45 protein-coding genes, 1 pseudogene and 1 riboswitch are annotated in these 57,342 nt (G+C 29.8%); of the genes and pseudogenes, 43 read left to right on the plus strand and 3 right to left on the minus strand.

Features of this window, described 5'->3' with window-relative positions; all coding sequences use genetic code 11:
- Nucleotides 1-206: 206 nt before the first annotated feature.
- From IBJ83_RS05280 to IBJ83_RS05410, 26 genes are all read left to right on the plus strand, one after another.
- Nucleotides 207-1,385: a DUF819 family protein gene (locus tag IBJ83_RS05280; RefSeq protein WP_201275648.1), complete on the plus strand. Its 1,179-nt coding sequence runs from the start codon at nt 207-209 to the stop codon at nt 1,383-1,385.
- A 121-nt stretch (nt 1,386-1,506) separates the two neighbouring features.
- Nucleotides 1,507-2,172 (plus strand): YoaK family protein, encoded by a 666-nt coding sequence (locus tag IBJ83_RS05285; protein ID WP_201275649.1) that lies wholly within the window; start codon nt 1,507-1,509, stop codon nt 2,170-2,172.
- Nucleotides 2,173-2,178: 6 nt separating this feature from the next.
- A complete protein-coding gene (locus tag IBJ83_RS05290) occupies nt 2,179-2,676 on the plus strand; it encodes a tRNA (cytidine(34)-2'-O)-methyltransferase (protein ID WP_201275650.1) in 498 nt (165 codons plus the stop codon).
- Between the two features lie 530 nt (nt 2,677-3,206).
- Nucleotides 3,207-4,748 carry an ATP-binding cassette domain-containing protein gene (locus IBJ83_RS05295; RefSeq protein WP_201275651.1) on the plus strand — a complete coding sequence of 514 codons (1,542 nt, stop codon included), beginning with the start codon at nt 3,207-3,209 and terminating at the stop codon, nt 4,746-4,748.
- A gap of 62 nt (nt 4,749-4,810) precedes the next feature.
- Nucleotides 4,811-5,317, plus strand: a complete 507-nt coding sequence (locus IBJ83_RS05300; RefSeq protein WP_068474856.1) for an FHA domain-containing protein — start codon at nt 4,811-4,813, stop codon at nt 5,315-5,317.
- Entirely contained in the window at nt 5,310-6,578 is a 1,269-nt protein-coding gene (locus tag IBJ83_RS05305; RefSeq protein ID WP_201275652.1) for an FtsW/RodA/SpoVE family cell cycle protein, read from the plus strand. Before IBJ83_RS05300 ends, IBJ83_RS05305 begins: the two co-directional genes overlap by 8 nt.
- A gap of 1 nt (nt 6,579) precedes the next feature.
- Entirely contained in the window at nt 6,580-7,980 is a 1,401-nt protein-coding gene (locus tag IBJ83_RS05310; protein WP_201275653.1) for a peptidoglycan D,D-transpeptidase FtsI family protein, read from the plus strand.
- 8 nt (nt 7,981-7,988) lie between these two features.
- Complete coding sequence (locus IBJ83_RS05315; protein WP_201275654.1) at nt 7,989-8,312, plus strand: DsrE family protein; 324 nt, start codon at nt 7,989-7,991, stop codon at nt 8,310-8,312.
- Between the two features lie 121 nt (nt 8,313-8,433).
- Entirely contained in the window at nt 8,434-8,706 is a 273-nt protein-coding gene (locus tag IBJ83_RS05320) for a PqqD family protein (RefSeq protein ID WP_068474864.1), read from the plus strand.
- A 19-nt stretch (nt 8,707-8,725) separates the two neighbouring features.
- The gene (locus tag IBJ83_RS05325; RefSeq protein WP_201275655.1) at nt 8,726-10,414 is read left to right on the plus strand and encodes an ATP-binding cassette domain-containing protein; all 1,689 of its coding nucleotides are present in this window, start codon (nt 8,726-8,728) and stop codon (nt 10,412-10,414) included.
- Nucleotides 10,407-12,062: an ATP-binding cassette domain-containing protein gene (locus tag IBJ83_RS05330; RefSeq protein WP_201275656.1), complete on the plus strand. Its 1,656-nt coding sequence runs from the start codon at nt 10,407-10,409 to the stop codon at nt 12,060-12,062. Before IBJ83_RS05325 ends, IBJ83_RS05330 begins: the two co-directional genes overlap by 8 nt.
- Before the next feature lie 107 nt (nt 12,063-12,169).
- Complete coding sequence (gene pepF / locus IBJ83_RS05335; RefSeq protein ID WP_201275657.1) at nt 12,170-13,918, plus strand: oligoendopeptidase F; 1,749 nt, start codon at nt 12,170-12,172, stop codon at nt 13,916-13,918.
- 24 nt (nt 13,919-13,942) lie between these two features.
- A complete protein-coding gene (locus IBJ83_RS05345; protein WP_231698876.1) occupies nt 13,943-15,877 on the plus strand; it encodes a TcaA second domain-containing protein in 1,935 nt (644 codons plus the stop codon).
- Between the two features lie 265 nt (nt 15,878-16,142).
- Nucleotides 16,143-17,831, plus strand: a complete 1,689-nt coding sequence (locus tag IBJ83_RS05350) for an ABC transporter ATP-binding protein (protein WP_201275658.1) — start codon at nt 16,143-16,145, stop codon at nt 17,829-17,831.
- A 17-nt stretch (nt 17,832-17,848) separates the two neighbouring features.
- A complete protein-coding gene (locus IBJ83_RS05355) occupies nt 17,849-17,995 on the plus strand; it encodes a hypothetical protein (RefSeq protein ID WP_201275659.1) in 147 nt (48 codons plus the stop codon).
- A gap of 60 nt (nt 17,996-18,055) precedes the next feature.
- The gene (locus IBJ83_RS05360) at nt 18,056-19,408 is read left to right on the plus strand and encodes a radical SAM/SPASM domain-containing protein (RefSeq protein WP_201275660.1); all 1,353 of its coding nucleotides are present in this window, start codon (nt 18,056-18,058) and stop codon (nt 19,406-19,408) included.
- A complete protein-coding gene (locus tag IBJ83_RS05365; protein ID WP_201275661.1) occupies nt 19,371-19,847 on the plus strand; it encodes a hypothetical protein in 477 nt (158 codons plus the stop codon). The genes IBJ83_RS05360 and IBJ83_RS05365 overlap by 38 nt, the downstream gene beginning before the upstream one ends.
- Before the next feature lie 109 nt (nt 19,848-19,956).
- Nucleotides 19,957-20,625 (plus strand): MgtC/SapB family protein, encoded by a 669-nt coding sequence (locus IBJ83_RS05370; protein WP_201275662.1) that lies wholly within the window; start codon nt 19,957-19,959, stop codon nt 20,623-20,625.
- Nucleotides 20,626-20,804: 179 nt separating this feature from the next.
- Nucleotides 20,805-22,031, plus strand: coding sequence for a tyrosine--tRNA ligase (gene tyrS / locus IBJ83_RS05375; protein ID WP_201275663.1), 1,227 nt, complete (start codon nt 20,805-20,807; stop codon nt 22,029-22,031).
- A gap of 9 nt (nt 22,032-22,040) precedes the next feature.
- Nucleotides 22,041-22,676, plus strand: a complete 636-nt coding sequence (udk, locus tag IBJ83_RS05380; RefSeq protein WP_201275664.1) for a uridine kinase — start codon at nt 22,041-22,043, stop codon at nt 22,674-22,676.
- Nucleotides 22,663-23,124, plus strand: coding sequence for a YbaK/EbsC family protein (locus IBJ83_RS05385; protein WP_231698877.1), 462 nt, complete (start codon nt 22,663-22,665; stop codon nt 23,122-23,124). The genes udk and IBJ83_RS05385 overlap by 14 nt, the downstream gene beginning before the upstream one ends.
- Nucleotides 23,124-23,720, plus strand: coding sequence for a molybdenum cofactor guanylyltransferase (locus IBJ83_RS05390; protein ID WP_201275665.1), 597 nt, complete (start codon nt 23,124-23,126; stop codon nt 23,718-23,720). Before IBJ83_RS05385 ends, IBJ83_RS05390 begins: the two co-directional genes overlap by 1 nt.
- 205 nt (nt 23,721-23,925) lie before the next feature.
- Nucleotides 23,926-24,714: an MBL fold metallo-hydrolase gene (locus IBJ83_RS05395; protein ID WP_201275666.1), complete on the plus strand. Its 789-nt coding sequence runs from the start codon at nt 23,926-23,928 to the stop codon at nt 24,712-24,714.
- Between the two features lies 1 nt (nt 24,715).
- Nucleotides 24,716-25,198 (plus strand): 23S rRNA (pseudouridine(1915)-N(3))-methyltransferase RlmH, encoded by a 483-nt coding sequence (rlmH, locus tag IBJ83_RS05400; protein WP_201275667.1) that lies wholly within the window; start codon nt 24,716-24,718, stop codon nt 25,196-25,198.
- A gap of 7 nt (nt 25,199-25,205) precedes the next feature.
- Nucleotides 25,206-26,123 (plus strand): tRNA 2-thiocytidine biosynthesis TtcA family protein, encoded by a 918-nt coding sequence (locus IBJ83_RS05405; protein WP_201275668.1) that lies wholly within the window; start codon nt 25,206-25,208, stop codon nt 26,121-26,123.
- 16 nt (nt 26,124-26,139) lie between these two features.
- A complete protein-coding gene (locus tag IBJ83_RS05410) occupies nt 26,140-26,751 on the plus strand; it encodes a class I SAM-dependent methyltransferase (RefSeq protein ID WP_201275669.1) in 612 nt (203 codons plus the stop codon).
- Nucleotides 26,752-26,846: 95 nt separating this feature from the next.
- Here the strand turns inward: IBJ83_RS05410 and thiT are convergent, their stop codons facing one another.
- A complete protein-coding gene (gene thiT / locus IBJ83_RS05415) occupies nt 26,847-27,494 on the minus strand; it encodes an energy-coupled thiamine transporter ThiT (protein ID WP_201275670.1) in 648 nt (215 codons plus the stop codon).
- A gap of 38 nt (nt 27,495-27,532) precedes the next feature.
- Nucleotides 27,533-27,621: riboswitch (TPP riboswitch) on the minus strand.
- Nucleotides 27,622-27,781: 160 nt separating this feature from the next.
- Between thiT and IBJ83_RS05420 the strand changes: the two genes are divergently transcribed.
- The 8 genes from IBJ83_RS05420 (at nt 27,782) to IBJ83_RS05455 (ending at nt 39,523) form a co-directional block, all read left to right on the plus strand.
- Nucleotides 27,782-28,525, plus strand: coding sequence for a glycerophosphodiester phosphodiesterase (locus IBJ83_RS05420; RefSeq protein WP_201275671.1), 744 nt, complete (start codon nt 27,782-27,784; stop codon nt 28,523-28,525).
- A 212-nt stretch (nt 28,526-28,737) separates the two neighbouring features.
- Nucleotides 28,738-29,172, plus strand: coding sequence for a 50S ribosomal protein L13 (rplM, locus tag IBJ83_RS05425; protein ID WP_068474896.1), 435 nt, complete (start codon nt 28,738-28,740; stop codon nt 29,170-29,172).
- 22 nt (nt 29,173-29,194) lie between these two features.
- A complete protein-coding gene (gene rpsI / locus IBJ83_RS05430; RefSeq protein WP_068474899.1) occupies nt 29,195-29,584 on the plus strand; it encodes a 30S ribosomal protein S9 in 390 nt (129 codons plus the stop codon).
- A 304-nt stretch (nt 29,585-29,888) separates the two neighbouring features.
- A complete protein-coding gene (locus IBJ83_RS05435) occupies nt 29,889-31,385 on the plus strand; it encodes a S1C family serine protease (protein WP_231698878.1) in 1,497 nt (498 codons plus the stop codon).
- 395 nt (nt 31,386-31,780) lie between these two features.
- Nucleotides 31,781-32,971: an iron-containing alcohol dehydrogenase gene (locus IBJ83_RS05440; protein WP_201275672.1), complete on the plus strand. Its 1,191-nt coding sequence runs from the start codon at nt 31,781-31,783 to the stop codon at nt 32,969-32,971.
- Between the two features lie 469 nt (nt 32,972-33,440).
- Entirely contained in the window at nt 33,441-36,899 is a 3,459-nt protein-coding gene (locus IBJ83_RS05445; protein ID WP_201275673.1) for a hypothetical protein, read from the plus strand.
- A gap of 183 nt (nt 36,900-37,082) precedes the next feature.
- Nucleotides 37,083-38,819, plus strand: a complete 1,737-nt coding sequence (locus tag IBJ83_RS05450; RefSeq protein ID WP_201275674.1) for a DEAD/DEAH box helicase — start codon at nt 37,083-37,085, stop codon at nt 38,817-38,819.
- Nucleotides 38,820-38,821: 2 nt separating this feature from the next.
- The gene (locus IBJ83_RS05455) at nt 38,822-39,523 is read left to right on the plus strand and encodes a TrmH family RNA methyltransferase (protein WP_201275675.1); all 702 of its coding nucleotides are present in this window, start codon (nt 38,822-38,824) and stop codon (nt 39,521-39,523) included.
- Nucleotides 39,524-39,553: 30 nt separating this feature from the next.
- On the opposite strand, the gene IBJ83_RS05460 is transcribed toward IBJ83_RS05455, so the two are convergent.
- The gene (locus IBJ83_RS05460; RefSeq protein ID WP_201275676.1) at nt 39,554-39,925 is read right to left on the minus strand and encodes a DUF6483 family protein; all 372 of its coding nucleotides are present in this window, start codon (nt 39,923-39,925) and stop codon (nt 39,554-39,556) included.
- Nucleotides 39,926-40,235: 310 nt separating this feature from the next.
- Nucleotides 40,236-41,177, minus strand: coding sequence for a prolyl aminopeptidase (gene pip / locus IBJ83_RS05465; RefSeq protein ID WP_201275677.1), 942 nt, complete (start codon nt 41,175-41,177; stop codon nt 40,236-40,238).
- A 120-nt stretch (nt 41,178-41,297) separates the two neighbouring features.
- Between pip and IBJ83_RS05470 the strand changes: the two genes are divergently transcribed.
- From IBJ83_RS05470 to IBJ83_RS05515, 9 genes and pseudogenes are all read left to right on the plus strand, one after another.
- The gene (locus tag IBJ83_RS05470) at nt 41,298-41,537 is read left to right on the plus strand and encodes a SemiSWEET transporter (RefSeq protein ID WP_201275678.1); all 240 of its coding nucleotides are present in this window, start codon (nt 41,298-41,300) and stop codon (nt 41,535-41,537) included.
- Nucleotides 41,538-41,858: 321 nt separating this feature from the next.
- On the plus strand, nt 41,859-42,617 hold the full coding sequence (locus IBJ83_RS05475) for a hypothetical protein (protein WP_201275679.1): 759 nt from the start codon (nt 41,859-41,861) through the stop codon (nt 42,615-42,617).
- Nucleotides 42,618-42,627: 10 nt separating this feature from the next.
- On the plus strand, nt 42,628-44,382 hold the full coding sequence (locus IBJ83_RS05485; protein WP_231698879.1) for an InlB B-repeat-containing protein: 1,755 nt from the start codon (nt 42,628-42,630) through the stop codon (nt 44,380-44,382).
- Nucleotides 44,383-44,650: 268 nt separating this feature from the next.
- A complete protein-coding gene (locus tag IBJ83_RS05490) occupies nt 44,651-44,902 on the plus strand; it encodes a hypothetical protein (protein ID WP_201275680.1) in 252 nt (83 codons plus the stop codon).
- 298 nt (nt 44,903-45,200) lie between these two features.
- A pseudogene (locus IBJ83_RS05495) lies at nt 45,201-45,395 on the plus strand (IS3 family transposase); the annotation flags it as partial.
- Between the two features lie 96 nt (nt 45,396-45,491).
- A complete protein-coding gene (locus IBJ83_RS05500; protein WP_201275681.1) occupies nt 45,492-52,151 on the plus strand; it encodes a Cna B-type domain-containing protein in 6,660 nt (2,219 codons plus the stop codon).
- Nucleotides 52,152-52,589: 438 nt separating this feature from the next.
- Nucleotides 52,590-52,709 (plus strand): MarR family transcriptional regulator, encoded by a 120-nt coding sequence (locus tag IBJ83_RS08420; protein ID WP_231698880.1) that lies wholly within the window; start codon nt 52,590-52,592, stop codon nt 52,707-52,709.
- Between the two features lie 272 nt (nt 52,710-52,981).
- Nucleotides 52,982-55,831 carry a DUF1542 domain-containing protein gene (locus IBJ83_RS05510; RefSeq protein ID WP_201275682.1) on the plus strand — a complete coding sequence of 950 codons (2,850 nt, stop codon included), beginning with the start codon at nt 52,982-52,984 and terminating at the stop codon, nt 55,829-55,831.
- A 534-nt stretch (nt 55,832-56,365) separates the two neighbouring features.
- Nucleotides 56,366-57,253 carry a fructose bisphosphate aldolase gene (locus IBJ83_RS05515; RefSeq protein WP_201275683.1) on the plus strand — a complete coding sequence of 296 codons (888 nt, stop codon included), beginning with the start codon at nt 56,366-56,368 and terminating at the stop codon, nt 57,251-57,253.
- Nucleotides 57,254-57,342: the final 89 nt, after the last annotated feature.

The following is a 57,342-nucleotide window of genomic DNA, read 5'->3' on the forward strand; positions in this document are numbered from 1 at the left end:
TATCCTAAAAAAATATTCAATTACAAAACACCTAGAGAATTATTTTTATGTGGCTAATTTATTCTTGCAATTTAGGAGGCTAATCATTTTTTTATAAAGTTAGATATTTATTATCAAAAATATTGACAATAATTTAGTATGGTGCTAAAATATAATAAGTAAGAAAATGTTTTTCTTATTAAAGATTTATTTTAGGAGGTTTTTTTATGATTAAAGATGGATTTCAGTTTATAGCTTTATTGTTTTTCGTTTCAGGTATAGTGATTTACTTGGAAAAGAAATTCAAAAATGGAAAATTTTTTAAATATATTCCGGCATTAGTTATAATCTATTTCGGTTCAATGATTTTATCAACATTGGGCGTGTGGGATATGAGTGTTAAAAGCGTTTCCACAGCGAGAGGAGTTTTGAAAGATGCAATTTTGCCTTCAATGATATTTTTAATGTTATTAAGAGCAGACCTTAGAGATATTGCAAAGTTGGGTCCAAGAATGATAATTTCATTTTTCACTGCGACTATAACTATTATGATTGGTTTTGTTGTTGCATTTTTGCTTTTCAAAGGAAAATTAGCTCCTAATGCACCTTTAACTTTTGGAGCATTAGCAGGAAGTTGGGTTGGTGGAACTCAAAATATGGTTGCTGTTCAACAAGCAGTGGGTCTTGAAGGCTCCGGAATGGGTTATACTTTGTTGATTGACTCAATAGATTATTCAATTTGGATAATGTTCTTATTGTTCTTAGTACCATTTGCAAATAAATTTAATAAATGGACAAAGGCTGACACTTCAAAAATTGACAATATCAACGAACATTTAACTGCAAAATTCTCAAAAATAAGTAAAGAAATAACTTTCCAAGATATATTTTTCTTATTAAGTATTTCACTTGCTGTTACTGCAGTTACAGGAATAATCGGAAATGAAATGGTTAAAATTCCTGCACTTGCATTTATGGGAGCAACAGGTTGGACAATCATTATAACTACAATTCTTGGTGTTCTCTGTGCGATGACTCCACTTGCAAGAATACCTGGTTCACCTGAAGTTTCAAATGTTTTATTATATATGCTAATCGGTTTAATTGCATCAAATGCAAACTTCTTAGAACTTACAGAGGCTCCTTATTATATTTTAGCAGGTTTTGTAATTCTTGGAATTCATGGAATTTTAATGGCAATAATTGGAAAACTATTCAAACTTGATTTATTCACTTGTGGTATAGCATCACTTTCAAATATCGGTGGAGTTGCATCATCACCGGTACTTGCAGCTGCTTATTCACAATCATTAGTACCAATCGCTGTATTAATGGCTTTAATTGGAGTTATTACAGGAACATTCTTCGGAATCGGGGTTGCAAAATTCCTGGAAATGCTGGCTTAGATAAAATTTTTAAGAATGGTTAATTTTTTAACCATTCTTTTTTTTTATAAAAATTAAAACTTGTAAAAAATTTTTGTTTGGTATATACTATCTTATGAATGTTTTAAAAGGAGTTTTGTATATGAAAAAAGCATTACAAATGTCTGAGTCCATTGAAGTTGCAATTTTTTTAGCTTTAAGTGGTGGTCTGATGGACGCATATTCATATCTTTTAAGAGGAGAAGTTTTTGCAAATGCTCAAACTGGAAATATGTTACTCTTTGGAGTTTATGCCTCTAAAGGAAATTTAGAAATGTGTTTGAAATATGCTTTTCCAATAGCATTTTTTGCTTTTGGAATTTTTTTAGCAGATTTATTTAGAAAAAAGGATAGTTTTAAATTGCATTGGCGACAAAATGCTGTTATCTTTGAAATTATTTTGCTTTTTATAGTTGGATTTATTCCTCAAAATATGAATGCACTTGCAAATGCCTTAACGTCTTTTGCTTGTGGAATTCAAGTTCAAAGTTTTAAAAAACTTTGTGGAATAGATTTTTCAACTACAATGTGTATTGGCAATTTAAGAGGGGCAACTCATAATTTGTCGGAGTATTTTTATACAAAAAATAAAAAATTTTTAGAGCATAGTTTAATGTATTTTATTGTTATATTTTGTTTTGTTGTGGGTGCGATAATTGGTAGTAAATTTAGTGAAATCTTAGGGCTAAAGACTATTTTATTAAGTACAATTTCACTTACAATCTGCACGATTATTATGTTTATAGATAGAGAAAAAGAAAAGAGGTAGTAAATTTTGTTTAATATAGTTTTATTGGAGCCGGAAATCCCGTTTAATACCGGAGCGATTGGAAGAACTTGTGTTGCAACCGACACAAAATTGCATTTGATAAAACCGTTAGGTTTTTCGCTTGATGATAAAATGGTAAAGAGGTCAGGACTTGATTATTGGGATAAGTTAAAACTTTTTGTTTATGAAAATATTGAAGATTTTTACGAAAAAAATCCAAATGCAAATGTGTATTTTGCAACTACAAAGGCAAGGAAAACTTATGATGAAGTTAAATATTCTCCAAATGATTATATAATGTTTGGAAAAGAGAGCAAGGGAATCCCTGAAGAAATTTTGGTTAAAAATGAAGAACATTGTGTAAGAATACCGATGTGGGGAGAAATTCGTTCACTTAACCTTTCAAACTCTGCATCAATAATTTTGTACGAGGCTTTAAGACAACAAGATTTTTCAGAACTTGAAAAATTTGGAAATTTACATAGATTAAAATGGAGTGAATAATTGACAAAGAATTATATGAATTAATAAAATCTTAAGAAAAATTAAAAGCAGTAAAGCATCTTAGAACTAAATACGATATGGATTTTAAAAGAGTTTATTTTATTAGTAGTATTTTTAAGTTTATTTTTGATGTATGTTCATATTAATACTAGTAAAAATGATTTGACACTTTAATTTGTTTATGTTAAAATAAATATGAGTGTACAATTCTTGTGTAAAAGAATATTTATTTCATCATATTTACCGCTTTAAATTTATTAAAATGGAAATATGTTCAAATGTAATTGATATAGCGATATATTAAAATTAAAGAGAATTTTAGGAGGAAGGAATGATTATTAGATAACTGATTATGAAACGAAAATTTAATAGCTTTTTAAAGCTTAGTTTTTTGTTGCCATTTTTAGTTATACATTCCTTTTTGTGTGCTTATTTTTTTAGACTCCTTTTTTGAGTACATAATTTTGAATTTTAAAATGGCAATAAGTGAATTATTAGCCATTTTTTTGTGGCAAAATTTAGGAGGATATATGCTTAGTATAAAAAATTTGTCAATATATTTAATTAAGGATTTAAGAACTGTAATAGAGGATTTTAATTTTTCTTTAGAGCAAGATATGAAAGTTTGTATAATCGGCGAAGAGGGAAATGGAAAGTCCAGCATTTTAAAGGCGATAGTAGATGATGAGGGCTTAAAAGAATATGCTGAAATAAGTGGAGAGATAAATAAGAAAAATGAAGTTATAGGATATTTACCACAGATTTTAGAAGCGAAGATTTTAGATTTTTCAACAAAGGAATATCTTGAAAATAAAATTAAAGAGGATTATTTTGACTATAATTTATTTTATAAATTGTTAAAGGAGTTGAATTTTGATGAAAATTTAATAAATGAAAAGCAAAGGATAAGTGAATTATCAGGTGGAGAAAGAATTAAATTTATTTTACTTTGCGAACTTATGAAAGAGCCTACTTGTCTTTTATTGGACGAACCTAGTAACGATTTGGATATAAATTCTATTGAATGGCTTAAGAATTTCATAAAAAACATTGATATTCCAATAATTTTTATTTCTCACGATGAGGATTTAATTGAAAATTGTGCAAATACAATTATTCACATTGAACAGCTTATGAGAAAGAAAAAATCTAAAATTTCTATTGAAAGACTGGATTATGATGATTATGTTGAAAATAGAGAAAATAGGATTGAAAAACAGGAAAGAATCGCTAAAAAGCAAAGAGAAGAGTTTGACAAAAAACAAAGAAAGTATCAAAAAATTTATGAAAGAGTACAACATGAAATAAGAAATACAAAAAATGATTTTTTGGGAACTGAGTTAAAAATAAAAATGCATACTGTAAAATCTATCGGAAGAAGGCTAGAAAAGGAAAAAGAAAATTTGCTTGATTTTCCAGATTATGAAGAATCGATTTTTATAAAATTTGACGAAGATATAAAATATTCTACAAAAAAGGAAATTTTAGATTTGAATTTGGAAAAACTTGTTGTAAAAGATAGAATCCTAAGCGAAAATATCGAATTAAAAGTATTTGGAAATGATAAAATCTGTATAATTGGAGAAAATGGAATAGGGAAAACTACACTTTTAAAAATAATTTTGGAAAATATAAAGAAAAATGTTAAGATTTCTTATATGCCACAAAATTATGATGATAAGATGAATATTGATATGAGCATTATAGACTATCTTAGTAAAACTTATGAAAAAGAGGAAACTACAAAGATTAGAACATTTTTGGGTTCAATGAAGTTTACAGCAGATGAAATGCTACACAATTTAAAATCTCTTTCCGGAGGACAAAAAGCTAAAATTTATTTTTTAAAGATGATTTTGGAAAATCCGGAAGTTTTAGTCTTGGACGAGCCGACAAGAAATTTATCCCCGTTTTCATCAGTTGAGATTAGAAAACTTTTGAAGTCATATAAAGGGGCGATTATTTCCGTTTCACACGATAAGAAGTATATTTATGAAGTCTGTGATAGAGTGTATGAATTGACAAAAAACGGATTGGATTTGTTTTATTTATCAAATATTTTGACTACTTAGTGTATTTATGGTAAAATAAAATTTAATGAAAAATATTTTTAACATAGGAATACGGAGGAAATATGGATAAAATTTTTGAAATTTTAGAGAAAGTTTTTTCAGTTGAAACTTTTGGTAGTCTAAAGTTATATGATTTAATGGCAATCATTTTTAAATATATTTTTGTAATTATTATTTATTACTTTATTTACAATATAATAAAGATGATTTATTTGGATATTAGTACTACAAGTGAAATGACTGACGTTTCTAATACTTATCTAAAACTTATAAACAGAAAAGAGAGTTTGCCTTTTAAGGTGCATGAGCATTACTATATTGCTGATGAAACTACTCTTGGTCGTGGAGATTCTAATGATATTGTAATAAATGACAAATTTATTTCTAAAAATCATATGAGAATTATTAAAGACGACGGTATTTTTTATATCGAAGATTTAGGCTCTGCAAACGGAACTCTATTAAACGGAGAGCCGATTACTGAGGCTATTGAACTTAAAGATAAGGACTTAATTGACGTTGGAAGAATTGAATTTTTATTTGTAAATGAGGAAGTTTATGATGATTAAGAAAAGATTGTTGTCAAGGCTTAGGACTTTAACAGTAGATTCCTATGTCAGTACAAAGAGTATTCAAGGTCTTTTGTTATTTTTTCAAATTTTAGGTTTGTTTTTGATTATGGCAAGAGATTTTGCTAATTTTGATAGAACTAAACTTTATTTTATGGTTGGTTTGATTAGTTTTGTATATATTTCAGGGAAATTGGTGCAAAAGTTTACAAGAGGCGATTATTATATAATGCTTATTGCAAATATGCTTTTTTCTATTGGAATTTTGGAAATTTACAGGCTGAATAACAAAATGGCTTTTAGACAAATTATATGGTTTTGTATTGGAATTATAGCTTTTTGGGTTGTATATTTGATTTTAAAATATATAAAAATTTGGAATAAAATGTATTATTTCTATGCCGGAGTTTCTTATATTTTATTTATCGCAACTATTTTATTTGGTAAAAATATTAATGGTGCAAAAAACTGGATAAGACTTGGTGGAAATTTTGCATTTCAACCGTCAGAGCTTATAAAGATAGCCTTTGTTTTTCTTATCGCCGCCTTTTATAAGAATAGAGATAAGTTTGAAAAATCATTTTTTAAAAGACATAGTTTGCATTTCTTTTTCTATACATTTGTAGGATTTTTGTTTTTACAAAAAGACTTGGGCTCAGTACTCGTGTTTTCAGGAGTATTCATATTTGCACAATATATGTATGAGCCACATAGAAAATATATGATTATAAACTTTTTAATCCTTAGCTTTGGGGCAATTTTAGGTTATATTTTGTTCACTCACGTTAAGGTTAGGGTTAAAATTTGGTTAGACCCTTTTAAATATGCAGGCGGAATGGGATACCAAATCATTCAAGGCTTTTATGCAATAGCAAGTGGCGGTTTCTTTGGAACCGGACTCGGACTTGGAAGACCGGACTATATTCCTTTTGCAGAAAGTGATTATATTTTTGCAAGTATTTGCGAAGAAATGGGAATTTTAATGGGAATGGGCTTAGTTATGTTGTTCTTGATTTTGACTTACAGAGGAATAAAAACTTCTATGGAACAACAAAATAGATTTTATAAATATGTAGCCTTTTGTCTTTCATTGATTTTCGCTTTTCAAGCATTAATAATGTTCGGTGGGATTTTAAAACTTATTCCACTTACAGGAATTACAATTCCTTTTGTTAGTTATGGGGGCTCATCAATCCTTTCAAGTTTTATCGCACTTGGAGTTTTGCAATACGCCTCTGAAGAAAATATAATAGGAGGATAATATGACTGAAAGTAAAAGATATAAAAGAGTTTTAACATTTATAAGTTTGTTATTCATTTTAATACTTGGATATATGACTTATTTTCAAGTTGTAAAGTCTGATAAACTAAAAAATGATGAAAACAATAAAAGAAATTGGGTTGACGATAATAAATTAAAAAGAGGAAATATTTTAGATTCCAACGGAAATATCTTAGCTGAAACAAAAGAGGACGAAAAAGGAGAAAAGTATAGACATTTTCCTTATGGAAGTGCTTATGCGCATATCGTTGGATATAATAGTAAAAAGTACGGAAAAACGGGAATTGAAAAGAAATTTAATGCAACCCTTTTAAATAAACAAGATAAAACACCGATTGGAGAATTAAAGAAGATTTTAGTTGACCAAAAGGAAGGAAATACAGTAAAATTAACGACGAATACTGAATTGCAACAATATGCTGAGGCTCTTTTAGAGGGACATAAGGGTTCAATGATTTTGATGAATCCACAAACAGGTGCAATAATCACAATGGCAGACAGACCGACTTTTGACCCGAATACAATAGAGGCTAATTGGTCTAATATAATTGCTGATGAAGAAAATGCACCACTTTTGGCAAGAAGTATTGGAGGACTTTTTCCTCCGGGCTCTGTTTATAAAATTGTAACCGGAACTGCTTTACTTGAAAAGTTAAGCGGAGAAGATTTAAAATACAATGACAAAGGCTCAACTATTATTGAGAATTACAAAATAAATAACTATGCAAATGAATATAATGGAAATATTGATTTGAGAAAAGCCATAGTAAAATCTTCAAATACTTACTTTGCAGACCAAGTTCAAAAAATTGGCGTTGATGCTATGATTGATGTAAATAAGAGATTTATGTTCGGTCAGGAAATTCCTTTTGAATTAAAAACTGCAATCTCTCCGATTCCGTTTAATGAAAAAACAACGGCATTAGAGCTTGGAACGGGAGCATTCGGACAAGGTAAAGACTTGGTAACACCATTACAAGTTGCATTGTTCACAAGTGCAGTTGCAAATGGTGGAAATATGATGAAACCTTATATCGTTGGAGAAATCTTAGACCCTAAAGGAAAGATAATTGAAAAAATTTCTCCGGAAATTTTAACAAGAGTTTCAGATAAAAAAACAATGGATACTATGAAAGATTATTTAAAATCTTCCGGTGATGCAAACTTTATAGGCTTTATAAGAGGAAAAAAAGTTGCAGGAAAAACGGGTACTGCCGAAAAGACAAAGGACAAGATACACTCTTGGGTAACTGTCTTTTATCCGGTAGATAATCCGACTATTGTTTGTACGGCCTTTTTTGAAGAAGAAAACAAAGTTGCTTACGAAATGATTCCACTTGTAAAAAAACTTGTAAACAAAGCAGTAGAACTTGGATATTAGGAGATAATATGAATTATAGAGTGCTATTTAGAATTGAAAGATTAAAACTTGTAGATAAATTAAAGGCAAAAATCGTAAATTATAGAAGGTATTGCGAAGAAATGGGTGATACTTGCGAAATTGAAATAGTTTGTGCAGGAAATGTGGTTTCACATTTTTTGGAAGAAGATGAGTTTTTTAAAGATGAAAGTCTACAAGTTAAACTCTGTAAAAATGCTTTAAACGGATTAAAGCCGAATTATGAACAGAAAAATATTCAAATAGTATCTGCTGGAATTGGTGAGATTATAAAAAGAAAAGCAGAAGGTTGGATTGAATATACAATAGAATAAAAATTTTTTGAAAAAGAATGTGCAAACATTCTTTTTTTATATGAATATGTTGGTAAAAATATATTGACTTATTATATTTTTTTTGCTATATTAAGGTTGATATAGGAAAAGGCGATAGTTTATGAATGATATTGCTTTTATTAAACCTCAAAGTTTTTTATCTTGGCAAATACTAGAAGATAGAGTGATAATTAAAAATGAAAAAGATCAAAGTTATTTTGAGTTTAAAGATACTGGATTTGAGATAATTAGAATGATACTTTGCGAGGAGGTAAATATTAGGTTAATAGTTGATAGGATTTCTAAAATTTACAATGTAGATTTTAATGTATTACTGTCTGATGTAGAAGAATTTTTAAGTAATTTGATAAAGGATAAATTGGTTTATATATAAATTTTTTATGGGAGGGTTTATGCTTAAGTTAATCAAGGTTACTAAATTGAAAAGAAGTTATATTCTTCTTTTGTTCTTTTTTAGTTTAGTTTTTTCTTTTATCTCAATTCTAGAAATTTTTATTGTTGGGAAATTTCTTAATAACATTCAGGAGATAGAGTATTTTATTGGATTTATTATAATTTTATTTTTACATTTTATTTTTAGACAGCTTTTAAATTTTATAAACTATAAATTTAATTTACATATTGATAAGGTTTTTTCGGAATTTATTTTGAATTTTATTTCAGAAATTCCATATTTTAATTATGAAAATGAAGATTTTCACAGAGAAATATACTTTATAAAAGATGTAGTTCCTAAGTTTAAAGATTATTTGAAATCAATCATTTCATTATTTTCGTATTTTATAAGATTTTTAGGATATTGTTTTATCGTTTCTACATTTGTTTGGTATCTTGGAATTATAGTTTTTATCCTTTTTATACCCCTATGTTTTGTTGCTATTTATTCTGGAAATTTAGAATATGAAAATTATCTTGAAAGTGGAAATTTTTTTAGACGTGCAAGTTATTTTACTAAAGTATTAATTAATAAAGAATTTGCTCTTGAGAGAACTTTATTTAAGTACAATGATTTTATAAAGAAAAAATGGAAAGAATCTAAGGATAAAGGGATTATAATAGAAAGAAAGACTTTATTTTTTTCGGAATTTTATGCAAATGTCGGAATAATGCTTATGATGATAATATTGTTTACTATTTTTTTTATGATAATTTTTTTTGGTAAAAACTCTATAAGTTTTGGTTTGTGTACTGCTCTAATTAGTTCTTTACTTGTATTTACAGATGAAATTTCTTATAAATTATCTATTGATGTAAAAAAATTTGTTGATAGCAAGCTTTTCTTAAAAAAATTTATAAATTTTATATCTAAAGATTATTCACTTGCTATAGAATTTGATAAAACTATTGATAGTATAGATAGAATTGAGTTTAAAGATGTATCTTATTCTTATGGTAATTCTTATGTTTTAAAAAATTGTAGTTTTTTTTTGGAAAGAAAAAACAAGTATGCTATTGTTGGAGAAAATGGTACAGGAAAGACTACTTTAGTTAAGATTTTATTAGGACTTCTAGATTATGAAGGAAGTATTTTAATTAATGGAGTTGAACTTAGGGAAATATCAAGAAAATGTTTAGTAAAACATTTCGGAGTTATCTTTCAAGATTTTGTAAAATATGAGATGACAGTTTCAGAAAATATAGATTTTTATAACAATAATGATATCGATGAAATTCTAAAAAAAGTTGGTATTTATGAAAAAATTGAGAGCTTTGAAAATGGAAAAAATCAATTTTTAGGAAAACTTGAAGAAGGAATTTCGTTATCTCTTGGAGAATGGCAAAAAATTGCTTTAGCAAGACTTTTAATTAAAAATTGTGATTGCTTAATTTTGGATGAACCAACTGCTTCTCTTGATTCAATAAGCGAAAGAGAAATTATAGAAAATGTAAATTCTATAATTGCTGAAGATAACATAGGGATTTGGATAACTCATAGACTTGGAAGCTGTAGAAGTTGCGATTATATTTTGGTTTTAAAAGATGGTAAAATAGTAGAAAATGATACTTTTAAAAATTTATTGAATTCTGATTCTTACTTTAAAGAGCTTTATACAACGCAAAGGAGTTGGTATGATGAATAATATTTTTAAAGCAATTAAACTAGTTTTTAATTTAGATAAAAAGAGATTTTTAATTAATTATGGAATATTCATTTTAGAATCTTTATTATTTGTTTTTACGATTTATGCTTTACAATTAACTTTAGAAAAATTGGGGCTTTTCATTTCTGGAAAATTGACAACTTCTAGAATGCTTATATATATCTCTGTTTTTATTTTAATAAAAATATTAACTTATACATTTAGATCTTTTATGGGATTTTATTGTGAATATTATGATTTAGTTTTAAGCTCGAAAATAGAAAAAACATTAATGAGTAAAGAGCTCTTGCCTATTTATTTTGAAGATAATAATTTTTTAGATATTTTATCACAAGCAAAATTAGGTGCATCAAATTTAACGTATATTACTAATGCATATATTGATGTTGTATTTATGTATGGATTTAATTTTTTGTTTTTAGCAGTATATCTATTTTTGTTGAGTCCATATTTTGTATTAATTTTAGTGGTAGTTTTATTATTACAGTTTTTACACAATAAGTTTGATAAGAAAATTGAAACAAAATTAGAAGAAAATTTAAAAAAATTAAGAAGAAAAAGAGAATATTTTGAGAGTCTGTTTTTAGATAAAGAAACGGTAAAGGAGTTGAAAACATTTGATACAACTGAATATTTTTTACAAAGATTCAATCTTGTAACTGAAGAATTTTGTGATGTAAGTGAAATCTTTTATAAGAAATTATTAGTCAATGATTTTAGATTAGGTCTTTTGAAGATAATTTGTTATCTGATAAGTTATGTAATTATTTATGTTTTAAAAGATAAGGTTAGTATAGCAGAGTTTGGAGTGATATTTGTAACAATTAGATCAATTTTTTCACTATCGGAAGAAGGTTTTTATGGAAGAATTAAAGATGTAAATAGCCTTTTACCACAACTTGATGCATTTTTTAAAATTTTAGATATGAATTATGAAAAAAATATTATTTATGATAATATGATAATTTTTGAAAATGTAAGTTTTAAATATCCAAATACAAATGAATATGCATTAAAAAATATAAATTTTAAAATCAAAACTAATGAAAAGATAGGTGTTGTAGGAGTTAATGGTTCAGGAAAATCAACTATTTCAAAATTGATTTTAGGACTGTATGAACAAACTGAAGGGAAAATAAAAATTGCAAAAAGTAGTGCTGTTTTTCAAGATTTTTCAAAATATGAAATATCTTCAATTGAAAATGTAAAAATTTCAGATTATCAAAAAGAAGTAGATTTGTCGAGATTTAAAGAAATAGATTATTTTAGTGAAAATGATTTAGATTATAATAAAATATTATCGAAAAGATTTTCAGATGTTTCGATTTCACAAGGTCAATGGCAAAAACTTGCTATACTTAGGGGATTGCACAAGAATGAAGAATTTTTTGTTTTTGATGAACCTACATGGGCAATTGACCCAGTTGTAGAGAAAAAGATTTTTGATTTTCTTTATAATCATATTCATACCGGAATGATTGTAGTTACACATAATTTATCTTCAGTAAAACAAATGGATAAAATTCTGGTTTTAGATAAAGGAGAAATTGTAGGTTTTGATACACATTTGAATTTAATTAAAAATAATAAATTATATAAACAACTTTGGTTTACAAGTACTATGTAAAAAAAGAATGTGCGAACATTCTTTTTTTATGTGAATATATTGATAAAAAGTTAAAAAAATGTTAGAATTAATGTGTGGAATTTTAATTTTTTGGTTTGGAGGGTATGATGGAAAAATATAATTGGTCTTTGGAAAAGATTTACAAAAATGTAGATGAGGCTAGGGCTGAAATCAAAATTTGTGATGAAATTATTGAAGAAATTATAAAAACGGAAAAATCTGTTAAGAATTTAAAGCATATTATGGAATTATCTGAAAAGTCATCTAGACTTGTTGAAAAATTGTATTGTTATTCATATATGAAAAGAGATGAGGACAGTAGAGTTCCTGAATCTCAAAAGTTAGCTTTAGAAGTAAATTCACTAGGAACAAGATTTAGTTCAGCTATGGCGTTTTTTGATCCATTCCTTATGAGTTTATCTAATGAAGAGTTGGAAAACTTTTATAAAGAGGGAGATAACGAAAAGTATAGAGTACATTTCGAAAATATTTTAAGATTTAAACCTCATACTTTAAGTGAACAAGAAGAAAAATTACTTGCTAATTGTGGAGAAATGGTTGGAACAGGTCAAAATTCATTCTATATGTTAAGTTATGCAGATATGGATTATGGTAAGATTGAAAATAAAGACGGAGAAAAATTAACTCCAGCTAATTATAATAATTTCCTTTTAGATGAAAATGAAGAAGTAAGAAAAGAAGCTTTTGATAAAATGTATGGAACTATTTCAAGTTTCAAAAATACTTATGCGACAACTTTATACAGTGCAATTAAGAATTTGACTATTTTAGCTAAGGTTAAAAATTATCCTTCAGCAAGATATATGGAATTATTCCAAGATGCTGTTCCTGAAAAAGTTTATGATTCATTAATTGAAAGTATTGAAGAATATTTGCCTTCTCTTCATAAATATTATGGACTTAGAAAGAAAGCATTAAAGAAAGACAAACAATATATGTGGGACGTTTCTGTAAATTTGGATAAAAATTTCAATCAAAAATATCCTTATGAAAAAGCTAGAGAATTAATCTTAGCAGGTCTTAAACCACTTGGAGATGATTATGTTGAAGTTTTAAATAGAGGTTTTGATGATCGTTGGGTTGACGTTTATCCAAGAGAAGGAAAAGCAGGTGGAGCTTATTCTTGGGGAAGTTACGATACAGAACCATATATCTTAATGAACTATACTGATGATTTAAACAGTATGTTTACATTAGCTCACGAGTTTGGACATTCAATGCACAGTTATTATTCAAGACTTGACAATGAATTCCTTTATTCTCAATATAAGATTTTTGTTGCAGAAGTTGCATCAACTTTCAACGAATTAACTCTTTTAGATTATTTGTTAAAGAATGTTAAGGATAAAAACGAAAAGATTTACATTTTAAATTATTATATTAATATGTTCATTGGAACTGTATTTAGACAAACTATGTTTGGTGAGTTTGAAAAGAATACACATTTAGAAGTTGAAGCCGGAAATGCTTTAACGGCTGATGATTTCACAAGAATTATGGGCAAATTAAATGATAAATACTACGGAGAAAATGTTGAAAGAAGTGATTTAGCTGATTACTTATGGGCTAGAATTCCTCATTTCTACAACAATTTCTATGTATATAAGTATGCAACAAGTTTCTGTGCTGCAAGTTTCTTATCCAGCAGAGTAGTTAGTGGAGATAAGGAAGCACTAAAGAGTTATAGAAACTTCTTAAAAGATGGTTGCAGACATCACCCAATAAACCAATTAAGAATGGCCGGTATAGATATGGAAGATAAAAATTCAATCGCTAAAGCTCTTGAAATTTTCAAAGGTCTAGTTGATGAATTAGAAAAAGAATTAGAAGCGTAGAAATATTTAAGGAGGGTTTTTTTCGTGTCTAAAAAAAATAAGAAAAAGGATAAAATTGAAAAAAATTCTTCAAATTTTTCAGAAGGAGGATTTGATAGGTCAATTTTATCGAACTATTCTCAATGGAGAGAAGAATACTCTGAAAAAGAAATTCCCAAAGAGGAAGTTTTGGAAGAAGTTATTTCTGAAGAAATTGAAAAAGAAGTTTCTAAAGAGGTCAATAAAATTGATGATTTAGATTTTAAATCAAATCTTATCAATTCAGAAATAGAAGAGCATACATTTTCAACTGATAAAGAAAACAAAGAAATAAATTCTGAAAAAAAAGTTGAAAATGTTGAAGAAAATAATGAAGAAGATGAAATTTTAACAGAAACACAAAGACTTAAACTTATTTATGGGAATGTAGTTCCTCTACACGAAAGACGTCGTAGGGGAAATAATTCCTATGATAAGAAAAAGAAAAATAAAGAAAAGAAACAAAAAGTTAAAAATGTAATTGATAAAGTTGAAGAAACTCCAGTAGAAAATATTGAAAAACTGATAGAAATTGAAAAGAAAGAAAATGTTAAGCCTAAAGAAGTAAAAGCAAAGAAAGAAAAAGACGTAAATAAATATGAAATGCCAAAAGTTCCAAAAATGTTAAAGATGATTTTTGCATTTACCATTATTTTTGCTCTTTCTATTGTTGGATTCTTTGGACTAAAGGCATATCATTCTTTAGGTGTTAAGCTACCAAATATTTTATCAGGGGTAGAGTCTAAAAAAATTGGTTTTTACACTACAAATATGGTTTTTAATGGAAAAACTATCGATAAAAACAAGGCGGAATCTTTTATAGCATTGTTAGAAGAAGATGAGTTAAGGCTTACAACTATTAATAAATGGCTTAGAGAAGATGCTGAGAATTTGAAAAAAGATAAAAATTACAAGAGTGAAAGACCTGTTAGACTTCAAAAGAGTGGAAAAGTTTTAGGTATTTTTGATGATTATAAAATTTGTTTAGACCCTGTAAAGTTAAAGGTTGAAAAAAGTGATAAGGTAGAAACAACTATTTTATTAAATGAAAAGGAAGAACAAATTTCTGATAAAGAATATGAGTTATTTCCTGGAAAATATACTATTTTCTACTATGACAATAATGTAAAATTAAAAGATGAAGTTTCTCTTTTCTATACTGAAAAAGCAGAGGTTAAAACTGTTTCTTATGGAGAGGGAACTGACTATAAACTTGCAAATGAAGTTATAAAGCTTGATACAAATTCAAAAGAAAGTTCTTTTAAGATTGTAACAAGAGATGAAGATAGTATTTTATTTGTAAATGATAAGAATACAGAGCTTACTGTAAGAGAGTTCAATAAATTATCAGGAACAAATATAAAGAAAGATGATGTTTTAAAAGTTGTAACAAAGATGCCTTGGGGATATACAATTTCTGATGGAGTTACTTATTCCGGAGAAAGTTCAATAAATGTTAGCACTTCTCTTTCAGATAAAAGACTTTTGGACTTTGCAATTTCAAGAACTGTTGAAATGTTAAGAGAAGATGTTCAGTCAAGAGGTAAAAAAGATTCCTCTTTATTGACTATAATGAGAGACCCGTCTTTACAGATAGAAAAGAACAGAGTAGATTCTTTAATAAATAGTGGTAGAGAATATGTTGGAGGTTATCCGTCAGTAGAGTTTGACCTTAATTCTTTTGAAATAAGAGAACAAGGGGATACTTACGAAATGTATATCGGTGGACATTTGTTAGTCCAAGAAACTACTTACGGAAAAAATGAAAAGCCACCTCAATTATCTTCAATAACACCTGTTGAGTCAAAAGTTGGATTCCATTTTATTTTTGATAAAGAAAAGAAAAATTGGTTCTGTAACATTTGGGGCTTTACAACAAGAACAATTACAAGAGATAATATTAAAAGTGTTGACATATCAAAAGATATGATTGCAAGATAAAAATAAAATAGAATTTTAAAATAAAAAATGGTTAAATAACTAAGGATTTTGAGTAATAAACTTCTTGTCTTTAGTTACTTTTCCTTTTTTTTATTATGCATATTTGGAGTGTTTTTGCAATTTAGAATTTACTTATTATAAGAAATATTTATAATTAATAATAATCACATAAGAAATTAATATAATAAGAGGATTGACTTTTTTTTTATCTTAGATATATAATTAACATATAAGTTAGTGAAAATGTTTTTAGGAGGGAGATATTTTGAAAAAAATATGGAAAAATAATTTGAACATTTTGTTGCCGCTTTTTATAGTTATGTTTATTTATATTTCATTGGAAATAGGCGTTGCAATGTTTTTTGGGTATGTTATAGATTCTGCCAGTGGAGCAATAAATATGAAATTTTCTAAGGTTATGATTTATACTTTTGCTTTACTTATTACAGAGAGCGTTTTTAAATGGATTTATGAAGTTATGAGTTATAAGTTTGTAGCTAAAATGTCTTTAGATACAAAAATTTACATATTTAATAATTTGATAAAACAAGATATTGAAAGTTTTTATAATAATGATGTAGGGGATAAGATTTCAATTCTTACTAATGATATTAATACAATAGAAACAGAGTATTTTAGAACATTTTTAAATTTGGTTAAATCTGGATTTTTGTTTGTGTTTGCATTTGGTACAATTTTCTATGTTTCCTATCAAATGACAATTGCTTTAATGATATTGTCTATAATTTCATTTGTTTTTGGAAATATTCCGATGAAAAATTTAAAAACTTTTAAAGAGAAATTTTCAAATTCTCAAAGTGAATATACTGCAAGAACAAGTGAATATTTTAATGGTTATGAAACAATCAAAGTATTTGGACTAGAAAAATTTATTTCAAAAGTGTTTTATAATAACTCAAAAAATGTTTATGATAAAGGACTTGCATATCAAAAAAGGTATAGTTTAGTAACTATGATTTCATACTTTTTTGGAGGTTTTACATTTTTAGGTGGTTTTGTTTGTGGTGGATATTTAGCATATAAAGGATTTATAACACTTGGACAAATGATTGTTTGTGTGCAACTTACAAATCACATTGTGAATCCTTTGATGTTTGCAATAGAATCTTATGGTAAATTTAAGTCTGTTGATAAAATATTAAATAAAATAGAAAATACTTTAATTTCAGAAGAAAATGTTGAAACAACAGAAATTAAAGACTTTAATAATAAGATTTCTTTAAAGGATGTTAGCTTTAAATATGATGATAAAAAAGTTTTGGAAAATATAAGTTTTGATTTTGAAAAAGGCAAAAAATATGCTTTAGTAGGTTTATCAGGAAGTGGAAAATCAACTTTGATGAAGCTAATTTCAAAAAGAATTAAAGCAGATGAGGGAAAAATTTGTATAGATGGAACTGATTTGGATGAAGTTTCAAGAAATTCTATTATAAATTTAATTTCAACAATTAATCAAAATGTATTTCTATTCAAAGGAAGTATCTATGATAATATAACATTATTTAGTAAAGATTATTCGGAAGAAAAAGTAAAAGATGTTATATTGAAAGCTGAACTTGGTAAATATTTGGATAGATTGTATGATAAGGAATTGATTTCTGAAAACGCAAATAACTTATCTGGAGGAGAAAAACAAAGAATTTCAATTGCAAGGTCTTTGATAAAGGATACAAAGATAATACTTGCTGACGAAATTTTATCAAGTTTGGATAATGAAATTGCATTTTCAATAGAAAAGGGACTACTTGAACTTGAAAATATAACATTGATTTCTGTAACACATAGATTAATAAAGGAAAATTTAAAACAATATGACCAAATATTGGTATTAAAAGATGGAAATATAGAAGAAAAAGGTAATTTTGAAGAGCTTATGAATTTTGATTCATACTTCAAGAAATTATACACGATTTCTGAAGTTGAAAATAATTAATTTTAGAAGGAAAAGCTATGAAAGAATTAGTGGAAAGAAATGTTGAAAGTTGGGAACTTGAAGAAATTTCAACAGAAGAGTTTGAAACATTGGCTAATGAGTTATTAGCTTGGTGTGGAATTTGTTGTGGTGGTAATGGAGGTCCTGACGGAGGAGGTAATTAGAAAAAATTACAAGAATAGGTGCAATCTTTTTGTTGCACCTATTTTACTTGGAGGTTAGTTATGAAAATAGGGAGATTTATAGTTTCTGATATTGAAAGAAAAAAATCTGAAAAATTTTTAGTATATGATATTTTTTCTAAGAAATTTTTTAATATTGGTAAGAACACTGCTTTAGTTTTATTTAGAAAAAATGAAGAATCTTATGAATTATATAAGTTTTTATCCAATAAATTGTATAAAGAAAGTTATTTTAGTGAATATATTATCAACAAAGAAAAATTGAATATGGTTAGAATTTTGGTTACAAATCAGTGTAATTTAAATTGTAAATATTGTTATGCTAACGCTGGAAGCTATGGTGAAAAATGTTGTTATATGAACTTTAATACTTATTCTAAAGTTTGTGAATATTTGGGAAAAAAATATAAAAGTATAGGAGAAGTAAATTTTTTTGGGGGAGAACCTACTTTAAATGTAGATGCTATAGAGTATATATGTAAATATTTTGATAAAAAATATAAATTTAAAACTCCTACATTTTCCATGGTAACTAATGGAACTAATTTGAGTGAGAGGATGTTATATTTAATAAATAAATATAATATCCATATAATAATTAGTTTAGATTCTACAAATAGAAATATAAATGATTCGAATAGAAAATTTAAAGATGGTAGTGGAACATTTGACGTTATAGATAAGAATATAATAAAATTACAAAAAAACACATCTAATAAAATTGTTATTGAATCTACTTATACAGAAGAGCATGTAAAAAATAATGTTTCTTATACAGATATAATGTTAGAAAATTATAAAAGATATAAAATTAAATTAAATATTATCCAGAATGAAAATGGGAATGATAGGTTAATAAAACTTATTAAAGGTTCATCGATTGATAATTCATTAAATAGAGATATAGATGTTTTTATAAAATATGGTATTTCTAACTCTAGATTATTATCTTTTTTAAATTCTATTTATGCAACATTTTATAGTGGTTATTTTTGTGATGCGTTTTTAGGACAAATTGCCATTGATCCATATGGTAGTATTTATCCGTGTCAAATGTTTATTGCATCTAATATTGACAATTCATTGAAAAATTTTAAAGTAGGAGATGTTTTTAATGGAGATATTAATAGTGAATTTATAATTAATTACATAGAAAAAAATAATAAGAAAAATCTTAGGTTATGTAAAAATTGTTTTATTAAACCTACATGTAAACAGTGTATGTTTGATAAATACGTTAATTCATCTATTAAAAATAGTTGTAAGTATAATTTTAATAATTATTATGAAAGTCTTAATTATTTTATAAATTTAATATCAGATGAAAAAGTTGAAAAATGTATTAGGAGAAATATAAATGAACTTTCAAATGTATACTTTCAATTCACACGTTGATGTATTTTTTAGTAATGAAATATTAGAAAAAATTGAAAGATATTATAAAAATTCTAATTTAGAAGATATTACATTTGTTTTTTTGAAATATTGTAACGATAGATTTGTTGCAACAAAATTTGAACAAGTCCCAAATGAAGCAAAAACTAATAATGAACTTTATACTTCGTTAGAACCTAAGTACGTTAAATGGTTATTTAAAAAAGTAAGAGAAAAAAACGAATATATTATTATAATTCATAATCATATATTCATAAATGCTTTACACTTTTCAAAAAGTGATTTCAGTTTATTACATACATATTATAATTTTTTTTATAAAAATTATTCTGAGGATAATATAAAGTTTTTTGGCTCTATTTTAGTAAATTTTGATGAATTTACAGGAATATGTTTATATAATAATTGTACTAAAAATATTAATTTTATAAAAAGATAAAGCTGTTGTTGCTTTTTGTATAAAAATCGACTTGACTTTTTATTTATTAATTTATATAATTTAATTAAAATAAAGTGATATTTTATAGAAGTAAAATTAGGAGAATTATATGAATATCGATATTGAAGTTATTTACACAAATTTAGAATTTTTGGTAAAAATGATTCTTGCAACCTCAATGGGAGCAATAATTGGTTTTGAAAGAAAGAGTAGAAATAAAGAAGCAGGTATTAGAACTCATGCAATAGTTTGTTTGGCATCTGCACTTATGATAATAGTTTCAAAGTATGGTTTTTTTGATGTTGGGGAGTTTGATGCAGCTCGTGTTGCGGCTCAAGTTGTGTCAGGAATCGGATTTTTAGGTGCAGGACTTATTTTTATAAAAAACAATTCAGTAAATGGACTTACAACAGCAGCCGGAGTTTGGGCTACGGCAGGAATCGGACTTGCTATGGGGGCAGGTCTTTATGCAGTTGGAATTTTTGGAACAATTTTGATTGTAATAGTTCAAATTTTAATGCATAAAGATACTTTCTTGAGCAAAGACCATTTGACAGTTACATTTGAAGTTACGATTGAAGACAGTTTTAATCAAATTAGAGAAATTAGAGAATGTTTAGAGAGATTGAAATTAGAAATTCAAAATATCGAAATTGTAAAAAAGAGAGCAACTGTAACTGTAAAGTTTTATACCTTTGTTCCGATTGATTTTGAAAGGGAGCATTTGGAAGATTTAATTTTTGATGATGAAAGAGTTAGAAAGATAGAAATGTATTGACATTTTTAACTTTTTTCTATATAATTATTACTATATTTAATATTGAGTGTTGATTGTGCATACAACACAGGAGCTCAGAAGTGATTGTGCTTAAACATTATAAGGCCTATGCGAAGAAAGGTGGTACCACGATAAGTCGTCCTTTCAAAGTTATAGGTCTTTTTTTATAGGAGGTTTTTATGGAATACAAAAATGTTTTTGAAGAACTTGTTGACAGAGGATATTTTGAACAAGCAACTTATGAAGAAGAGTTAAAAGAATTGTTATCTAAAGAAAGAGTTAAATTTTATATCGGTTTTGATGCGACAGCGGATAGTTTAACAATCGGACATTTCATTCAAATAATGGTTATGAAGAGAATGCAAAACTACGGACATATTCCAATCGCTCTTTTAGGAGGGGGAACTACAATGATAGGCGACCCTTCAGGAAGAAGTGATATGAGAATGGTAATGACTGAAGAAAAAATCAATCACAATGCTCAAAGATTTTTTGAACAACTTTCAAGATTTATCGACTTTTCAGATGGAAATGCAATTATTGAAAACAACAAAGATTGGCTTTTAGATTTGAATTTTGTAAAATTTATGAAAGAAATTGGAGTGCATTTTAGTGTAAATAAAATGCTTACTTGTGATGCTTACAAAAACAGAATGGAAAGAGGACTTACATTCTTCGAATTTTCATATATGTTAATGCAAAGTTATGATTTCTTACATCTTTACAGAAAACATGGTTGTAAATTACAACTAGGTGGTAGCGACCAATGGAGTAATATTCTTGGTGGATATGACTTAGTTAGAAAGATTGAACAAGACAAAGTTTATGCCATGACTTTCAAACTTTTGACAACTGCTGACGGTGTTAAGATGGGTAAATCTCAAAAGGGTGCTATTTGGCTAGATGAAGAAAAGACTTCTCCTTATGAACTTTTCCAATATATGAGAAATGTTGATGATAGAGATGTTGAAAAATTCTTACTTATGCTAACATTCTTGCCAACTGAAAAATGTAGAGAATTAGGTCAATATAAAGACGAAAAGATTAATGAGGCAAAAGAAATTTTAGCTTTTGAAGTAACAAAAATTATTCATGGCGAAGAAAAAGCTCAAAAAGCATTAGAAACTGCAAGAGCATTATTTAGTGGCGAGCTTTTAGATGAAAATATGCCTTCAACTGAAATTAAAAAATGCAATTTTGAAAATGAAGAAATCGGAATTTTGGATTTAGTTAGAATTTGTGGTCTTTCAAAATCAAATGGAGAGGCTAGAAGACTTATAGAACAAGGTGGAATTTCTTTAAACGGAGAAAAAATTACAGATACAAATACAAAAGTTTCTCTTAACTTGGAAGAAATTGTTATTAAAAAAGGTAAAAAAGTATATCACAGAGTAATTGCTTTATAGGAGTTTTTGATGAAAAATGAAGATATATATGTTGTAGGAATTGCTGGAGGTTCTGCCTCCGGTAAGACTACAATTATTGAAAAATTAAAAAAACAATTTAAAGATGAAATTGTAATGATTAGCCACGATTTTTATTACTGGGCAAATGATGATAAGACAATGGAAGAAAGAGTTAAGTTGAATTACGACCACCCAAAATCATTTGAAACTGAAAAACTTATTGAAGATTTAAAAGTTTTAAAATCAGGAAAAGAAGTTGATCTTCCGATTTATGACTTTACGATTCATACAAGAAAAAAAGAAACTCTAAGAGTATATCCACGACCTGTAATAATCGTTGAAGGGATTTTGATTTTGGAAGATGCAAGACTTAGAGAGCTTATGGACTTAAAGGTTTATGTAGATACAGATGCAGACGAAAGACTAATCAGAAGAATTTTAAGAGATACAAAAGAGAGAGGGAGAAGTCTTGAAAGTATTTTGACTCAATATCAAAATACAGTTAAACCAATGCACGAAGAATTTATCGAGCCAAGCAAAAAACACGCCGATATAATCATTCCTCGTGGTGGAGAAAATGCTCCTGCAATAAAAATGTTGGTGCAACATTTAAAGACTTTTTTAAATAAAAATGAAAAAAATTAGTAAAACAAATGTATGTAGAATTTTAGATAGCAAAAAAATAAAATATGATTTTGTTGTTAGAGAAGAAACTGAAGAATTTGAAGAAATAGGAATTGACAGAAATATTTGTTTTAAAACACTTGTCTTAGAGGGAAGTGATAAAAATCATTATGTCTGTGTCATTCCTATTGATGAGCATTTGGATTTGAAAAAGGCAAGTAAATACTTTGGAATAAAAAGTATTAAAATGATTTCTCAAAAGGAACTTGAGCCACTTACTGGATATGTTCATGGTGGTTGTAGTCCGGTTGGAATGAAAACAAAATTTAAAACGGTTTTTGACAAAAGAGCAAAGACTATGGAAAAATTTTTGATTAGTGCCGGAAAAGTTAGAAATTCCCTTGTCGTAAATCCGATTGAATTTGCGTTGTTTTGTGATGCAGATTTTACAGATTTGGTAGTAGAGTGATGATAAATTGTATTATACTTGCAGGAGGAAATTCCAGAAGAATGACCTTTCCTAAGGAATTTATAGAAATTGACGAAAAATATCTGGTGCACAATTCGATAGAAATTTTAAAAAATATTTTTGAAGATATAATTGTGGTTTCAAATAATAAAGAGCATTACAAAGATTTAAAAGTTAAAGTCGTTAGAGATATTTTTTACAAAAAGGGTCCACTTGCAGGACTTCATAGTGGGCTTTGCTATTCTGAAAGTGAATTTTCATTTTTGACTGCTTGTGATATGCCGAATATAAATGAGGATTTTATAAGATTTTTAATTTCTAAGCTGGATAAAAACTTTGACGGAGTGATTTGCGTTTCAAAGGAGAATAAATTACTTCCTATGAATGCAATCTACAAAAATTCTCTAAAAGAAAATTTGCGAGAAGAATTACTCAAAGACCACCGAAAATTTGTAAAATTCATCGAGGACAATAAATTTAAAACTATACCTTACGAAGATTGGGAAAAATTTGACAAACAAAACATATTTGAAAATTTGAATACAATTAGCGAATTGGAAAAATTTAAAATGGAAAAGAATAATAAAATAATTTAGAGAATTTAATTATTATACCATTATTATGCACTTATTAAAGTTATATTTTTTAGTTGTTACTTTTAATAAGTGTAATTTTTTTGCACGATAATTTGTCAAATCAAGTGCAACTCTAAATTGCAAGAATAAATTAAATAAACATTCTATTTTCTTTTGTTTTTCGTAAAAATGTGATACAATAAATAGTTGTATGAATGGAGGAAATATGGGTTTAAGATTTTGTCCACTTTTTAGTGGGAGCGACGGTAATTGCTCATTTTTAGAGATTGACAATAGAAGATATTTGATAGATGCAGGTTTTAGTGGAAAGAAAATTGAATGTAATTTAAAACAATTGGGTGTTGACCCAAGTACGATTGACTTGATTTTTTTAACTCATGAGCATATTGATCATATTAGAGGGGCCGGTGTACTTTCAAGGCGTTACGATATTAAGATTTGTAGTAATGTTGAAACTTTAACTGCAGGTGCATCTAAGCTTGGTAAAATTAAAGATGAAAATATTGTCGTTATCGGTACTGAAAAGAAACACAAGTTTTCTCTTTTTGATTTATATACTTTGGAAATTTCGCACGATTGTGCAAGGGGAATGGGTTTTGTCTTTAATACTGATTATGGTAAAATTACGCTTTTAACGGATACAGGAATTGTTACAAATCATATGAAGGAAAAAATTTATGGCTCAAAGATTTTTTATTTTGAGGCGAATCACGATTTGGAAATGCTTAAAAGAGGTCCTTATGATTATAATTTAAAGCAAAGAATTTTGGGAGAGTTCGGACATATTTCAAATGTTACAAGTGGAAACGCATTGTCCGAGGTAGTAACCGACAAGTGCAAAAAAGTTTATCTTGGACATTTAAGTGAAACAAATAATGAAGAAAAACTTGCCTATGATGAGGTATATAAGATTTTGAATGAGGAAAATGTAAGTCAATATACAAATCTTGAAGTTTCTAAAAGATTTGAAAATAGTAGTGTAACGGAAGTGTAATATGAATATAAAAATTTTGTGTGTTGGGAAATTATCGGAAAAATTTTTCAAAGATGCATGTGAGGAATATAAAAAAAGAATTTCCGCCTTTTCAAAAATTGAAATTGTTGAAATTGCAGAGGAGAAAATTTTAACACAAACGCCAAGTAAAGCAGAAATTGAAAATGTGTTAAAAAAGGAAGAAAGTAGAATTTTGGGTAAAATTTCAGATAGTGAATTTGTTATAACTCTTGAAATTTTAGGAAAATCAATCGACAGCGAAACTTTTTCTAAATTTTTAGAAGATAAAATGAATGACGGTAATTCAAAATTCACATTTGTAATCGGTGGAAGTTTTGGTCTTGGAGATGAAGTCAAGAAAAGAAGTAATTTTAAACTATCTTTTTCTAAATTTACACTTCCACACCAGCTGTTTAGAGTTGTTTTGCTTGAACAAATTTACAGAGCTTTTAAAATAATGAACAATCAAATTTATCACAAGTAGGAGAAATATGGAAAACAAAAAAATAAAGGAAATAATGGAAAATAGAGAAAATAATTTACAGGCAACTTGTCCTGTTCTATTTCCGGAAAATGAAAGAGCAAGTCTTTCCGATATTGAAAGGTCGCTTATAAAAAGATATAGAAAGCATATTTGGTCAAAGTTTGTTAAGGCTATTAAGGAATATAATTTAATAGAGGATGGAGATAAGATTGCTGTTGCAATTTCCGGAGGAAAGGACAGTCTGATTATGGCTAAACTTTTTCAGGAGTTAAAGAAGAATGGAAAAGATAATTTTGAATTGGAATTTATCGCAATGGACCCTGGTTATCATCCGTCGATAAAGGAATTGCTTTTAGAAAATGCAAAGTATTTGGAAATTCCTTTGACTTACTATCCGGCAGATATTTTTGCTGTTGCAGATAAAATTGCAGGAGATTATCCTTGTTATATGTGTGCGAGAATGAGAAGAGGCTCGCTTTATGCAAAGGCAAAGGAGCTTGGTTGTAATAAATTGGCATTGGGTCATCATTTTAATGATGTTATCGAAACAACAATGTTAAATTTACTTTGTGCAGGAAGTTTTAAAACAATGCCACCGAAGTTAAAGGCGAAAAATTTTGAAAATATGGAAATAATAAGACCTTTGTATCTAATAGAGGAAGAATACATAATAAGATGGATGAAATCAACAGGTCTTATGCCTTTAAACTGCGCTTGTATGGTTGCTGCGAAAAAAATCGGAAATAAAAGGTATCAAATTAAAGATTTAATCGAAAATTTGAAAAAAGATTTTAAAAATGTTGACAGTTCAATCTTTAGAGCAGGAGAAAATGTAAATATAAATTTACTTTTAGGTTATGAAATAAATGGCCATAAAGTAGATTTTAATGAAAAGTATGAAGAAAACAATCCATTTTATGAATAAGTTATAGGAGGATGGCATGTTTAAAAAATTTTTTGAAAATGTTATAAAGCCAAAGGAAAATTTTGGTGGTAAAGTTATGGTTAAAGGAATGAATAAGGGGCACGAAAAACTTGCAATTTGGGGAAGATCTTTTTTGAATATTAAAGAAGATGATAAGATAATTGACTTAGGATGTGGTGGAGGAAGAAATGTTCAATACTTTTTAACTAAAGCAAAGTTCGCCTATGGAATCGACTACTCAAAGATGAGTGTTAAGGTTTCAAAAGAATTAAATGAAAAAGAAATAAAAGAAGGAAGATGTGAGATTTTTCATGGAGATGTTTCAAAAATTCCTTTTGAAGATGAAAGTATAAATATCGTAACAGCTTTTGAAACTATATATTTTTGGGAAGATATTGAAAAAGTTTTTAAGGAAATTTCCAGAGTACTTGTTAAAAACGGAACATTTTTGATTTGTAATGAAGGAAGTGAAAGAGAACATAAAAATATAAAAAAATGGGCTGATATGCTTGGATTTGAAGTCTATAATGGAGATACATTGGTTAAAATATTAGAAAAGTTAGGATTTTCAGCTGAATATCATTTAGATAAGAAAGAACATATTGTAGTTGTCGCTAAGAAACTTTAATTAAAACAGCTTTAGGGCTGTTTTTTTAGTGCTAGTATTAGAAGTTGATATAGAAAAATAGATATTAAAAAGGAACAGTGTAAAAACCGTTCCTTTTAGTTTGTTTTAAAATTGCTTGATTTTATTTTTTCTAATGTTGTTCTAACGATTGGAATTGAAAGTAATAAAATTGTTAAAAATCCTTCTGTTCCAATGTATGAAAAATTGTACCAGATTGAATAAATTAACGGATTCCAACCTTTTGGAGCATAAGCGCCGAAGAATACATAGCCTGAAAATACTGCAAATATAAATCTTCCAAAAATTGAAATTAGATAAGCGGGTATTAGCTTGTCTTTTTTCTTTGCAAATATTCCTCCAAGTCCAAGTGAGCCAAATGCTAAAATGTAATCAATGATTGCTTGGGTCGGTGTATAAACATCCGGTTTTATCAATAAGTTTAAAAGTCCGAAAGTTATTCCTGCTATAAGTCCAACTCTAAGTCCGAACATATAGCCGATGAAGACTATAAAAATCATTGAAAATAAAGTGATGCTACCTCCTTGTGGTAAACTAAAAAACTTTATTTGTTTTGCACAAATTCCAAGTGCCAATAAGATGGCAGAGTAAGTTAGTGCTTTTGTAGAAAATATTTTTTCATCTCTTCTAAAATAAAAGACGAAAAATAAAAATGCAAAGGAAATTAATAAAATTAAAGTTGTTTTTCCTCCTATACTTGCGAAAAATTTTGAAAAATTTTCCATAAAAAAACCTCCTAAGATATTCACTAGAAAGTCACATAAAAAAGACTATTCAACTTCCCTACGTCAGCATTGTCTGAATCAGGTAAAAAGGGTATTTCTCAGCTTAATAGCACCCCTAGTGAATAAAAATATTTTTGTATTAGCATACCTCTTTTTGTTACCCATTTAATTTAAGTTTAAACATAAATTACTTATCTTTAGTTTATTATGTAAATAAATTATTGAGTAAATTTTACAAAAGTGATATACTTTATTTATGTATATTAATTTATTTTAAGGAGAAAATTATGAAAAAAATATTAAATTTGGCACATAGGGGTTTTTCCGGAAAGTATCCTGAAAATACTAAAATTGCTTTTTTAAAAGCGATAGAACACGGAAATTGTGATGGTTTTGAAACAGATGTTCACATGACTAAGGATAAAAAACTTGTAATAATTCATGATGATATGGTTGATAGGACTTGCTCTAATGGAAGTGGTTTTGTAAAGGATTTGACTTCAACTGAGCTTTTACAAATGGAATTCGGTTCACATAAAGGTGCAGAATTTTTAGGTGAAAAAATTATTTTTTTAGATGAACTTTTACAAATTGTAAAGGATAATAAACTTTTTGTAAATTTAGAGTTAAAGAACAATTATGTTTTTTATGAGGGTTTAGAAGAGGCTGTTATGAATATGGTAAATGAATTCGGACTAAAAGATGATGTAATTCTATCTTCATTCAATCACGAATCAATGGAGCTTTGTAAAAAAATTGACCCAAGTTTTAAAACTGGATTGCTTTTTGAAAGTCCTCTTATGAATACTGTTGAGTATATGAGAGGAATTAAACATGAGGCAGTACACCCTGGATATTATATGCTTTTACAAAAGCCGTCTTGGGTGTCTGAGTTTAAAAAAATGGGACTTGAGATAAATACTTGGACAGTAAATGATGAAAATTATATGAGATATTTAATTGAAATGGGAGTTGATGCTATTATTGGGAATTTCCCTGATTTAACTTCAAAAGTTTTGAATAATTTATAAAAAAATCTTTAAAAGTCTTGTAATTATTCATATCTTGTGATATAATATTTGAGTGCCATTTTATGGCATTGTGATATTTAAAAAGCCTTGTCTTTTTACAATATCAATCGCATAGCAGTCGAGGTTGCGATTAATAAGTCCTCGCCTACAAAATCGCTGGGTAGCGATGTCTAAATAACCCAATATTGTAAAAAGAATTAAGGAGGAATGAAATGAAAAGTTACGTAGCAAAACCTTGCGATGTTAATCGTAAATGGTATGTAGTTGATGCAAAAGACGTTGTTTTAGGAAGACTTGCAACTGAAGTTGCTTCAATCTTAAGAGGAAAGAGAAATGTTAGATTCCAACCATCATTCGATATGGGAGATTATGTTATTGTTGTTAATGCTGAAAAAGTTAAATTAACTGGAAACAAATTACAACAAAAAGAACATAGATACTATACTGGATATTCAAATGGTTTAAAAGCTATTTCTTATGAAAAAATGTTACAAACTAAACCTGAAAAAGTTATTGAACTAGCCGTTAAAGGTATGCTTCCAAAGAATGTTTTAGGAAGACAAATGTTCAAAAAATTAAAGGTTTATGCTGGTCCAGAACATAATCATGAAGCTCAACAACCAGAAGTTTTAACATTAAATAAATAGGAATAGAAAGGAGATTTAACATATGGCAACTCAATATGTAGGAACAGGAAGAAGAAAAACTTCTGTAGCTAGAGTTTTCTTAACACCTGGAAATGGAAAATTTGTTATTAATAAACAAGATATAGATGAATATTTTGACTATGATACTTTAAAGGTAACTGCAAAATCACCTTTAGAAGTAACTGAAAGTCTTGGAAAATTCGACGTTTATGTAAATGTAAAAGGTGGCGGATTTACAGGACAAGCCGGAGCAATCAGACATGGTATTGCAAGAGCTTTATTAGAAGTTTCTGCTGAATTAAGACCTGTATTAAAAAGAGCCGGTTTCTTAACAAGAGACCCTCGTAAGAAAGAAAGAAAGAAATATGGTCTTAAAAAAGCAAGAAGAAGCCCACAATTCTCAAAGAGATAGTAATTTTAAAATTAAAGTGTTGGAAATCCAACACTTTTTTTATTTTTTTATTTAGTTTTTATTTTTTTAAATTTCATTTAAGTTTTTAATACTATAATAATATTACATTAGTTAAGAAATTATTAAAATACATATAAATTCATATTTTAGTGTATTTATATTAATGAAATAAATTTTATTGTTGAGAATATATTTTTATTAAAAGTTTTTGTTAAAAATTTTTTTAATTTAAGTTTACTTTAAGGTTAGTGGTTTAAAATATATTCAAGATAATAAATGATTTACATAGATGAGGTGATTTGTTATGGATAATGAAAGAGATAATGTCTTTGAAGAAGAAAAAACAGAAGATATTGAAACAAAAGAAAATGTTGAAACAAAAGAAAATATTGAACCAACAGAAAATGTTGAAACAACAGAAGATGTTGAAACAACAGAAAAAGTTGAAAGTTATGAAGAAGATATGGCTGAAAGGAAACGAAAATCCAAGGAAAGATTATCTTCGTATATAGATAATGTTGTTGAAAAAGAGTTTGAAAAGAGAAATAAAAGCAATAAGGTTAAATCTTTTTCAAAATTTCTTTTAGCGGTTGTTTTAGCTAGCTCAATAAGTATAGGTGGAACAAGTTATTATCTAAGGAATAATAACACTGAAAAATCTGTCTTAAATCAAGCTCCAACCGATCAAAATGCAAATACAACAAATGCAGATACATCAGGAAATACAACTGTAGAAAAAGCCGTTGCAAAAAAAGCTATGCAATCTGTTGTAGGTATAACAACTGTTGGGGTTTCTGAAGATATGTTTTCTGTTCAAAAACAAACAAGCGGGCTTGGTTCAGGGGTTATCGTAAGTAAAGAAGGTTATATTTTAACTAATAATCACGTTGTTGACCCTTCAAAAACAAAATCCGTAACAGTAATTTTAAGTGACGGAACAAAGCATGAGGCAAAAGTTTTATGGAGTGATAAAACTTTAGACTTAGCTGTTATTAAAATAGATCCTAAAGGACTAGATTTAAAACCTGTTGAATTTGGAGACAGTTCAAAAGTTTCAATAGGAGATAAAGCTATAGCAATCGGGAATCCGCTTGGTATAAATTTAAAATCAACTTTAACTTCCGGATATATTTCAGGAAAAGATAGAGTGATTACATTACAAGACGGCTCAACTATGGAAGGTTTATTCCAAACTGATGCGGCAATAAATCCCGGAAATAGTGGCGGTGGATTATTTAATGATAAAGGACAACTTATCGGAATAAATACGGCAAAAGCCGGAAATAGTGACGGAATCGGATTTTCAATTCCTTCAAATTTAGCCAAACCTATTTTAGAACAAATAATTAAAAACGGTAAGTTTGAAAGTGTATCACTTGGTATTAGAGGTATAGATGTTTCCAGATATAATGTATTAGGACAAGAAAAATTACCTGTTGACTCAGGTGTATATGTTCATGAAGTCCTATCCGGTTCTCCGGCAGATTCTGCAGGACTTAAACCAAATGACATTATTACAAAAGTTGGAGATACAAAAGTTACATCAAACTCAACTTTAAAAGCTGCCTTATTGAACTATAAGATTGGCGATAAAGTTAAAATTGAAGTTTACAGAGATGGAAATACAACTACAATAGAAGTTAAATTCTCACAATTTGACTTAAATAAAGTTGAGAATAATATAAAACAAAATCAAAATCAAAACAGTTTTAATCCAAACCGTAATCGTAATGGTAATTACAATGAAAATGAAGAAGATTTTGATGGAAATGATGATAACAACAGTAACAACAACAATTAATTAGCATATTAGTAGAGATTTTTTTATAAATCCTCCGTAAAAATAAATAAATGCGAAAAAAGTTATGAAAATATTTTCATAACTTTTTTTGTTATATAAATTTTTTAAGTATTTGGTTAATTTTTTTAATAAATTTTGTGTAAAAGTATTTTGAAATAGTATTTATTTTTTATTTAATCATTACTTTTTAATTTAATGTTTGAAGAAAACTTTACTAAAAAAACAATTTATGACATTTTTATTCATTACTTGTGAAAAAATTTAACTTATTTTAAAAAAAGACGAAATCCTTTATTTTTTACTATTGAATATTGAAAACTAAAGTGATATACTAATGATAAGGTTTTTTTATTAAAAAACTGTACATATTATTATTTACATAGGAGGAATTTGAAATGGCAAGATTTACATTACCTAGAGATTTGTATCATGGTAAAGGGTCCATTGAAGAATTAAAAAATTTAAAAGGAAAACGTGCTTTTGTTGCAGTAGGTGGAAGTGCGATGAAACGTTTTGGTTTCTTGGATAAGATAGTTAATAACTTAAAAGAAGCCGGAATGGAAGTAGAAGTATTTGAAGGTATTGAACCTGACCCAAGCGTAACAACTGTAATGAGAGGTGCAGAGGTTATGAAAAACTTTGAGCCTGATTGGATTGTTGCAGTAGGGGGAGGCTCTCCAATAGATGCTGCAAAGGCAATGTGGGCATTTTATGAATATCCAGAAGTTACTTTTGAAGACTTGTGTATTCCTTTCAACTTCCCAACACTAAGAACAAAAGCTTTATTCTGTGCTATCCCATCTACATCAGGAACTGCAACAGAAGTTACTGCTTTCTCAGTTATTACTGACTATGATAAAGGAATTAAATATCCTTTAGCTGACTTTAATATCACTCCTGACATTGCAATCGTAGATTCAGACTTAGCAGAAACAATGCCAAAGAAATTAGTTGCACATACAGGAATGGATGCTATGACTCATGCTATTGAAGCTTATGTATCAACTCTTCATTGCGATTATACAGACGGACTTGCTCTTCATGCAATCAAAATGATTAGAGAAAACTTAATTAATTCATTCAACGGAGATATGGACGCAAGAGCAAAAATGCATAATGCACAATGTCTTGCAGGAATGGCATTTTCAAATGCTTTATTAGGAATCGTTCACTCAATGGCTCACAAAACAGGTGCAGCTTATAGTGGTGGACATATTGTTCATGGTTGTGCAAATGCAATGTATCTTCCAAAAGTAATTAAGTTCAATGCAAAAGAAAAATCAGCAGAAGTAAGATATGCAGAAATTGCAAAATTCTTAGGACTTGAAGGAGCAAATGATACTGAAAGCACACAAAACTTAATTAACGAATTATTAAGAATGAATAAAGAATTAGAAATTCCAACTTGCATTAAAGAATATGAAGGTGGAATCATTGATGAAAAAGAATTCAATGAAAAACTTCCAAAAGTTGCAGAACTTGCAGTAGGAGATGCTTGTACTGGTTCAAACCCAAGAGCAATTACACCTGCTGAAATGGAAAAATTATTAACTTGTTGTTTCTATGATAGAGAAGTAGATTTCTAATAATGGTTTAAAATTCAAAAAGACGAGGATTTCCTCGTCTTTTTTTGCTATTGTTTTAATTTTTATTGTAAGAACAGCCATGTGTTACTTGAAGGGCGGGATTTTTTGCCTCAGGAGCTAATCTATAATTTTGGTCATCGTAGTGGATAAATACCTCCTTTAAATTCTAAAAATCTGCAATATATTTACCCAAAAGAAAAAAATAAATAATAGAATAATATGTTTTTTAGCTAATTCGTAAACTTATTCACAATTTTTGTGGATAAGTTGTATATATCTGTGGATAAGTTAATAAAATTGTGGAAAAATATATTTTTTAAAGTGTATAAAATATAAATTTATCCACAGAAATTAAAAAAATGCTTTAAAAATCAATATTTTTTTATTATGTTGACAAAATTATGATAAAATGGTATCATAAAACGCAAATGCAATTTATTCCTATTAATAATAGAGTTTAGGAGGGTTTATGAAAAAAAGAACGATAGCTATGTTGTTACTTAGTGCTTTAGTTTTAAGTGCTTGTGGTAGCAAAAAAGAAGTTAAAGAAAAAGAAAAGATAGATGTGAGTCTTTTTGAAGAAAATGATTCAAAAAGGAGTAAGTATAAGGGATATACTGTTGAGGAAGTATATATTAATGGAGAAAAAGTTAAAATAGATGTCCAATCTCATGGCGACCATTATCATATTATTTATAATGGAAAGAAATATAGCTTAGATAAAGAAAAATATGAAGAGCTTTTTAAAAAAGATAATAAAATTGTTCTTGAAAGTGAAAATATGGAAAAGAGTTTAAAAGATATTTCTCCTGATGAAATTATTTCATATTATAAGCATGGCGACCATTGGCACGTGAAAACAAAGCATGGAGAATTTATAACTCATGAGGACCCAAGTAAGATAAAAAATATTTCACAATTAAAAGAAAAGTCTATAAAGACTATAAGTAAAAAAGAATTGAATTCTAAAAGAATAGTTAGTTATTATAAACATGGCGACCACTGGCATGTTAGAACTGCTGACGGAAAAGAGTATGTTACTTATGAAGACCCGTCAAAGAAAACTGTAGTTGAAGAAAAAAAATCATCAAAAGTAGTTAATAAGATAACAGAAAAAGAAACAAAGGGAAGAAAGATAGTAGAGATTAGAAAGCATGGCGACCACTGGCATATTAAATTTGATGATGGAACAGAGTATGTTACTTACGAGAACCCAACAAAGAAAGATAAGATTGATGAAAAAAAATCATCAAAAGTAGTTGAGAAGATAACAGAAAAAGAAACAAAGGGAAGAAAGATAGTAGAGATTAGAAAACATGGCGACCATTGGCATGTAAAACTTGATGATGGAACTGAATATATAACAAAGAAAGATCCGACAGGTAAGAAAGAACTTCCTAGTGAAAAAGAGATGGAAAAAGATGATGACTTTAAGAAAGAGTTTGAAATGCATTTCCACGATTTGTTACAAAATTATTTTGTTGGAGATGAAACTAAGATACGGGCTCATAGTAGTAAAAAGTCTGTAAAATCTTATTCTTGGTATATTAAAAGAAATGGGAAAGATTTTGAAAAAATAGAAAATGCAAATACTGAAACTTTAAAGATTGTTTTAACAGAACAAGATAATCGCGCTATTATAAAGGCTGAGGCTTTAGATAAAAACGGAAAAGTTGTCGATACTTGTCAAGGAACTTTAAAAGTTTTAACTAAAAATGTTGGAGATGTTGTGATTACAGGCCTTAAAGACCATTATCATACTAAGGATAAATTATCTCTTTTGGTAAATTATGATGAAAATGATGTAAACTATGTGTGGTATTTGAAGAAAAGAGCACAAGATTTTGAAAAAGTTTTTGAGTCTAAGGATAAGAGTTTTAATTCAACATTTTCGTTGGATTCAACATATAATAGAGCGGTTATAAAGGTTGCTGTTTATAAAAACGGCGTCCTTTTAAAGGAATCTAATCCTGTAAAAATTATCGTAAATGACCATAATCACGGGCCTGCTTTTAAGGGAGAGCCGGAAATTGGTAAAAAACTTTTAAAGAAAAAGGGCTTTGACGAAAGATTGATTTATGCTTTGATGTTAGCCGAGGGAGATATAGCTTTTCCGGGAAAAGAAATTTCTGATACAGAATTGGAAAATTATTTAAAGAGCATTAAAAAGATAAATTTATATAAATTTAATGATGCACTTAAAATGTCCGGACTTGAAAAGTTGGAAAATCTTGAAAACTTAAATATTTCATATACAGGTGCAACTAATTCGGATATAGAAACTTTAAAGAAGTTCAAAAATTTAAAAGATTTAAATATTTCAGGTAATAATATTACAAAATTCGACTTTATTAGTGAATATAAAAATTTAGAGGGTTTATCCATTATGGAGCTTGGTAATGTTGATTTGTCTTTTGTTAAAAATCTAAAAGATTTGAAAAAATTAAATATTTCAAGAAATGATATTCAAAGTTTTGCATTCATTTCTAATTTATCTAAACTAGATACTTTAATTATGGATTATGTGAATTGTGATAATTTAGATTTCTTGAAAAATACAACAAAGTTGAAAAATTTAAGTCTTGACGGTAATAGAATTAAAGATTTGACTCCAATAAAAAATAATAAATTTGAAACTCTTTATGTTTCCAAAACAGGAATAAAAGATTTTTCAATTCTTGGAAATCAAGAAAATCTTATTGCAATTTTTGCAAATGAAAATAATATTGATAGCTTGAAAGTTTTTTCTAATTTTAAAAATGTTGAATTTATAGAGGCTGAAAAAAATAATATAAGTTCTTTAGAAGATGTTAAATTGTTCCCACTTCTTGAAACTTTGAAATTAGGGAAGAATCCAATTAAGAGTTTGAAAATTTCTAAGGATAATAACTCTATAAAGACTCTTAATTTGAATGAAACATTACTTGAAAATTTGGAATATAAAATTAAATTTAAATCACTTACAAGTTTAGAATATTCCAATACACCTGCGCTTAAATCTGAGCTTGGAAAAGTTGAAAATATTCAAAAAAATACAGCCGGAGTAATTTTTTATGACGGAAAATATTATGCAATAAGTCATGGCGACCATTCTCATACTTATGCAGGAACTCAAAGTGTTAATCCGACAAAGGTTAAGTTTAAGTTTGATAATTCAGAAATAATCGGCTTTGATGAAACAGGATACTTTATTAATCATAAAGTTGCTACTTTGTCAGACGGTTCAGAATATTTCAATATTTATCATATTGACGGTTTTCCAAAAGGAGCGTTTGAACTTCCTAATTCTATGAGTGAAAAATTAAAAGTTTCAGAAGAAATTGTATCAAAATTAGTTAAGCATAGAATTTCAGAAGTGGAAAATTTAATCAAGTCTAAAGAAAATAAAACTGAATTATTTAAGAAATTTGAAGAAATCAAAAAAATGGAAAATACAAATGAAAAATTCAAAAAAATAAATGAGTTTGAAAAGAAAGTTTCCGTTGAAAAAGAAATTAAAAAAGATAATAAAAATGCAGAGTTTGAAAAATATAAAAAATTGTACGAAGAGAATAAAGAAAAAGTTTCTGTTTCAGACCAAGCATTTATTGAAAGTTTGATTAATGCAATAGAAACTGCATTGACAAAAAATAATGAATCTTTTGCTAAAGAAAAGCTAAAAGCCTTAAAGACAGAGTTATCAAAATATATTCAAATTTCTGAAGAAAAGGTTGAAAACCAAAAAGAAGATTCAAGAAAAGCAGACTTTGAAAAATACAAAAAGTTATATGAAGAAAACAAAGATAAAGTTCCAATGCTTAGTCAAGCCTATATTGAGGGATTAATTCCGTCATTGGAAACTGCTTTTTCAAACGGAAATAAAGATTTTATAGACAAGAATTTACCACTTTTGAAAAAAGAATTGTCAATGTTTATAAAAATTAATTAAAACGAAAGCCACGATTGTGGCTTTTTTACTTTTAAAAATTTTACTTTTCTCTTTGATTATGCTATAATTAATGCTTGAGTTATTACTCAAAATATGTCGTGATATTTAATGTGTAGTTTGTTTTTGTCTTTTTTTCTTTCGTAACTATCGTTAAGATTCACGGTAAATATGAAAGGAAATAATATGATAGAAAATTTTAATGAATTTAATTTGTCGGATAGTCTTTTAAAAGCCATTGTTGAAATGGGTTTTGAAGAACCATCTCCAATTCAAAAACAAGCAATTCCAACGATGTTAAATAATGAGGACATTATTGGACAAGCACAAACAGGAACAGGAAAGACTGCCTCTTTCGGTATTCCGATAGTGGAAAAGGTAAATAAAAATAGCAAGACGACACAAGCAATGGTACTTTGTCCGACTAGAGAGCTTTCAATTCAAGTTGCAGAAGAAATTTCAAAACTTGCAAAGTATAAGGGAGTTACTGTTGTTCCGATTTATGGGGGACAACCGATAGAAAGACAAATCCGTTCTTTAAAAATGGGTGTTCAAGTTGTAGTTGGAACTCCGGGTCGTGTTATAGACCATATTAAGAGAAAAACTTTAAAAACAGAAAATATTAGAACATTTGTTTTGGACGAGGCGGACGAAATGTTTGATATGGGCTTTAGAGAAGATATTGAAAAGATTATAGGATTTTTACCTTATGAAAGACAAACAACTTTCTTCTCAGCTACAATGGACCAAGAAATTATGGACTTTGCTGCAAGATACCAAAGTGAGCCAAGACTTATAAAGGTTGTTCCTAAGGAATTGACTGTTCCAAAGGTTACTCAATACTATTTTGCGCTTAAACACAATATGAAGTTAGAAATACTATCTCGTATTTTAGATGTTCAAAATCCGAAACTTACAGTTGTTTTCTGTAATACTAAAAAAATGGTTGACGATTTAACAGCAGGTCTTCAATCTCGTGGATATTTTGCAGACGGACTTCACGGTGATTTAAAGCAAATTCAAAGAGACGGAGTAATGAATAAGTTTAGAAATTCAACTATCGATATTTTAGTTGCAACTGATGTTGCTGCTCGTGGTATCGATGTTGATGATGTAGATTTAGTTATAAATTATGATATGCCACAAGATGTGGAATATTATGTTCATAGAATAGGTAGAACTGCAAGGGCAGGTAGAGAGGGAACTGCGATAAGTTTTGTTTCTCCAAGAGAAATGAACACTCTATCACAAATTCAAAAATATACAAAAACTAAGATTGAAAAAAGAGATATGCCAACTCTTAAAGACTTGATTAAAAGACATGAAGAAAGATTTATGGAAGATATCAAGGAAGAAATCAATAAAAATGAACATTCAAAAGAATTGAACCTTATCAATGTTTTGATGAGTGAAGATTTTTCTCCAATCGACATTGCAGCTTGTCTTTTGAAACATTATAACGAAAATAATAAACTTAATAATCACGAAGAACTTATGGACGTTGATATTAAGAAGAATAAGAAAAAAGGAAATGATAAGACTTCAATTTCTAACAAAACTTTTGGAAAGTCAAATGTTACAGATAAAAATTCAGGCAGAATTTATATCAACATAGGCTCAAGAAAGGGAGTTTCACAAAGACATATAGTATCTGCTCTTTGTAATGACGCAGGATTAAGTGCAAGAGATATTGGAGATATTGAAATTTTTGAAAAGTTCAGCTTTGTAAATATTCATAAAAATGCTCTTAAAGATGCAGTAAATAACTTGAATAATGCGCATATAAAAGGCTTTAAGGTCTTAGTTGAACTTGCGAATAAAAAAGAAAATCATTCAAAATTTTCTCCGAAACCAAAAGATAAAAAGGATAAAAAAGATAGAAAAGGCGATAAGTCGAAACGTGATAAACAAAAAAGAAGATAGATATGGAATTTTGTAAATATAAAAAAGATTTGAATTTTTCATACACAATGGGAGCTTTTCCGACCATTGAGCTTTTGCAGTCAGAAAAGTATAAAACTATTGCAGTTTTAGTACATTCAAAATATGATGATAAAGAGAAAGTGGAAAAGTTTTGTGCTGAAAATAGAGTTAATTTAATTTATAATGATAAAATTGTAAACAAACTTCAAAAAAAAGAAAATACACTTGTGATAGGTGTTTTTGAAAAAAACTTTGCAAAAATAAAAAAAGACAATCATATATTGTTATGTGAGCCGAGAGATAAGGGAAATTTGGGAACTATTTTACGAACAGCTTTAGGATTTGGCTTTAAAAATATTGCCATAATTGACGGCTGTGATGTATTTGACCCAAAGACAGTTAGGGCATCAATGGGTGCGATTTTTAAGATGAATATAGAAATTTTTGAAAATTTTGAAGATTACAAGAAAAATTTTGAAGAAAATAATATTTATTCATTCATATTAAATGAAAAATCAACTTCTCTTAAAAATGTAGAAATTAAAAAGCCATTTACATTAATGTTCGGAAATGAATCACATGGACTTGAAAACTTTGACTTAAAAGGAACAAATCCGGTATTCATAGAGCAAACAAAAGACGTAGATAGCTTTAACCTACCAATCGCAAGTGCAATAGCAATGTATAAATTTACAGAAAGATAAAAAAACGAAAAGCAGGAGTAATCCTGCTTTTTAAATTAAGTTTGACAAGTCGTTCATATTAAATTCGTTTAATAAATCTTTTAATCCTATTTTGATTTCATCTCTTTCAAAATTATGTTCATTTAGGAATTTTGAATCTTTTGTATTTAGGTAAGAATAGAAAAGCAGTCCGATAAGTAGGCTGTCGCCGTTTTTGTATTCTAACATTTTATACAGATTATCTTCTGCCTTATCGATATGACCTAAATCTATTTCTTCTTTTAAAACCTTTAAAAATTCTTTGCTTTCATCGAATTTTAATAATTTTTCAGGAGAGGAATTTTTATCTATTTTAAATACAAATTCCAAAATCATACTTATCCATTCTTCAATTTTTCTCATTATATAGTCATTCTTTAACATATTATCTCCTAGTCTATTACTTCAAGATATGCAATGTTAAAATACATTGTAGAACAGATTAGTCCAAGATTTAAAATTACCCATAGAGCTGTTTGTTTTGTGTATCTTGTAAAATATGCTCCAACTGCTCCTAATATTTGTGGTAGAAAATAACCACAAATGAATACATATACAGGGAAAGAAATTCTAAGGTCTGTTTTAAATGATTTAACATATTAATGAAATTAATTCCATTAATGCACCTATTGTAAATAATATTTTTTTATATTTTCTTTGTTTCCATAGTTTTCCTTATCTTTGCCTAGAAAATCTAAAAAAGTTTTTTAAATTCCTCTTGAGCTAGGATAAGTTCATGTGTCATAGGTGGATCGAATGAAGTATGTCCTGAAATAGGGAAAATTAATTTTGAATTATTTAATTTTTCATTTAATAAATGCGCTCCAACCGGTCTGCAATCAACATCATATCTTCCATGAATTATTATTGTAGGAATATCTTTTATTTTTTCTACATTATTTAAAATGTAATTATCCTCGAAGAAACAGTTGTTTACAAAGTAATGACATTCCATAATCGCCATTGAAATATCCTCATCAGTTATTTCTTCTGAAATTACTCTCGGTTCAAGCGCAACAACTGAATTTTCAAAAGCGCTAAAAGATTTTCCGTATTTCTTCTTTGTTTCATAATCGTCAGATGTTAAATATTTGTAATAGCTTTGAACATAATCTTTGCTTTCTTCCTCTGTAAAAGGTGCTTTAAAAATATCAAAAGCCTCCGGAAAGAACATTCCCGCTCCACCTTGATATAACCATTTAATATCTTCATCTCTTCCTAAGAATATTCCACGAAGGATAAGTCCGACAACTCTTTTTGGATAATTTTCTGCGTAGTATAAAGATAAAGTTGTTCCCCAAGAACCACCATAAACAAGCCATTTATCAATGCCTAAATGTTCTCTTATCTTCTCCATATCTTTTGCAAGATTTTCTGTGTTGTTGTCTTTTAATTCTAAAAATGGCCTACTTTTACCACAACCTCTTTGGTCGATTGTTACTATTCTATAAAATGTAGGATCTAAAAATCTTTTTGAATTTGCTCCACAACCACAACCCGGTCCTCCATGAACGAAAACAACAGGAGCACCATTTGGGTTTCCGGCTTGTTCAAAATAAATTTCATGTGTATCATCAACTTTTAAATATCCCTTATCAAATGATTCGAAATCAGGAAAAAGCGTTTTAAATTCCATATTAACCTCCAAAATAAATTTAATTATCAAGACTATATTATAAGAAAAATATTTTTTTGTCAAGTTGTTTTTTATAGTTCAAATGTGATAAAATATTAAAATGATGTATTAGGAGGTTTTATGATAGGAATAGTAGCAGCTTGCCTTACGACATTTGCATTTGCACCACAAGTTATAAAGGTAATGAAGGATAAAAATACAAAATCTCTTTCATTAGTTATGTGTTTTATGCAAACTTTGGGAATTTTTTTGTGGTTGGTTCATGGAATTTTTATAAAAGACTTTGCGCTAATTTTTGCAAATAGTATTTCATTTGTTATGGTCGCAATAATACTTTTATATAAAATAAAATATCACTAGCTTTTTATTTAAAAATATGATATAATAACTGTATATATAATAAAAAAGACTTGACAAATTAAAAGAAGGCGATTAAAATGATCAAGACAAGACAAGACAAGACAAGACAAGACAAGACAAGACAAGACAAGACAAGACAAGGTTGTAATATGCTTAAACAACCTTTTATTTAGTGTGCATTTTTCTATGCGTAAAGCATGTGAAGATGCACATTTTTTTATGTCTAAATTGTTTCGCGTTAACACTTTTAAGGAGGTGTTTTCAATGTAATAGGTGGGGTTATACGGAAAAAACAAAATAAAAATTATACGGAGGTAAAAGATGAAAATATTAGTAAAAAAGACAATGGGCATATTGATGGCTACATTAGTAGCATTTGGCGTAATGGCTGGAACTACACAGGCATTTGCGGCTGGCAACCAGCTCGAATATAAGGTTAATAGTCAGTTAAGTGTAAGTGGTTCACTTTTCTCAAAGAAAGTTACTGGAACTGTAGATGTAAGTAAAACCGTAACTGCAACTCCCGTAACTCCAATTGAAGGTCAGACAGATTTTTATTCAGGTGCTATAAGTGCAAGCGTGGAAGTTGCTGACCTTTTTGAAGGAGCTTACAAAGTATATGAGAAGGATATAAAAGGGAAAGGCTTTGGACCTTGGAATTTTGAAAATATAGTCATGTCTAGTGAAGGTGAAAAATTCCCAATTGCTCAATATACGGTAAAATTCCCTTCTAATTTCAAGATTGACGAAAAAGCAATTAAAGCTAGCGAAAATTCATCTGCTATTAGTGCTATTACAGCAAACTATGTAAAAAAGGATAATTCAGTTGTTATCACTATTCAATTAGGAAATTGGAATGATTATAAAGAATTCTTTAAGCTTGTAGAAAGCGAACGTAATCAAACAGGACATGAAATTAACGTAAATATCCCATATACCGTAGAAGGAAAAGAAGAATTACTTGGGACTATAACAGGTTCGGGCGTTTGCCAATTATATAAATTTGGAAATCACCCAGTTAAGGATCCGATCGTTAACATTACATCCCCGCTAAAGTCTCTAGAAATTAAAAGACCGTAGGAGGCTTAACATGAAATTACTAAAGAATATGGCTATAGCGATATTATCAGCTACATTGATTGCATCAACGGTATTTGTACCGTCCGCATTTGCTGAAGGCAGTGAGCCTCTTCCGTATTTGATAAAGGATGTGATGGCTACTACACCTGAATATTTGACTGATAGTGCTCTAAATAATACGTATTGGGTTGATGTGGAAAAGAAGGAGATAACCGATGGTTTAGATGGAAAAACTTACTATGGAGTATTCCCTAAGTATTTGACCTCTCCAAGCAAAACAGCGATTGCGGATTTTCCATTTAACTCTTTGGATGGTATGACAAGTACTCCAAATGCGGGGATAGTAAATAGTTTTAATACGTATTGGTTCTTGCCTGGGATGGATTTTGAAGAAAGATATGGTTATCTCGCAGGGCACGATACGGCAGAAGGAGATACAAAACCAGGACAACATCCTACAAAACCTATCGAAAATCGTGTCAATCCATTTGGCTTTGGAGAAAATGATTTATTAACTCAAGATGAAATTAAAAATCCAGTTGATAAACTTAAAGTATACGGTGATCTAAGGCTCAAGGATGTAACGGATTCCAAAGCGGTTGGTGAACTACAGCCTGGGGATAAACTGAATCTTGATTTTTCAGTTAATATCTCATGGTTTAAGCGTTATCTCAATGGTTGGACGCTAAACTATACAAGAGTTGGTGGCATGAATGACGTTGATATTAAAAAATTCCACAATAGTTACGGTAAGGTTGATGCAGGATTTACTTTCACATTAGACATTCCAGATGGTGTAGAAGTAGCTAATGATGCATCTGCTACAATTAGCGGAATTAAGGGATTTTCTCCAAGTGTAACAAAAACAAAGGATGGTAAAACACTTATTGTTACATTAAAAAAAGATAATCCAGGAACAACCCAAAAATGGCAAGACATCATTAACGAAGTTAAGAATGTAGATACAAGCAATATTATGATTTCAGTAACTGGTCTATCTGTGAAAAAGACAGCTACTGAAGGTAAGAAATATAGAATTCGTGGAACGGTATCTGGTTTCTATGATTTTGCCAATTCTCTTACAGAGAATTTTGTGAAAGCAACAACTGCAAGAGAGGATGACCGTGCTAATCGCAATTATTTCTTCTTTGCAGCTGAACAAGACGCGAGTGGGCTTGATAATAATGGTGAAGAAAATAAGCCTAAACAAATTTCTTATTCGTTCCAAGTGAAGAAACCAACACCAACACCAACACCAACACCAGATCCAACACAAAATACTGTTACATTTATCAATGGTGATAAGGAATACGCTAAGGTAAAAGTAGAAAATGGTAAGTCTATTTCAGGGGACGCATTAGATACAGAATCTATGCCGAAAGACCCAACAAAAGCGGGATATGTATTCAAAGAATGGAATACATCAGCTGATGGAAAAGGCACAGCATTTACAGGTGATACAATTGTAAATGAAGATATGAAAGTCTATGCTATTTATGATAAAAAGGTAGTAAAACCAGGTCCAAAGGATCCAGTAAAACCAGGTCCAAAGGATCCAGTAAAACCAGGTCCAAAGGATCCAGTAAAACCAGAACCAAAGAAACCTGTAAAACCAGAACCACAAAAACCTGTAGTAAAGGTAAAAGTACCAAAAACAGGAGATAGTTCAAATGTAGGAATATTTACAGGACTATTAGCATTATCAGGTGGAGCATTAGCTATTCTTATAACTTTGAGAAAACGCAAAATGAGAGAAGAAAACTAGATAAAAAAATAGACTTAGAAAAAATTGTAGAACAATTATAGTTTCAATAAACACAAGAAAACGACCACATAGGAGTATTTCTACTCTTGTATGGTCGTTATTTTTTTGTAGCGCTTAAAGGTCATCAGTTAAACTTGATTTCCACAAATCCCTAACTGAACGCTCCTAACGAGTGTCTTTTTAATTACATAGAAAGGAGTGAGCTGAACGGCAAAAGGTAAGTATCAACAATGTCTTGAACCAGACGGCTTGCTTTTAATTGAGGGCAGTGGTAGAAACTACAATAGAAAGTGCTGTTGGAATGGTTGTTAGAAGTGGACTTAAGCGTTTAAGTGGTGAAATATATTTATTAGACTTAGAAACTTTGACTAATTCTAAAGACTTAATTCAAGAAATGAGTTTAAAATCTCTTTTACAAATAAAAACAGGTAATTATACTAAAGAAAGTAATTGTATGTATCTTTTAGTAGGAGTTACTTCAAGAGAAGGAATTTTTTTTGATAGTTTAACCAGCAAATAGTGAAATCAAGCTATTCGGACTTTACAAACTTAACTCAAATATGTTAAAATAAATATGAATTTACGATTCTTGTGTAAAAGAATATTTATTTCATCATATTTAGCATTTAAAGATTATCTAAATTGTAAATATGATATAATAACACTGTATTATTGAAATTTTTACGCAGGGGAGATGTATAACGAGATTTCCAGATGAAATTAAAGTGGCATTTTCTACTGTGAATAGATGGGAAGGTGGCAAAGCAAAGCCTAACCTTAATGCTATGAAAAACATAAAATAGTTCTGCCTAGAACATAATGCTGTAGCTGAAGCGTTTAATAAGGTAATGAAGACAGAATTTGTATATCAGAAAAAATTTACAAGCTTAAAACAACTAAAATTAGAATTATCAGAGTATGTTTATGGGTATAATAACCTAAGGATACATAGATCATTAGGTTACTTGACACCAGTTAAATATAGGCAATCCAGATTAACTAGTAGTTATTAGTTAATCTTAAGTTAGCATATTCGATTTTAGATTGTACAAATAGGCGTTGACAATCCAGTAGATAGATAAAGAAAAATTGTGAAAAGGAAGATAAATATGAAAAAAACGAAAAAGTTTATTGCGCTTTTGATAGCTACTATCACGATGGCATCAAATATCGCCCCAGTTTTTGCGACTGATGGGGTTGGAGGGTTGACAAAATCGGTTAGTGCTGAAGATAAATGTCCTACTGTGGCAGGAGTTAATATTCCTGCAAAACCAGTAAAACCTGGAGAAGGAGAAACGGTAGAAAGTCTCACAAAAAATCCAGACCAACCAAATATCTATACTTTGCGTACAGACTATAAGGTTGAGATGAAGAATGCTGATGGGAAATCCTCTTTTGTAATCAACGACCAACCCTACATAGCTAGTGTTGGTGAATCTGCAACAAAAGAAGAAAAAGCTAGGATAAGTAAGACAATTACCTTACCTGAATTTTCTGGTTATTACATTCCTAAAAATGATGCAGGAAATAAAATTGAAAATTATAATATTAATTATGATATGATAGTAAAAAAAGCAAGAGATGGCAAAAAAAGTGGTGACGAAGAAATTGGACTTGGGTATGAAAGTAGTCAAGAATTTCTTTATTATGGAAAAGAAAACGAAGTAACAGTCAAACACGTTTTTCAAGACATCACAGACTTAAATAAGTATACAAATTTAGGTGGAGATGATCAAAAAGAAATCACTACAAAGCAAACAGGTAACACTGCTTCTATTTTGGAAATAAAACCACTTGAGGAAAAAGATAGAAAAGGCTTTGTTCCAGAACAAGATTTTATCAAGATACGAGTACCAAATGATACAACTGGTTTTGTTGTAGAATATCGTTACAACCGCGCCCGTTTTGATGTAGTTTTTGACACACAAGGTGGAACACCACTTCCAGCTCGTACCCTTTATTATGAACAAGAAATTCCTAAAATTGCCGATGAAGACATACCTACAAAAGTAGGCGGTACATTCCAAGGTTGGAAATCATCTGTAAACTTAAAGAAAAAAGATGGCACTACAATTACAGCTGGTACATTAATTTCAGAAAAAGATTTAAATTCTGGTTTTATGATGCCGGCAGAGAAAGTTACCTTTACTGCAGTCTGGAAGGACAAGGACAAGGCTGACTATGCAGTACAATTTTGGGCAGAAAAGGCAGACCACGCTGAAGACGCATCACTTTTAGACAAGTACGACTATATAGGCGCTCGTGTATATAAAGACCAAAACACAGGCTCGAGACCAGACTTGGATAAGGAGTCTGTAGAAGACATAGTCTTTACGGACCTAGACAAAGAACGCCTACAAAAGATCTGGAAGGGAGAGCTTGCTCTAAACAAATTCTTTGTTTACAACAAAAAATTAACAGATAAAGAAAATGCGGATCCTAAAAATACAAATGTAATTAAGTCTGTTGATTCAACAGGTAAGACTGTCTACAATATTTACTACGACAGACAAGTCTACGACCTATACTTCACTAAATCTAACGTGGGAACAGGAGCTAACACTTTCTATCCTGAAATCTACAAATATGATGAAAAGAAAGACGAAGATGTAAAAGTAGGAGAGCCTGGCAATCCCTACCACTTTAAGGCACGCTTTAACCAAAGTATGGTTGGCTTGTGGCCAGATGATGTAAAGGAAGTAAAGGGATTTACTAAAGGTTACTCTAGTATAGGATGGTTACCAAATCTTAAGAAGCCTAAAGTTGTTTTTAGGGATACTCCTCCCTACAGACTTTCTGCCAACCTCTTTATAGATTCTACTGAATTAATAAATCAAGGTGGCTATGTTAGTGAAATAGACTTAGGCAATGGTAAAAAAAAGCAAGCTAGCATGACAGACCTTTCCTTTGGGATTGATCAAGATCAAAACACAATGCCCCACCACATAGACTTTTGGTTGGATGGTTTTGATGGTGAACAAGTTATAGATTATGACCTCTACACCATAAAATCTGATACAGATAATTCATCATATACGGGTTTTCTTCCTCCAGATCTCCAAGGTTTTACACCAAAGGAAAAAGGAGGAAGAGGGTCACAATTTTATGACGACTATGATTTAGACGACCTTAATGAAGAACGTGAGGAAACAACACCTTTTCCTGAGGAATATTCTAAAGAATTAGATGACGATGGAGAGCCTAAACAAAAGGGCAAGATGTACTTTATGAGTGAATTTCCTAATGATGATTCTAAAAATTTTGACCAAAACGGCTACCTTAGATTTGAATACACTCGTAACAAGTATCCACTAAGATTTAACTACGACTCGACAAAGATTAAGGGCGACAATGAGTTTAACTCAACAAACCAACTAGATACTTTCTACAAATTTCCATTAAAGGCTCTAAGCCCTGTTGCGGATAAGGAAAAAAGCTATAATACAGAAAATCCGAAAAACCTATTGGATAATCCGGAAAAGTTACAAGCATTAGGTCTTACAGACTTAGTATTTACAGATACTGATGGCAAATTAAAAGTTAAGCGTCCGGACAACCTTTCAGACGAAATGGTATTTAAAGGCTGGGCTCTAGACCCTGCCGGCACTAAGCTTATCTGGGAGAAACCGGGCGAAAAGATGCCTAATCACCCACTTAACTTATACGCAAAGTGGGGTGAGCCTGACCATAAATGGAAGGTAATCTTTGACCCTGATGGGGGAAAACTAGATCCAATAGATGAAGCAAATATCACCACAACAAGAAAAACAATAAAAGAAGGTAACATAGGTGATGAGAAAGAAATCACCTACGCCAAAAAAGAAGATAATGAAGACGATAAGCAAATCTTTACTGTCATCCAAAGGCAAAAACTAGTAGAACCTCAAAAACCAACCAAAAAAGGCTATGACTTCTTGGGTTGGGAGGTAATCCGCTACAAGAAGGATGACAAAGGTAATTACACAGATGAGAAAGATACACAAAGCTCCCAAAATTATATAAAGGATTACAAGGTGCCAGAGCTTTACGCCTTTGGCAATGATGTAGTATCTCCTCTCTACCTAAAGGCAATTTGGGTGCCAAACCAAAGAGTCGATGTCAAGGTAGAACACTATTTCTTAGATGGGGAATTTAATTTAGACAAAAATAGAAAGCCAAATCCAGAAGTGGTAACACTAGAAGGTAAAAGAGCGGGGAATATGGCTTCTGCAATCGCAACTAAGAAAAACGAGAAGTATCTACTCGCATCTCATGATGAACTCGGTAAAAAATTAACGGGTGAATTAAAAAAACAATACGAAGAATATAATACTCGTATGCATGCAAACAACTCATTCTATCAAAATCTCAGAGTTGAGCCAGAAAAAATACTAAACCCAGAAACCAATAAGATGGAAAATAATTCTAAAGCCGAAAATAATGTCTTCAAATTCTTCTATATACCTATTAGGACTCGTGAGTATAAGGTTAACTATGTTGACATAAGCTATAAGGGCTCGGCAGACGAAAAAAAAGGGATAATCAAACAAGAAACAGTTGTTAGTGGCAAACGTGACTTTGACGCAAGAAACTACAAAAAAATCCCGGGTTGGGTTTTAGCTGAGGGAGAAAAGCCACAACAACAACTATTCTTCGATGTAAATGAAGAAACAAATGAACTCACTGGAATAAATGGCACAGGGTCAGATGAGATTACTTTCTATTATAAGGACGTAAGGCTAATAGAAGTCCCAGAAAATAGCAAAACACCAGATGGTTATGTCAGAGTGACCTTCAAGGCTGGCGAAAACGGTAAACTCGAAGAAGGCGATAAAGCAAAAACTGTTCACTATGACGTTGTAAAGGGCTTAAAATTTTCTAATATCCCTGTTCCTGATACGATGGAATATAATTCAGACAAAACAGGTGTAGAAATTGTACCGAATGAGGGCTATCAATTTGTAGGTTGGGAACGCCAAGGAGATTCAACAAAAGGTCTATTAAATGAGGCAGATCAAGTTTGTGATAACTACACCTTTGTAGCGAAATTTGAAAAACCACAAGGCAAACTAACCATCAAAAAAGTCCTAGAAAACCAACCTGTTGAGAAACAGTCAACGATGACCAGAATGGCAGTTCCAGATCCATTGAAGTTTAAATTCAAAGTTACAGGACCAAAGATAAATGGATCTAAAAATAATGAGCCAACAGAATATACAGAAGTATTTGAATTAGCTGCTGGCGAAACAAAAGTATTAGAAAATCTATTTGACGGAGACTATAAGGTTGAAGAAATAGAAAACCATGGTTATACTCCATATTACATTGAAGGTGACTATGATAAGACTAGTTCAAAATTATCAAAAGATCCAATAAAAGTAAAATTGGAAAAAACTGATAATAAAAAAGACTATGAAAAGACCTTAACCGTAGTAAACAAAAACGTCAAACCAGGAGAAGCTGAAACTCCGAATAAAAATATTATAGATATTACAGTTAAGAAAGTTTGGGACGGTGGCAAGAAGCCGGCTGCTACTATTGAACTTTGGAGAAAGGGCTACAAGGCAGAATACAAAGAAGACTTGACAGATGGAGAAAAATCAAAAGCTCTAATTGATGAAAAAGTTAGAGAATTTACTACAACTCCTGAGGGAGATAATGAGCAGTCTAAAACCTTCAAAGACCTTCCAAAACACGACCCAAGTGGTAGAGAATTTGAATATTATGTAAAAGAAGAAAATGTTCCAAAAGATTATACTAACAAAATAACTGGATCTATGGATAAAGGCTTTACAGTAACAAATACCTATCAGAAAATAGATGTAGAAGCTAATAAAGTTTGGAAAGGTGATTTAAAAGAAGGTGAAACAAGACCAACTATTTACTTCAAACTTTACAGGAAAATCAAAGACGGTGAAGAAATAGAAGTCCAAGATCAAGAAGTGAAAAAACTTGAAAATGGTACAACAAAAGTAACTTGGAAAGACTTAGATAGATTTGATGAAAATGGCAATGAATTTACTTATTCAGTAAAAGAAGTTAAAGAAAACGGATCTGATTTTACTCCTGAAGGTTATACTAAAAAAGAAGATGGCCTAACTGTAACAAATACTAAAGACCCAGTTGTGCCTCCAACTCCAGATCCTTCAGTTCCAATAGATATTACAGTTAAGAAAGTTTGGGATGGTGGCAAGAAGCCGGCTACTACTATTGAACTTTGGAGAAAAGGTCAAGCTTTAGATGGAAAGGCTATTAATGAAAAAGTTGGAGACTTTACTACAACTCCTGAGGGAGGTAATGAGCAGTCTCATATCTTCAAAAACCTTCCAAAACACGACCCAAGTGGTAGGGAATTTGAATATTATGTAAAAGAAGAAAAAGTTCCAGAAAATTATACTAACAAAATAACTGGATCTATAGATAAAGGCTTTACAGTAACAAATACCTATCAGAAAATAGATGCAGAAGCTAATAAAGTTTGGAAAGGCGATTTAAAAGAAGGTGAAACAAGACCAACTATTTACTTCAAACTTTACAGGAAAATCAAAGACGGTAAAGAAATAGAAGTCAAAGATCAAGAAGTGAAAAAACTTGAAAATGGTATAACAAAAGTAACTTGGAAAGACCTAGATAGATTTGATGGAAATGGCAAGGAATTTATTTATTCAGTAAAAGAAGTTAAAGAAAACGGAGATGATTTTACTCCTGAAGGTTATACTAAAAAAGAAGATGGCCTAACCGTAACAAATACTAAAGATACAGTTGTGCCTCCAACTCCAGATCCTTCAGTTCCAATAGATATTACAGTTAAGAAAATCTGGGATGGTGGCAAGAAGCCAGCTACTACTATTGAACTTTGGAGAAAAGGTCAAGCTTTAGATGGAAAGGCTATTAATGAAAAAGTTGGAGACTTTACTACAACTCCTGAGGGAGGTAATGAGCAGTCTCATATCTTCAAAAACCTTCCAAAACACGACCCAAGTGGTAGGGAATTTGAATATTATGTAAAAGAAGAAAAAGTTCCAGAAAATTATACTAACAAAATAACTGGATCTATAGATAAAGGCTTTACAGTAACAAATACCTATCAGAAAATAGATGCAGAAGCTAATAAAGTTTGGAAAGGCGATTTAAAAGAAGGTGAAACAAGACCAACTATTTACTTCAAACTTTACAGGAAAATCAAAGACGGTAAAGAAATAGAAGTCAAAGATCAAGAAGTGAAAAAACTTGAAAATGGTATAACAAAAGTAACTTGGAAAGACCTAGATAGATTTGATGGAAATGGCAAGGAATTTATTTATTCAGTAAAAGAAGTTAAAGAAAACGGAGATGATTTTACTCCTGAAGGTTATACTAAAAAAGAAGATGGCCTAACCGTAACAAATACTAAAGACCCAGCTTCAGATCCAACTCCAGATCCTATGGTTCCAGGAGGGGACGACACACCTCCAGATCCTATGGTTCCAGGAGGGGACGACACACCATCAACTCCAGATAAACCGGATAAACCGGAAACTCCAGATAAACCGGATGAACCGGAAACTCCAGATAAACCGGATGAACCGGAAACTCCAGATAAACCGGATGAACCGGAAACTCCAGATAAACCGGAAAATCCAAAACCAGAAAAATCTAAAACAGGTACAAAGATAGTATCAAATGTGAAAAATTCCACAATTCCAACTACAGGTGTCATGACAAACTATGAAATCTATATAGTATTGATAGCTGTATCAAGTGTCGGATTAGTCTTTACAAGAGAAAAAAAGAATAAGGACGAAGATTAATAATAAAAGATCGTAAGCTAAGGCTTGCGGTCTTTTTTTGACTAGGAAATGTAGAGCAGAGTTGATGAATCTCTTGAAGAAGAAGTCTCGTATTTGTGGGATTTCTCACTTTGTTCGGAACGACGAAGGAAATGAATTTAATGATATTGTTTGTCGCATACCGTTATGTCGAGAGGTAGCGAGACATATTATCAATGTGAGTTTTTCTTTTTTAGATAAATACACTTCCTTTGATATAGTCCTAAATAGTACTATAATGATTGTATCAGATAACAAATATTATTGATTTTAGAAAAATAGGGTTTATAAATTTTGAATTTGATCCTATGTTCTCTATTTTTTTCTTTGCTGAGGTGTGCAAATGGCCTTAATAAGGAGAGGGTAAAGTTTTATGGGTTAAGTGACCTAGAGACTATTATCCTTATCCAAATAGGTATGATGACAAATCCTAGTCAAAAAGATATTTCAGAAAAACTGGGAGCTCCCAAGCAGACTGTTAATAATATTATCAAAAATCTTAAGAAGAAAGATTTTCTTAAATTGTATATTTGTAAATGATTCGAATATATAAAGGCTAGACAATATAGAATTTATCTGGTACAATTAGTGTATTAAAAGTTATGTATAGGAGGTGACAAGTCATAAAAACAACGACAAAATCCTTGACAGATAGAATAAATCTGCCTCTATTTTTGCGCATATATATATATATATGAAGAGTATTTACCCGATGGATAGGTGTATACACTTGTCAATTTTTAGTTAAATTAAAATGATCTGACTATAGAAATGCTCAATCTACAATATTTTATAGGAGGTAGTATAAGAATATGAGAAAATTAAAAAATATACAAAAATGTAAATGGCGCTTTGCAAAAGCCTGCCTTTCTTTGGCTTTAATCGGAACGGTTGGGATTTTATCTCAGGGCGGTGCTATAACGGTCTATGCTGATAACAATACTGGACTAAGTGTTAATACTACGCATGATCCGTCTGCTAATTTAGTTTTTAAAAATGAGAATCTTAATGGAATGACATTAGATCAGATGTCGAGTACTCTTAAAATAATGAAAGAAACAGTTGAAAATAATGAATTACTTAAGACAAAGTGGGATGAGCTAGGAAAAGGCACGAATCTTGGATGGGGTAAATCATTAGATATTTCGATGTTTGGTAACTGGAAAGCAGTAAACAATGGGAAATTTCATATTGTTAGAAAAACAAATAAGGATGTTTTTCCTCTTGAAGTTATTAATTCGACTATAGATGATACTGTCTGGCTTCAAGAACAGGCTCTTTATAGGGACAGTGAATACATTATGCTTTTGTCAGGAACAAGAACTCGGGAAAATAAAGATCAAAAAGCATATGATGGCAGTGATTATAAATATGACCAAGAAGGAGCTCAGGTTGCAAAAGAGTTAGCCGGTTATGATGGTATCGAAAAGACTTTTAAGGCGTATTCACCGGAGCATGGTTCTCGTGTAAAAGTCTCTTTCAGAATTGGATACACCGGTGATATTGATGGAAGTAAAGCCAACTACAAAGTTGAGGTTTTTTCAATAAAAGATGGTGCTGAGACTAAAATTTATGATACGGTTATTGATCCAACGAAAGATGTAAATAATGATAAAATGACCGTTACGAAAGCTACCGATGGAACATGTACGCAAAAGATACTAATATCAAATACGCCAAATAATCCGAACAAAAATACCATACGCACAGGATATATAGGCGATGAAGCCGCTATCGAGTTGATGGCTAAACCTGAAAATAAGCCTAACGGCAAATCCGGACTTTTTACAAGTTCAGAAATTGAGTTAGAAAAAGGTGTTACTGAGTATAAGGTGAGAATCAGTTTAGCTGATAAGAATCGTACAGGTATGAGCTATCAATCATGGGGTGTAAAATATTCTCTTCCTATGTTCGGTGATGGGTTTAGTATTACCCAAGATACTGCTGGAGTGGCAAAACATGTGTTTACGAAAATATATGATAAGTTGATCGAAAATAAGCCGATAGATACTCAGAAAAAAACAGATGCAAGCGTTGAGGTATATAATCAAGCATTAACTAAAATGAAGGAGCTTATTGACTCTGCTGAATTAAAGAGCAAGAAAGATTATGTTGATGCTCTTAAGGTTGCTGAAGAAGCAAAGAAAAACTTAGAATCAACAGAGCAACAAGCAATAGATGCTCTTACTAAAGTTGCTGATAACAAAATAGACACTCTAAATCAAAACAAAGATTTAAGTGAAAATGAAAGGCAAACCGCTATAAAGAGAGTTAATGACGAGAAAGATGCAGCAATAAATAATATTAGAAAAGCTACTGATAATGCCGGAGTTGATCAAGCAAAAGAAAACGGCATTGCGGAAATTGGAAAAATTAATCCTGTCGCAAAGGATAATGCCATTGCTGCAATAAATAAAGCTCTTTCTGAAAAAGAAAATGAAATTGAAGGGAAAAATGATCTAACTAAGGTTGAAAAAGATAAGTTCAAGAAAGAAGCAAAAACAATAGCAGATCGTTATATTTCAGAAATCACGAAGAAGCCATCTAGCGAGGATACTGCCGAAAAGGCCACTCAAAGTCAAAAAGCAATCAACAAAGCTAAAGATGATGCTATTGCGGAAATTGGAAAAATTAATCCCGTCGCAAAGGCTAACAAGAGCGAACTCGAAAAAGCGATAAAAGCGGCTACAGAAGCGAAGAAAGATATCAAGACGAGCGCTGATGGAAAAGACGTAGACCCTCAAAATAAGTGGACTACGGCTGATGAAAAAAAAGCGCTCGAAGATGCGATTTTGGAAGCAAAGAAAGTGAACGAAGATGAGAACGCTAAGCAGGAGGCTGTTGACGCTCAAAAGGACAAACTGGAAAAAGCGATTGAGAAGTTCAAAAAAAGTCTAAGAAACGGATTGAAAGAGTCAAAGGCTAACAAGAGCGAACTCGAAAAAGCGATAAAAGCGGCTACAGAAGCGAAGAAAGATATCAAGACAAGCACTGACGGAAAAGATGTAGATCCTCAAAATAAGTGGACTACGGCTGATGAAAAAAAAGCGCTCGAAGATGCGATTTTGGAAGCAAAGAAAGTGAACGAAGATGAGAACGCTAAGCAGGAGGCTGTTGACGCTCAAAAGGACAAACTGGAAAAAGCGATTGAGAAGTTCAAAAAAAGTCTAAGAAACGGATTGAAAGAGTCAAAGGCTAACAAGAGCGAACTCGAAAAAGCGATAAAAGCGGCTACAGAAGCGAAGAAAGATATCAAGACAAGCACTGACGGAAAAGATGTAGATCCTCAAAATAAGTGGGCTACGGCTGATGAAATGAAAGCGCTCGAAGATGCGATTTTGGAAGCAAAGAAAGTGAACGAAGATAAGAACGCTAAGCAGGCGGATGTTGACGCTCAAAAGGACAAACTGGAAAAAGCGATTGAGAAGTTCCAAAAGAGCCTAAGAGACGGATTGAAAGAGCCAAAGGAACCTGGAAAACCAGGCTCCAAGGACCCAGCAAAGCCAAGCAATAATCCAAAAAAACCTGTAGTAAATATAAAAGTACCACAAACAGGAGACAGTTCAAATGTAGGAATATTTACAGGATTATTAGCATTATCAGGTGGAGCGTTAGCTATTCTTATAACTTTGAGAAAACGCAAAATGAGAGAAGAAAACTAGATAAAAAAATAGACTTAGAAAAAATTGTAGAAGAATTATAGTTTCAATAATCATAAGAAAACGACCACACAGGAGCATCTTTACTCTTGTATGGTCGTTATTTCTTTTTTTACAGCTTAAAGGTCATCAGTTAAACTTTGTTTTCACAAATCCCTAACTGAACACCCCTTTAAGTTCCTTTTTATTTTTCGAAAAAATCAATTAATTTTAAAAGCATTTCATTTGTTATATTTATACATAAATATTTTCTTCCATATTCAATATCGTGTAAAATTGATATAACATTATTCATTTTTAAAATTCCTTTCTTTTTTCTATTATAGTTTCTAATTTTTCTAATTCTTTAATATTTGGAAGTTCATTTATGAAAGTCTTTGTATTACTCTTGTAATTCGCTCGTTTACACTTTTCAAGCAAAAGTTAAGTTAAGCAAATATTGAAATTAAGCTATTTACTAACTTTGCAAACTTAACTCAAATATGGTAAAATATACATAAAGTAAAAAATACTTAATAATTTTTAAGGAGAGAAAATATGGATTTACAAAAATTTAACAGAATTAAAAATGATGAAGGTTTTATAGCGGCTTTAGACCAAAGTGGTGGAAGTACACCGAAAGCATTAAGATTATATGGTGTAAATGAAGATGCTTATTCAAACGAAGCTGAAATGTTTGATTTAATTCACGAAATGCGTTCAAGAATTGTTACTTCAAAGGCTTTTACTAAAGAACGTATCTTAGGTGCTATTTTATTTGAAATGACAATGGAAAGAAAAGTTAATGGTAAATTCACTCCAGATTATTTATGGAATGAAAAAGGAATAGTTTCATTTTTAAAAGTTGATAAAGGCTTAGCAGAAGAAAAAAATGGAGTTCAACTTATGAAAGAAATTCCAAATTTAAAAGAAATTGTTAAAAAAGGTGTTGAATACGGAGTTTTCGGAACAAAAATGCGTTCAGTAATTAAATGCGCAAACGAAGATGCTATTAAAGAAGTTGTAGCACAACAATTTGACTTTGCAAAACAAATAATTGCAGGGGGACTTGTTCCAATCGTTGAACCTGAAGTTGATATAAATTCTTTAGAAAAAGAAAAATGTGAAGAAATCTTAAAAAGAGAAATCTTAAAAGAACTTGATAAGTTGGAAGAAGGACAAGAAGTAATGTTAAAACTTACATTACCAACAGTTTCTAATTTCTATAAAGAATTAGTTGAACATAAGAGGGTTGTTAGAGTTGTTGCCCTTTCAGGTGGATACACAAGAGAAGAATCAAACGAACTTTTAGCTAAGAACAACGGAGTTATAGCAAGTTTCTCAAGAGCTTTATCAGAAGGTTTAAATGTAAACCAAACACAAGAAGAATTTGATAAAATGCTTGATGCATCAATCGAAAGCATATTCCAAGCATCAAGAAAATAATTAAAAAAACCAAAATTGCAAGAATAAATTAGCCACATAAAAATAATTCTCTAGGCGTTTTGTAATTGAATATTTTTTTAGGATAGTCA

It is taken from the genome of Parvimonas parva (genome assembly GCF_016552165.1).
Taxonomy (GTDB): Bacteria; Bacillota; Clostridia; order Tissierellales; family Peptoniphilaceae; genus Parvimonas; species Parvimonas parva.

Bases quoted from the DNA above. Each gene is read 5' to 3' on its own strand.
- IBJ83_RS05470 (WP_201275678.1), top strand. From the start codon at position 41,298: ATGATAGGAATAGTAGCAGCTTGCCTTACGACATTTGCATTTGCACCA.
- rpsI (WP_068474899.1), top strand. From the start codon at position 29,195: ATGGCAACTCAATATGTAGGAACAGGAAGAAGAAAAACTTCTGTAGCT.
- IBJ83_RS05500 (WP_201275681.1), top strand. From the start codon at position 45,492: ATGAAAAAAACGAAAAAGTTTATTGCGCTTTTGATAGCTACTATCACG.
- IBJ83_RS05435 (WP_231698878.1), top strand. From the start codon at position 29,889: ATGGATAATGAAAGAGATAATGTCTTTGAAGAAGAAAAAACAGAAGAT.
- IBJ83_RS05485 (WP_231698879.1), top strand. From the start codon at position 42,628: ATGAAATTACTAAAGAATATGGCTATAGCGATATTATCAGCTACATTG.
- IBJ83_RS05385 (WP_231698877.1), top strand. From the start codon at position 22,663: ATGAAAAAAATTAGTAAAACAAATGTATGTAGAATTTTAGATAGCAAA.
- rplM (WP_068474896.1), top strand. From the start codon at position 28,738: ATGAAAAGTTACGTAGCAAAACCTTGCGATGTTAATCGTAAATGGTAT.
- rlmH (WP_201275667.1), top strand. From the start codon at position 24,716: ATGAATATAAAAATTTTGTGTGTTGGGAAATTATCGGAAAAATTTTTC.
- IBJ83_RS05360 (WP_201275660.1), top strand. From the start codon at position 18,056: ATGAAAATAGGGAGATTTATAGTTTCTGATATTGAAAGAAAAAAATCT.
- IBJ83_RS05325 (WP_201275655.1), top strand. From the start codon at position 8,726: ATGCTTAAGTTAATCAAGGTTACTAAATTGAAAAGAAGTTATATTCTT.
- IBJ83_RS08420 (WP_231698880.1), top strand. From the start codon at position 52,590: ATGACAAATCCTAGTCAAAAAGATATTTCAGAAAAACTGGGAGCTCCC.
- IBJ83_RS05395 (WP_201275666.1), top strand. From the start codon at position 23,926: ATGGGTTTAAGATTTTGTCCACTTTTTAGTGGGAGCGACGGTAATTGC.
- IBJ83_RS05330 (WP_201275656.1), top strand. From the start codon at position 10,407: ATGAATAATATTTTTAAAGCAATTAAACTAGTTTTTAATTTAGATAAA.
- IBJ83_RS05305 (WP_201275652.1), top strand. From the start codon at position 5,310: ATGATTAAGAAAAGATTGTTGTCAAGGCTTAGGACTTTAACAGTAGAT.
- IBJ83_RS05450 (WP_201275674.1), top strand. From the start codon at position 37,083: ATGATAGAAAATTTTAATGAATTTAATTTGTCGGATAGTCTTTTAAAA.
- IBJ83_RS05455 (WP_201275675.1), top strand. From the start codon at position 38,822: ATGGAATTTTGTAAATATAAAAAAGATTTGAATTTTTCATACACAATG.
- tyrS (WP_201275663.1), top strand. From the start codon at position 20,805: ATGGAATACAAAAATGTTTTTGAAGAACTTGTTGACAGAGGATATTTT.
- IBJ83_RS05420 (WP_201275671.1), top strand. From the start codon at position 27,782: ATGAAAAAAATATTAAATTTGGCACATAGGGGTTTTTCCGGAAAGTAT.
- IBJ83_RS05320 (WP_068474864.1), top strand. From the start codon at position 8,434: ATGAATGATATTGCTTTTATTAAACCTCAAAGTTTTTTATCTTGGCAA.
- IBJ83_RS05510 (WP_201275682.1), top strand. From the start codon at position 52,982: ATGAGAAAATTAAAAAATATACAAAAATGTAAATGGCGCTTTGCAAAA.
- IBJ83_RS05310 (WP_201275653.1), top strand. From the start codon at position 6,580: ATGACTGAAAGTAAAAGATATAAAAGAGTTTTAACATTTATAAGTTTG.
- thiT (WP_201275670.1), bottom strand. From the start codon at position 27,494: ATGGAAAATTTTTCAAAATTTTTCGCAAGTATAGGAGGAAAAACAACT.
- IBJ83_RS05405 (WP_201275668.1), top strand. From the start codon at position 25,206: ATGGAAAACAAAAAAATAAAGGAAATAATGGAAAATAGAGAAAATAAT.
- IBJ83_RS05445 (WP_201275673.1), top strand. From the start codon at position 33,441: ATGAAAAAAAGAACGATAGCTATGTTGTTACTTAGTGCTTTAGTTTTA.
- IBJ83_RS05285 (WP_201275649.1), top strand. From the start codon at position 1,507: ATGAAAAAAGCATTACAAATGTCTGAGTCCATTGAAGTTGCAATTTTT.
- IBJ83_RS05315 (WP_201275654.1), top strand. From the start codon at position 7,989: ATGAATTATAGAGTGCTATTTAGAATTGAAAGATTAAAACTTGTAGAT.
- pip (WP_201275677.1), bottom strand. From the start codon at position 41,177: ATGGAATTTAAAACGCTTTTTCCTGATTTCGAATCATTTGATAAGGGA.
- IBJ83_RS05365 (WP_201275661.1), top strand. From the start codon at position 19,371: ATGAACTTTCAAATGTATACTTTCAATTCACACGTTGATGTATTTTTT.
- IBJ83_RS05475 (WP_201275679.1), top strand. From the start codon at position 41,859: ATGAAAATATTAGTAAAAAAGACAATGGGCATATTGATGGCTACATTA.
- IBJ83_RS05515 (WP_201275683.1), top strand. From the start codon at position 56,366: ATGGATTTACAAAAATTTAACAGAATTAAAAATGATGAAGGTTTTATA.
- pepF (WP_201275657.1), top strand. From the start codon at position 12,170: ATGGAAAAATATAATTGGTCTTTGGAAAAGATTTACAAAAATGTAGAT.
- udk (WP_201275664.1), top strand. From the start codon at position 22,041: ATGAAAAATGAAGATATATATGTTGTAGGAATTGCTGGAGGTTCTGCC.
- IBJ83_RS05370 (WP_201275662.1), top strand. From the start codon at position 19,957: ATGAATATCGATATTGAAGTTATTTACACAAATTTAGAATTTTTGGTA.
- IBJ83_RS05460 (WP_201275676.1), bottom strand. From the start codon at position 39,925: ATGTTAAAGAATGACTATATAATGAGAAAAATTGAAGAATGGATAAGT.
- IBJ83_RS05390 (WP_201275665.1), top strand. From the start codon at position 23,124: ATGATAAATTGTATTATACTTGCAGGAGGAAATTCCAGAAGAATGACC.
- IBJ83_RS05410 (WP_201275669.1), top strand. From the start codon at position 26,140: ATGTTTAAAAAATTTTTTGAAAATGTTATAAAGCCAAAGGAAAATTTT.
- IBJ83_RS05355 (WP_201275659.1), top strand. From the start codon at position 17,849: ATGAAAGAATTAGTGGAAAGAAATGTTGAAAGTTGGGAACTTGAAGAA.
- IBJ83_RS05300 (WP_068474856.1), top strand. From the start codon at position 4,811: ATGGATAAAATTTTTGAAATTTTAGAGAAAGTTTTTTCAGTTGAAACT.
- IBJ83_RS05280 (WP_201275648.1), top strand. From the start codon at position 207: ATGATTAAAGATGGATTTCAGTTTATAGCTTTATTGTTTTTCGTTTCA.
- IBJ83_RS05295 (WP_201275651.1), top strand. From the start codon at position 3,207: ATGCTTAGTATAAAAAATTTGTCAATATATTTAATTAAGGATTTAAGA.
- IBJ83_RS05440 (WP_201275672.1), top strand. From the start codon at position 31,781: ATGGCAAGATTTACATTACCTAGAGATTTGTATCATGGTAAAGGGTCC.